Genomic DNA, 42,140 nt, shown 5'->3' with positions numbered 1-42,140 from the left:
GCCGAGAAAGATCTGGCACAGCACCTGCGCCATCTTCTCGGGCGGGTGATCGTCGGCCATGCGCGGGTACCACTTGTAGGCCCAGTTGCACATGCCCAGGAAGGCGAGGGTCGCCAGTTCGGAGTCGATGGCCTTGAACTGTCCCTTCGCGATGCCGGCGCTGATGATCTGGTTGATGCGCGTCAGGTATCTTTCCCGGCGCTTGCGCATCTCCGTTCGTTGCCTGCCTTCGAGCTCGGTGTAGTGGTCCATGAAGGCGCGCACGTAGCCGGGATGTTCGGCAATCTGCTTCAGTGAAAAGGCGCAGGCCTCTTCCAGCAGCTGGGCCGGATCCAGGTCGCTCAGGTCACGTTCGGGTTCCAGGCCGCGGATCAGCGCGTCGATGTGCACCTGGTGCATCTCATAAAGGATGTCGTTCTTGCTCGCGAAGTAGTGGTACAGCGTGGGCTTGCCCATGCCCATTTCGTCCGCCAACATCTGCATCGACGTGCCGTGGAAGCCCACGCGATCGAACAGCGTGGCGCAGGCGTTGATGATCTCGAGCCGTTTCTCGTCGTGCGCCGCGGTGATGACGAGCGGGCGCTTGCGTCTTGCCGACGATGCCGTCCTGGACCGGGTGCTGCGGGATGCGGGTGAGAGAGCGGTGGGCACGATGTTCCGATGGTGTTGAAAGGTGTGTGTGCGCTGGTCCGGCGATGCAGGGCCAGTCTAATGCGGCGCCGGCGCATTCAGCGTCTTCAGCGCGGTCAGCGCCAGGCGCGCGAGCTGCTTCTTGTCGACCTTGCCGGTGGCGGTGAGCGGCAGCTGCTCCAGGATCAGCAGGTGCTCGGGCCACTTCTTCTTCGACAGTCCGATGCCCGCCAGGTGCTGCTTCAGGTCTTCCAGCGTCGGCGCCGTGGCCAGGTCTCGAATGCAGCAGGCGGCGCAGGCCTGTTCGCCCAGCCGGTGCTCGGGCACCGCGACGAGTGCCACGGCAGCGATGGCCGGGTGCGTTTGCAGCGCGGCTTCGACCTCGGCGGGATCGATGTTGTAGCCGCCGCGGATGATCTGGTCCTTGATGCGGCCAACCACGCGCAGGTGGCCTTGTGCGTCATGGACGATCTCGTCGCCGGTCAGGAAATAGCCGTCCGGCGTGAAGCGCGCTTCGTTGTCACCCAGTCCCTTGCAGTAGCCGATGAACAGCGAAGGACCGCGCACACCGGCCTGCCCGCGCTGTCCACGCGGCAGCATCCGCAACTCTGGATCGAAGGCCTCGTCCACGGTGCCGGGAAAGGGCTTGCCGTCGGAGGTTCCGCGCAGCGCGATGGCATCCGACGGGCGGGTCGACGCATGCCCCATGCATTCGGACATGCCGAACATGCGCAGCACGCGGATGCCGAGCAGGCGTTCGGCATCGGCGACGAGTTCGGGCGTCATTGCGCTGCCGCCCACCGCCAGGGCACGCAACGGGCTGGGCCGGGTCCACTGGCCGGCACGGGCGGTTTCGATCATTGCCGTCAACTGCGTCGGCACACACATCGCCCAGCGGCATTGGAAGTTGTCGATCAGGCGCAATGCACGCATCGGCTCCCACGGGTCGACCAGCACCAGCGGGTGGCCCGATGCCAGCGCGAAATGCACGCTGAACGTGAACCCTGGCGCGCTGGCCAGCGGTACCAGCCCGGCGATCGCATCCCCCGGGGCCAGATCGGCGATCTGCGCGCAGGCCCGGCAGGCATAGTTCATCGCGGCGCTGGAGTGCATCACGCCCTTGGGCAAGCCGGTGGTGCCCGAGGTGAAGCCGATCAGGGCCGTCAGCGCATCGCGCGGATCGGCGGGCGCGAGGTCGGCGCGGTCACGCACCTTCAGGCGCAGGGGAGGAAGGTCGGGTTGCCCGAGTCTGGGTACGCCGGGCAACTCGGACAACCTGGGCAACCCCGTGGAGGCTTCGTCGCCGGCGTCTTCGCTGGCGTCGTCAAAGGTGTCGTCGCTGCTGTCGGAGATCACCGCCAGGTGGTTCAGGCGCTGTTGCAGCACCTCGCGTTCGGAGCGTCCCAGGTCGGGCGTAAACGGGCACAGGATGCCGCCCAGCGACGACACCGCCAGGGCTGCGGCCAGGGTCGGCGCGGTCTTGCACGCTCGCAGCATCACCCGGTCGCCGGGACGCAGGCCATGCTGGCGCAGGTGAGCCGCAGTGGCCATCGCCATGCTCGACAACTCGGCCCGCGACCAGGTCTGCCCATCGGGCGAGACCAAGGCCAGCGCCGTCGGCGCGGCCTGCGCCAGGGCCTCGAACTGCGTCCACAACGAGGCGTCGGTCCATTGAAGGTCTTCGGCGGTGAAGGTGGTGGTCATGGTATCTAGCAGTCCGCGTCCATCTGGTGTTAGGCAATCGACTGCCCGCCATCGACCACGAAGGTCTGGCCGGTGATGAAGCTGCCGGCGTCCGAGGCCAGCAGCATCACGGTGGGCACGACCTCGTCCGGCCGGCCGAAGCGGCGCATCAGGATGCTGCCCAACAGCTTGTTCTGCGTGTCGCCGGTCAGCGTTTGCGTCATGCCGCTTTCCAGCGATCCTGGTGCCACCGCATTGACGCGGATCTTGTGATGCGCCCATTGGGCCGCGAGATTCGCCGTCAGGTGCACGATCGCGGCCTTGCTGGTGGTGTAGGGCACCACCTGGCCGGCGTCCGGCGTGTACGACAGGTAGGCGCCGACGGAGGCGATGTTGACGATCGCGCCGCCGCCCTGGCCGATCATCTGCCGGGCCGCGTGTCGACAGGCCAGGAAGGTGCCGGTGAGGTTGGCTTCGATCACCTTGTTCCAGCCCGCCAGCGGGATGTCTTCCGGCAGGCCCCACCAGGAGGCGCCGGCGTTGTTGATCAGGATGTCCAGGCGGCCGTAACGCTGCACCGTCGCGGCGATGGCCTGCTCGACTTCCGCCTCGCTCGAGACATCGCAGCGCAGGCCCGTCGCCTGCACGCCGAACTGCGTGGCCAGCTGGTCGGCGATGGCCGCGCAATCGGATGCATGGCGCGAGGCCAGCGCGAGGTGGCAGCCTGCATCCGCCAGGCCCGCTGCCATCGCCTCGGCCAATGCACCGCGCCCGCCGGTGATCAGCGCGACCTTGCCTTCGAGGCGGAATTTCGCGGCGACAAATCCCGCGGCGTGGTGTTCGTTCATCGGGGGTCTTCCTCGTCAGCGGCCGGATGCAGCCGCAGCGGCCAGCAGGTCGACTTCTTCGGTGATCAACACCAGCCGCCGGCCCTTCATCCTGCCGGCATGGGCAACCGCGGCGGCCCATTCCGGCGAGGCGATTGCCGCGTCCAGCGCTTGCCGGTCGGCGAAGCCCAGCACGGCATTGCCGTCCCAGGCCGCCGCCTCGGGGTGGTCGTAGTCGAACACCACCACGCCGTGGCGGTAGGCCAGCAGGCCAGGCAGCTTCATGGCCATCGCGGCATGTTCGCCGCGCCACCAGGTGGTGAAGCGCTCCTGCGTCCAGTCCGGCGGCCGCGAGGCCAGCACGACCATGTTGGTGCTCATGGCGACAGCCCGATCGATCAGCGGCCCGTCCACACCGGCGTGCGCTTGTCGAGGAACGCGCGAACACCTTCCTTGGCGTCCTCGGAGTGGTGCACCACGTTGCAGGTCATGGTCTCCAGCGTGATCAGCGAATTGGTGTCGGCATCCAGGCCGCGATTGACTGCCATCTTGGTCATCCACATGCAGAACGGGCTCTTGTCGATCAGCGGCGCGCAGAAGTCTGCGATCAGCTTGTCGAACTCGGCCTGCGGCGCCGACGCATTGACGAGGCCCCAGTCGGCGCACTCGTCGCCGCTCAGCAGCTTGCCGGTCAGCATCAGCTCCTTCGAGCGGCGCATGCCGATCATGCGCGGCAGGCGATAGATCGGGCCGGCGCCGCCGAACAGCGCGCGGCGGATGTGGAAGTCGCCGATCCTGGCTTCGGAGGCGGCCAGCGCGAAGTCGCAGGAGATCATCAACTCGAAGCCACCGGCCACCGCATAGCCTTCGACCGCGGCGATGGTCGGCTTCTTCATGTTGAAGATCTTGTCGTAGGTGCGTGCCGAATCGATGGCCAGCTGCAGCGAGCTGGTGGTCGCCTGAAGCACCGGGCTCACCAGCTGGTCGAGGTCGGCGCCCGAGCAGAAGGTGTTGCCGCGGCCGCGGAACACGACGGCGCGCGCCTCGGTGTCTTCAGCGGCGTGGTCGACCGCGGCTTCCAGGTCTTTCAGCAACTGCGGGCTGACGCAATTGCGCTTGTGCGGCCGGTTCAGCCAGATCGTCGCGACGCCATTGCTCGCGACTTCGTATTGAATGACATCTTTTTCCAGCTGGGTCATGGTGATCTCCTGTCGAGGTGAGTGAGTGACCACCCGACCGAACGGCCGGGCAATCGATTGGGGAACGCTGACACGGTTGCGGAGCGTGTCAAGGATGGGGTGCGTCGGCCGCAAGGTCAGCATGCCGACGCCGCCTGGGCAGTGTTGATGCGAACGACCAGGCGCCCGCGGTGCTGCCCTGTGGACAAGGCGGCAAAGGCCTGCGGAATCTGTTCGAAGCCGTCGCGCAAGTCGATGTCGTAGTGCAATCGCCCGGCGCGCAGCCACTGGTCGATCAGGCCCAGCACCTCGCGGCTGCGGCTGCGGTCGTTCAGCAGGCCGGCGATGCGGAAGCCCTGCATGCGTGCGCCATGCACGATCAGGTTCCACAGGTTGGGCGGGCCGGGCACGGGGCCATCGGCGTCGTACTGCGAAATCATGCCGCACAGCACGATGCGTGCACCCGGCCGCAGCACATCCAGCGCGGCCTGCAGCGGTGCGCCGCCGACATTCTCGAAGCACAGGTCGGCGCCCTCGGGCAGCGCCGCGCGAACGGCTGCGCCGAGGTCGGCAACGGCCTGGTAGTCGATGCAGGCGTCGTAGCCGTAGCGCGATGTCGCGAGCCGGCACTTGTCGGGGCCGCCGGCGATGCCGACGACGCGCTTGGCGCCGAGAATGCGCGCCATCTGCCCGGCAAGCGAGCCGACGGCGCCCGCCGCGGCGCTGACCAGCACGCTGTCGTCGGTTGCCAGTGCGCCGACTACCGTGAGTCCGTGGTGCGCGGTCAGGCCGGAGCTGCCGAGCACGTGCGTGTAGGCCGCCAGATCACCGCTTGGTCCTTGGCCCAGCTCCAGCGGAACCGGCACGAACTGCGCGCCGCTGCCGACCACGTGGTCGCTCCAGCTGCCAAAGCCGCTGACCAGCTCGCCTATCAGGCGGCCCGGGCAGCGAGAGGCGACGACTTCGCCCAGCACCATGCCGGTCACCGGTGCGCCCGGTTCGACAGCGGGGCGGTAGCCGGGCCGCGGGCTCAAGAAAGCACGGATTGCCGGATCCATCGCGACGAGCAGCACACGAATCAGCAACTGCCCCTCGGCCAGCGCCGGTATCTGGCCCTGGTGAAACTGCAGGTCGCTGGCCGCCAGTCGCCCGACCGGATGGCGGCGCAGCAGCCATTGGCGATTGACGCCACGTTCGTTCATGTCCGCCCCGGGCCCGACGAGTACGTCGGCCGTCCCTCGAGGGGGCGCGAACGCCTTCGGAACGGCAGTGCGGCGCTCACGCGGGCTCCAGCAGCGCGCCGGCCGACATCCACGCGGCGATGCCGGCCGAGGGCACGGCGCAGAGGATGGCCTCGGCCATCTCCTGCTCGGTGGCACCCGCGCTGCGCGCGGCCTTGATGTGCGTGGCGGCCATCGGGCTGTAGTCGGCGGCCAGCACGGCGATGAGCATCAGCTCGGACAGCTTGCGGTCGAGCCGGTTGCATTCGATCGTGCCCTTGCGCATCAGGTAGTAGCCGTCGGCGCCGCGCGGCACCAGGGCCAGCAGCGTGGCCAGTGCCGGCGGCACGGTGCCGAAATAGGCGCGGAAGTTCGCTTCGGCCTCGCCGGGTTCAGCGCGCACGGTGGCAGCGTCTTGCGCGGGGCGTGAGGGCTGCGGATAGACGCGTGACAGCACCTCGCCATAAGCCAGCGCCGTGCCTTCGCCGCGCAGGCTGCTCAGCAGGATCATGCCGCTGGCCGCTTCATCGAGCGTGAGGCCTTGCGCTTGCGCGCGAGACAGCTCGCGCCAGGCCAGTTCACCGAAGCCCTTGTTGATGGCAGCCACTGCGGCGTAGAGACCCTTGATGCGCGCCGGCAGCGCCATGTCGACTTCGATGATCTCGCGGAACAGCCCATAACCGGAGACGGTGTAAGGCGCCAGATCGACCAGCAGTGCCGAAGCGAGCAGGGCGTTGGAAGCAGGCAAGGCAGATCTCCCGGTGAATGGATCGAAGCAAAGTGTGCATGACGCCGCGACAAACTTCCAGTGCTTCCTCGAAGACCCGACCGCCCGGTCGGGTGAGGACTGAAATATAGCCGCATCGAAGCCGAATCACAGAGGGAAACTACCGATCAGAAAACTTGCCTGTTCGTTGACACCCGACCGGACGGTCGGGTACATTGAATTCACACCCTGGAGCACCGCCGGTATGCATTTCGAGCCCTCCCCGAACTCGAAGGATTGGTTGGCACGCGTTGAAGCCTTCATGGCCGAGCACGTGTACCCGGCCATTCCTGTCTACCGCGAGCAGTCCGCCGCGATAGATCGCTGGAAGCAAACGCCGCCGGTCTTCGAAGAACTCAAGGCCAAGGCCCGGGCGGCCGGGCTGTGGAACCTGTTCATGCCGCCGTCACCCCACGATGACGCGTACTTCACGAGCAAGGGTCTGAGCAACCTCGACTACGCGCCGATCGCCGAACTGATGGGGCGCGTGTACTTCGCTTCCGAAGTCTTCAATTGCATGGCCCCCGACACCGGCAACTTCGAGGTGCTGCACCGCTACGGCAGCCCGGCGCAAAAAGAAGAATTCATGCTGCCGCTGGCCGAAGGGCGCACCCGCTCGGCCTTCCTGATGACCGAGCCCGACGTCGCGTCGTCCGACGCCCGCAACATCCGCACCGAGATCCGGCGCGACGGCGGCGACTACGTCATCAGCGGCCGCAAGTGGTGGTCGTCGGGCGTCGGCCATCCGCACTGCGCCTTCTTCATCGTGATGGGCAAGACCGACCCGCAGGCCGATCCCAACCGCCAGCAGTCGATGATCATCGTGCCGGCCGGCACGCCCGGCGTGACCTTGGTGCGGCACCTGCAGGTGTTCGGCTTCGACCATGCGCCGCATGGCCACTTCGAGGTGGTGCTGGACAAGGTGCGTGTGCCGGCCGAGAACCTGATCCTCGGCGAAGGCCGCGGCTTCGAGGTGGCGCAGGGCCGGTTGGGCCCGGGCCGCATCCACCACGCCATGCGCGTCATCGCGTCGGCCGAAGTGGCGCTGGAAAAGATGTGCGTGCGCCTGCAGTCGCGCACGGCTTTCGGCAAGACCATCGCCGAACACTCGCTGTGGGAAGAGCGCATCGCCCACGCGCGCATCGAGATCGAGATGGTGCGCCTGCTGTGCCTGAAGACCGCCGCGATGATGGACACGGTGGGCAACAAGGCCGCACGCGCCGAGATCGCGATGATCAAGGTGGCCGCACCGCGCATGGCGCAACGGGTCATCGACCACGCCATCCAGGCTTTCGGTGGTGGTGGCGTGAGCCAGGACTTCGGCCTGGCCGAGTTGTGGGCGAACACCCGCATCGTGCGCCTGACCGACGGACCCGACGAAGTGCATTGCCGCGACATCGCGCGGCAGGAACTGCGCCGCCACGAAGGCCGCCGCTACGCCGACATCCACGCCTACCCGGGCTGATCGGAACCCACTTGCCCAAACCAGCCGATCACCGCGAGCCTGACCCCGTGAACCTTGCCCAGCAGGACCCGCCGCTCGCCGGCCCGCGGCGCTACATCGGCGCGCTGGGCGCCGTGCAGAGCGCTGCGGCCATCGACGTGCCGCGCCTGCAGCGCTACCTCGGCAGTGTCATCCGCGATTTCAAGGGCCCGCTCGAGGTGCGCCAATTCCAGGGTGGGCAGTCCAACTTCACCTACCTGCTGACGACACCGGAGCGCCAGTACGTGCTGCGCCGCAAGCCGCCCGGCGTGCTGCTGAAATCGGCGCATGCGGTCGACCGCGAGTTCGCCGTGCTCAGCGCACTGTCGGGCGTGGCGGCAGGCGTGCCGGTGCCGCAACCGCTGGCTTTCTGCGATGACGATGCCGTGCTCGGCAGCATGTTCTATGTCATGGCGCATGTGCCCGGCCGCATCTTCTGGGATTGCCGCATGCCGGACCTGTCGCCCGATGAGCGCGCCGCGCTGTTCGACTCGGCGAACCAGACGCTGGCGAACCTGCACAAGCTGGACTTCGATGCCATCGGCTTGAGCGACTTCGGCCGGCCGGGCAACTACTTCGAACGCCAGATTGCCCGCTGGTCGCGCCAGTACGAAGACTCGAAAACAGAAGACATCCCGGAGATGGACAAGTTGCTGGCCTGGCTGCCGCAGGCCGTGCCGGCCGACGACGGCGCGCGGGCCCTGGTGCATGGCGACTACTCGTTCCATAACCTGCTGATCCACCCGAGTGAACCCCGCGTGGTGGCCGTGCTGGACTGGGAGCTGTCCACGCTCGGCCATCCGCTGGGTGACCTGATGTACCACACGATGGAGTGGTACCGCCCCGCCGGCGTGGACGCGCGTGGCACGCTGCGTGACGCCGACCTGCAAGTGCTGGGCATTCCCAGCCTGGACAGCTACATCGCACGTTATGCCGAACGCACCGGCTTGTCCTTCGATGGCCATCTGCCCTTCTACCAGGCCTTCAACCTGTTTCGCACTGCCGCCATTCTGCAGGGCATCGTGAAGCGCATGGCCGACGGCAGTGCCGGTGCCAGCGCCAGCGAAGTGGCGCCGATGATGCGTCCACTGGCCGCGGCGGCCTGGCACAGCGCCTGCGAGGGCGGCGCGACCTAGTCAAGAGTCCCAATGAGCGCCTCGGCCCGTGGGGCCGATGCCGATTCCGTGACCATGAACAGTGATGGAGACAGAGCGATGAAAAAGGCAACAGGACAGGCCGGATGGGTATCGAAAGCGGCCAGGGGGCCGTCGGCACCGGTCAGGCGGTCGTCGACACAGGCCAGGTGGCCGTCGGCGCTGGCGCTTGGCGCCGTGGCGGGATTGTTCGCGCAGTCCGCGTCGGCACAAGTGAGCGCGGCCCCACCGGCGGCAGCGGCCTCGGCGGCCGAACCGGCTACGCAGGAAATCATCGTCACCGCGACCCGTCGAGCCGCGCGCTTGCGCGACGTGCCGATCGCGATGAGCGCCATCTCCGGCGGCGAGGCCGAGGCGCGCCGGCTCAGCAACTTCGTCGACGTCGTCGACATCACGCCCGGGCCGACCTTCGTGCCGGTGAAAGGCTCGGCGACCAGTTCAGTGCAGATCCGCGGCCGCTCGTCGACCAACGACGCCACCACCTTGCAGAACCCGGTGGGCATCTACATCGACGACATCTACTACGGCTCGCTGGCCTCGTTTGACTCCGACTTCTTCGATGTGCAGCAGATCGCGGTGCTGCGCGGTCCGCAAGGCACGACCTTCGGCCGCAATGCGGTGGGCGGTGCGGTGCAGATCACCAGCAATGTGGCCCGGCTCGGCGAAAGCTCGGGACAGTTCAGCCTGACCGCGCTGAAGTTCCACGGTGGCGAGCGTGGCGTGGAGTCGACCGGCTACGCCAACATGCCGCTGGGCGAGAAGGCGGCGGCGCGCATCGCCTACAGCGTGAAGGATGTCGGGGGCTACCAGCGCAACCTGGTCACCGGCCACTACGTATCGGACAACAAGATCAACAGCCTGAAGGGCTCGGTCACCTATGCGCCGGCCACCGACCTGACGATCACCGGTCTGGCGTCGTACTCGCGGCGCAACAACAAGGGCGACGGCGCGCGCATCGTCGGCATGGGCTGGGTGGCGGCCGCGGAGGCGGCCGCCTCATCGAACTTCCACGACGTGATGATCGACGACGAAGGCCGCGTCGAGCGCGAGATCACCTCGGGCTTGCTGAAGGTCGAGAAAAAGACCACCCTGGGCACTTTCTCGACGCTGCTCGGCTATCGGCACCTGAACGCCAGCTTCATCGAAGACTCCGACGGTGGGCCGATGCCGGTGAACTTTCCGTCGGTCAACCTGAACCGCGAGACCCAGTACAGCCTGGAGTTCCGGCTGGTCTCGCCATCGAACCAGCAGTTCGAGTATGTGACCGGCCTGTACATCGGCAAGGAGGACCTGTTCCACTCGATCCTGTTCAACTTCGATGGGCGGCTGCCGAACACGCGCCTGGCCACCTTCACCGGCGGCACGCTGCAGACGCAGCTGGTCAGCGGCTCGGGCAAGGCGATCAGCGCGGGCCCGTATTTCGAAGGCAAGTGGAAGTTCAACGAGCAATGGGCGCTGACTGGCGGGTTGCGCTATGTCTACGACAACAAGAAGGGCAGTACCGAGCACGTGGGCACCTCGGCCTTCTACGGCGGTCCGTACCTGGCGAACCTGCAGTCAACGACCTGGACGGCGTGGACACCCCGTGCCATCCTCGAATTCAAGCCGGCCAAGGACTTGCTGTTTTACGGCTCGGTGTCCTCGGGCTACCAGGGCGGCGGCTGGGTGCTGACGGCGCCCAACCTCGCCAAGGCCACGACACCGCTCGAACCGGAAAAGACCAGGAGCTACGAACTGGGCACGAAGTCGTCCTTCTTCAACGGTGCGTTCACCACCAACGCCGCGCTGTACCAGGCCAACACCAAGAACCTGCAGGTCCGCAGCCTGGTCAATGCGGTGCTGACCGACACCAACGCCGGTGAGGCCGAGGTCAAGGGGCTGGAGCTGGAGCTGGCTTTGCGCCCGGCTCGTGGCCTGGCGCTCGGGCTGAACTACGCCTATACCGATGCCAAGTTCAAGACCTTCCCAGGCTGTGCCGCGGGTAATTTCAATTGCACCGGCAAGCAGCTGCCTTTCACGCCGAAGAACGATGTCACGCTGTTCGCGGACTGGACGATGCGCGTCGGCGATGGCGCTTCACTGAGCTGGCATGCCGACACCAAGTTTGCCGATGCCTACCAGCTGGTCGCCACCAATGCGCAGCAGATCGCCGTGCCCTACACCAAGCGCCGCGGTGTGACCAATGCCTCGGTGACCTATGCGCAGGATGCGGCCAACTGGGATGTGCGGTTGTGGGCCCGCAACCTGACCAACCGGACCTATGCGACCAACGGCCTCAACTACTATTTCTACAACATGACGGTTGCCGAAGCGGTGGCTGCAGGTGCTTCGGCCGATTCCGAGCGTTTGTCCATCGCGGCGCCGCGTTCGGTGGGTGTCACCTTCACCTATCACTTCTAAGCCAGTTCGAGATCGGGAGGCCAGCCAGTGCACGATGTGAGTACGCGCCGATACACGCTGTTCCTGCTGTTCGCGGTGTCGGTGTTCAACTATGTTGATCGCACCATCATCTCGATCCTGCAGGTGCCGATCAAGCGTGACCTGGGGCTCAGCGATGCCCAACTCGGCGCCCTGACCGGCCTGTCCTTCGCGATCGTCTATGCCACGCTGTGCCTGCCGGTGGCGGCGCTGGCCGATCGCGGCAACCGCACGCGCATCATCGCCGCTTCGCTGATGTTCTGGAGCGCGATGACGGCCTTCACTGGCCTGGCGACCAGCTTCGTGATGTTGGTGCTGTTGCGTTTCGGCGTCGCCGCCGGCGAGGCGGGCAGCGTGCCCTCCACCCACTCCGTGATCGCCGACCTGTACCCGCCGGAACGGCGTGCCACCGTGCTGGCCGTGTGGGGCCTTTCCCTGCCGGCGGGCATGGCGGCGGGCTACCTGCTGGGCGGCAACCTCGATCAGTGGATAGGCTGGCGGGCCGCGTTTGCATTCGTCGGTGTCGCCGGACTGCTGCTGGGGCCGGTGGTCTGGTTCACGATGCGTGAACCGCCGCGCGGCCGTTTCGACCCGGCGCCAGTGGCGGCCGCCCCGCCGCAGCGCCTGGGCGCGGTGGTGCGCCACCTCTGGCAGCTGCGCACGTTTCGCTGGCTCGCCGCAGCCGGCGCATGCCATGCCTATGCGCAGTACTCGATCATGAACTGGAACGCGCCGTTCTATGCCCGCGTGCACGGCATGCCGCTGGCCCAGGTTTCGCTGGTGCTGGCGCTGATGACAGGCATCGGCATGGCGGTGGGCATGGTGCTGGGCGGCCGCCTGTCCGACCACCATGGCCAGCGTTCGCCCGAGAACCGGCTGCGCGTGGTGGCCATCGCGCTGCTGGGGATGGTGCCGCTGGCCATCGCGCAGTACCTGGTGGCCTCGCCGGGGCTGTCGGTGGCGCTGGGACTGGTCGCCTCCACGTTGATGATGTGCTATTACGGGCCGATCGTCGCAGTACCGCAGCTGCTCGTGCCTTCGACCATGCGGGCCTTCACCTCGGCCGTCGTGATCCTGACCTTCAACCTGTTCGGCCTGGGCCTCGGGCCCTTCGTTACCGGCTGGATCAGCGATGTGCTGGCCCGCCAACCCGGACTGGGCGTCAACTCGATCCGCTACGCGCTGTGCAGCGCGGTGCTGTTCTCGCTGGCAGCCAGCCTGATGTTCTGGCGTGCTTCGCGCCATCTGCCGGCCGAGTTGCTGGTGGCCAACACCCGGCCAGGCGAGGGCGCGGCGCCGCCGCGCAAGGCCGTGCCGGCGCGGGCAGGCTGACGACATGACGAGACTGTTGTCGAAGGTCGCGTTGGTCACCGGCGCTGCAGGCGGCATCGGGGCCGAGATCGCCCGGTGCTTTGCAGCCGCCGGCGCGAAACTGCTCGTCACCGACGTGCTTGACGAGGCGGGCCGGGCGCTGGTGCAACAGATTCGCGGCGCCGGCGGCGAGGCTCACTACCTGCATCTCGACGTGTCGCTCGAAGTGGAGTGGCAGCGCGCGATGGCTGCCACGGTGCAGCACTACGGCCGGCTTGACATCCTGGTCAACAACGCAGCGCGGGTGGCATCGCCCGCACCCATCGACGAGCGCAGCGTCGACGACTGGGATCAGGTGATGTCGGTCAACGCACGCGGCGTGTTCCTCGGCACCAAGCATGCGATACCCCTGATGCGTTCCGGCGGCGGCGGCAGCATCGTCAACCTCTCGTCGATCGCGGCCATCGGCCAGTCGCAGATCATGGATGCGTTGTATGCCGCGAGCAAGGGCGCGGTAACCATCTTCACCAAGGTCACCGCCGCGCAGCACGCACGCGACGGCATCCGCTGCAATTCGATCCACCCCGGCCCGATCGACGGCGAACTGTTGCGCAGCGTGCGCTCCGACCCGGCAGCCCTCGAGCGGCGCTTGGCGCGCATTCCGATGGCCAGGCTGGGCCAGGCTGCCGAGGTGGCGGCGGCAGCGCTGTACCTGGCGTCCGACGAGGCTTCTTACACCACCGGTGTCGAGCTGGCGGTGGATGGCGGGGCACGTGTCCAATGAGCGCACTGAAGAACACCGCTGACGAGTCAGTCAGCGCGCGGCAGCGGGCCGCCGTGCTGCGTGCGCAGGTCCGGGCCTTTCACGCGCAGGAGATGCCGGAAAAGCTCAAGCGCAAGTCCGGCCAGCACCAGGTGCTGGACAAGGCGGACTATGTGCAGTGGATGCAACTGCTGCACGGCAAGGGCTGGGCCATTGCGCATTGGCCGCGTGACCACGGCGGGCAGGACTGGTCCCTGCTCGAGCGCTTTGCCTTTGAAGACGAACTGGCCCGCCTCGGCTGCCCCTGGATCCTTCCCTTCGGCGTGAAATACGTTGGCCCGGTCATCTGCGCCTACGGCACGACAGCGCAACAGCAGCGCTTCCTGCCGCGCATCGCCAGCAGCGAAGACTTCTGGGCCCAAGGCTATTCCGAACCTGGCGCCGGATCGGACCTGGCGGCCTTGAGCACCTTCGCGCAGCGCCGCGGTGAGCGCTACATCGTCAATGGCCAGAAGGTCTGGACCACCTATGCGCAGTGGGCCGACTGGATGTTCTGCCTCGTGCGCACGCAGCGTGAGGCGCGCGCGCAGCAGGGCATCTCGTTCCTGCTGGTGGACATGCACAGCCCCGGCGTGACGGTGCGGCCGATCGCGACGATGGACGGCTACCACCACGTCAACGAAGTGTGGCTGCAGGATGTCGACGTGCCGCTGGAGAATCTTGTCGGCGAGGAGGGCATGGGCTGGACCTACGCCAAGTTCCTGCTGAAGAACGAGCGCACCGCCGGGGCCATCGTCGGCATGGTCTGGCATGCCGTCGAACGGCTGTGGTTGGCGGCCGACGAGGCGGGCCGGCAGGCGGGACGACTCGGGGGACGACAAGGGGAACGACAGGGCGATCCGGCGCTGATGCATCGCATCGGCGAGCTGCAACTGCGTGCGCAGGCCTTGGAGGCGATGGCCTATCGCGGCATCGAGGCCATGATGGCCGGCACCGATCATGGTGCCGAGGCCTCGTTGATCAAACTGCGCGGCACCGAGCTGTACCAGGCCGTCGCCGAGGCCCTGATCGATGTGCTCGGGCCGGCAGGAGTGGCCTTCGATGTGGCCGCGTTGCATGCGGCCAGCGCGCCGCCGCTGGGGCCTGACGATGCGGGCGGCCTCATCAAGGACCATCTCTACAACCGGGCGGCGACGATCTTCGGCGGGGCGTCCGAGATCCAGCGCAACATCGTCGCCAAGACGGTGCTGGGGCTGTGACGATGGATCGCGGAATGGACCACGCGATGGACCACCGAATGGACCCTGACATGGCCCGCATGCTCGGCGACGCGGCACAGCGCTGGGCGGCCGGGCGCTATGCGCTGGCGCAGCGCAGACCCTTGCTTGAATTGCCCGGCGGCTTCAGCGCGGAGCATTGGCGTGAGCAAGCCGAGATGGGCTGGCTGGCGCTTCGGCTGCCCGAGACACATGGTGGCCTCGACGCCGACCCGATGGCGATCGGCGCACTGATGGAAGTGGTGGGCAGCCATTTGCTGATGGAGCCGATCCTGGCCAGCGCCATCGTGGCCACCGGGCTGGTCGTGCGCCTGGCCAGCGAATCGCAACGGACGGCGCTGGCACCGCGCTTGGCCACCGGCGGGCTCAAGCTCGGGTTCACCGGCGCGCCCGCGGGTTGTGAATGGCGCGACGGCGCGCTGCACGGCAAGATGAGCGCGGTGCTGCATGGCGACGTGGCCGATCAGCTGCTTGTTGCTGCGAACGATGCCCGCCACCGTCAGACCGTGCTGCTGCTGGTCGATGCGCAAGGGCTCGGCGTGCAGTGTCAGCGCTATCGGCTGGTGGATGGCCGGGGTGCTGCGAACCTCGAGTTTCGCGGCGCGGCTGGCGAGCCGCTAGTCGCCGGTCCGGCTGCTGACGCGGCGATCGAAGCCGCGCTCCAGGAGGCCACGGCGGCCCTGTGCGCCGAGGCATTGGGCATCATGCGCGCGCTGGTCGCAGCGACCTGCGAGTACCTGAAGCTGCGCCAGCAGTTCGGCCGCGCGATCGGCAACAACCAGGTGCTGCAGCACCGCGTGGTGGAGATGTTCGTGCTGCAGGAAGAAGCGGCCGCACTCACCGCCCATGCGCAACAGGCTTTGGTGGGGCCGGCGCGCGAGCGTGCGCAGGCGGTGAGCGCCGCCAAGGCCTACATCGCCCGCGCCGCTCGGCAGGTGGCCAATGAAGCGGTTCAAATGCACGGCGGGGTCGGCATCACCGACGAACTCGCGGTCAGCCACCACTTTCGGCGCTTGATGGTCAATGCCGCCTTGTTCGGCAGCCGAGACGAGCACTTTGCTTGTTACCTTTCTCATGCCCAAGCCTGCGTCGGTCATGGGGAGCCGCAGGAATGACGACGTTGCTTTTGGAGGTGCGGACTCAGCGTCGGCTCAATTCGTTGAGGGCTGCTGTCGGCCCGTTGCGGTCTTTCGGTTGGTGTGCTGAGAGCCGACATTCGATTGTTGAGTACTCGGGAGTGGCCGGGATTTCGTCCCGGCGGCCGACCTACTTTCTTTGCTGGTGCAAAGAAAGTAGGCAAAGAAAGCACCTGAAAACCAAACGTTCATTTGTGCCTCCGTCACTCCAGCACGGAGGCACAATTGTGAACGCGCCCCTGGCATTCTTAATACCCCGAACCGTCGGTCACCAGATTGGCAGTGACCAAACGCTGGCATTCGAAAGCGTTCAAGCCTCTGGACGAATGGGCGCAAGGTGACCGGCGAGCAGCGAAAGCGGCGCCTGCTTTCGAATGCCAGGGCGTGGTATGTGCCAATCTGGTGACCGACGGTTCGGGGTATTAAGAATGCCAGAGGCGGTGCCGCCACTGGCGCGGCTGCACTGCGCGTGCGGATGCACGGATGGACGTTCAGGTGCTTTCTTTGCTTCCTTTCTTTGCACCAGCAAAGAAAGGGAGTCGGCCGCCGGGACGAAATCCCGGCCACTTGCAAGTACTCAGCATTCGAACGACGGCTTTCAGTACAACAACCCAAAGACCGCAATGGGCCGACAGCCGTCACGATCACCTGCTGCAACTCTGACAAGTCCCGAACGGAGCCCCGCGCATTGGAGCCAATGACATGAAGATCCTGGATGGACGCGTTGCCGTCATCACCGGTGCCGGCAGCGGCATGGGTGCCGCGATGGCGCGGCGCTTCGGCGCTGCCGGCATGAAGATCGTCGTCTCCGACATCGACTTGTCCGCGGCGCAATCGACCGTCGCGACCTTGGCCGCCAAGGGCGTCGAGGCTTTTGCCGTGAAGACCGACGTTGCCGAGTCTGACCAGGTCCGCGCGCTGGCCGACGCGGCCTATGAGTGTTATGGCGCGGTGCATCTGCTGTGCAACAACGCCGGTGTCGTGCCGGCGGGCCGTCATCGGCTGGTCTGGGAAACCCCGCTCGAGGACTGGACCTGGTCGAACAAGGTCAACTGCATGGGCGTGGTGCATGGCATCCACCACTTCGTGCCGCGCATGCTGGCACAGGGCGAAGAAGGCCATGTGGTGACCACGGCTTCAGTGGCGGGCCTGGTCAGCAGCGCCGGATCGGTGGCCTACAGCGCGGCCAAGCACGCGGCAGTGCGGGTCACCGAGGCGCTGTACGCCGGTTTGCTGGAGCGGCAGGCGCCGATCGGCGTCACGCTGCTCTGCCCAGGGCTGGTCAACACCCGCATCTACGAGTCCGAGCGCAGCCGGCCGGCCGAACTGCTGCCGGGCGCCGGCGCGGCGCCTGAGTCGCCGGAACTCCAGGCGGTGGCCGACCAGCTCTACCGCAGCGCGATCAGCCCCGATGACGTGGCCGAGCAGGTGCTGCAGGCCGTGCTGTCCAACCAGTTTTACGTACTGACCACCAGCGCCTTCGACGACGCGATCCGCGACCGCACCCAGGCCGTGCTGGAGCGTCGCAACCCGGCATTCGCGAGCTTGCTGAGTCTGGTGCAGCGAGATCAGCCAAGTTCGCAAAAGGAGCGGCCATGAGTCGACTGGCAGGCAAGGTGGCCTTGATCACCGGCGCCGCGTCCGGCATCGGCCTGGCCACGGCACTGCGCTTCGCACAGGAGGGCGCCAGCGTGGTGCTGGCCGATCGCAACGAGCAGGGCTTGGCCGAGGCCGTGCCGCAGCTGCCCGCCGCGGGCCTGACGCACCTGGCGCTGGTGATGGATGTGACCCGGGAGGCCGACTGGGCTCGGGTCATCCAGACGATCGAGCAGCGCCTGGGCCGCCTGGACGTGCTGGTCAACAACGCCGGCTTCGGCCGCTTCCAGTCGATCGCCGACACCTCGCTGGCCGAATGGCGCGCGGTGCTCGCGGTCAACCTCGACAGCGTCTTCCTCGGCACCCGGCATGCGCTGCCGCTGCTGGCGCACTCCGGGCGTGGCGCCATCGTCAACATGTCCTCGATCCGCGGGCTGGTGGCGGGGCCCAACACCGGCGCCTACTGCGCGGCGAAGGCGGGGGTGCACCTGTTCACCAAGGTCACGGCGCTGGAGTGCGCGGCGGCCGGCAACGGCGTGCGCGCCAACTCGGTTCACCCAGGCCATGTGCAGACGCCGCTGACGGCTGCTGCCTACGCCAAACCCGAGCTGGCGGCGCAGTTTCTGGCCCACACGCCGATCGGCCGATTCGGCCAGGCGGCAGAAATCGCCGAGGCGGTGCTGTTCCTGGCCAGCGACGCGTCCAGCTACATGACGGGCGCGGAACTCGTCGTCGATGGCGGCGTCACCGCCCAGTAGTCGAAAGGGGTCGATGATGAGCACTGCACCGCCCGAGCTGGCCTGCCCGCACATCCGGCTGCGTGACGGCGCACGCCCGGTGCTGCTGGGCAGCCGTTGCGCCGATTGCGCCGAGCACTATTTCCCGCCGTGCCGCAGCTGCACACGCTGCCTGTCGCTGAAGCTCGAGCCCTGCGAACTGGGCGATCGCGGCGTGCTGTGGTCGTGGACGATCCAGGCCTTCCTGCCCAAGGCGCCGTACAACGGCGGCGAGACGGCAGAGACCTTCCAGCCTTATGGTGTGGGCTATGTCGAGATGCCCTCCGGCCTCAAGGTCGAGGCGCGGCTTACGGTGGCCGATGCGGCGCAGCTGCACATCGGCATGCTCATGGTGCTGACCTTGGCGCACTACGGTGCGCCCGAGCGCGTGGCGGCTGCGCTGACCTTTGCCTTCGAGCCGGAGGGGGGCGCATGAGCGACGCTCGGCGGTTCCGAAGGCGCTTGCTCCCCCTCGGGGGGACGGCCCGCAGGGCCAAGGGGGCTGCATGACCGACGACGTGGCCATCATCGGCATCGGCCTGCATGCCTTCGGCCGCACGCCGGGCGTGTCAGGACGAGAGCAGGGCGCCGTCGCGGTGCGCGCAGCACTGAAGGATGCCGGCCTGCGCTGGGACGATGTCGGCATCGCCTACGGCGGCAGCCAGGATGCCGGCAACGCCGACGCCTTGTGCAACGACCTGGGCCTGACAGGGGCGCCGTTCGTCAATGTCGCCAACGGCTGCGCTACCGGCGGCAGCGCGCTGGCCAGCGTGGTCGCGGCTGTGCGCTCGGGCGTGGCCGAGATCGGCGTGGCCGTCGGCTTCGACAAACATCCGCGCGGGGCCTTCAACCCGCGGCCGCGCGATTGGGGGCTGGAGGACTGGTACGGCCATACCGGGCTGATGCTGACGACCCAGTTCTTCGCACTGAAGATCCGCCGCTACATGCATGAGCATGGCATCAGCGAAGACGCGCTGGTGCGGGTGGCGCAGCGCGCCTATGCCAACGGCGCGCTGAACCCCGAAGCCTGGCGCCGCAGCGGCATGTCGTACGAGGAGATCGCCAACTCGGCGCCGCTCAATCCGCCGCTGCGCCAGTTCATGTTCTGCAGCCCGGCCGAGGGCGGGGCCGCGCTGGTGCTGTGCCGCGCCAGCGTGGCCAGGCGCTACCAGGCGCGGCCCATCCTCGTGCGCGCGGCGGTGGTGCGAACACGCCACCACGGCTCGTTCGAAGTCTTCAGCCCGAGCCTGGCCGCGTTGTCCGCCCCGTCGCCGACGGTGACGGCCTCGCGCGCCGCCTTCGAGGCCGCGGGCGTCGGGCCCGGCGACATCGATGTGCTGCAGCTGCAGGACACCGACTCCGGCAGCGAGATCATCCACATGGCCGAAAACGGCTTCTGCGAACATGGCGAGCAGGAACACCTGCTGCGCCAGGGCGACACGCTGATCGGCGGCCGCCTGCCGGTGAACACCGACGGCGGCTGCATTGCCAACGGCGAGCCGGTGGGCGCTTCGGGCCTGCGCCAGGTGGTCGAGGTCTGTGTTCAGCTGCGCGGCCAGGCCGGTGCTCGCCAGGTGCCGGGCCAGCCGCGGCTGGGCTACACCCATGTCTACGGTGCGCCGGGCGTCAGCGGCGTGACGATCCTCGAAGCGCCCTGAACACCGCCATTGCCGCACGCATCGAATCCAGGAGCCCCCCATGACCCAGGACAACCCGCTGCTGCGCTCGCCCTTGCTGCGACGCATCGCCCCGATGACGGTCGGCGGCTACCGCCGGCTGAGGAGCGTGATCGACAGCGATGCCGCATTGCCGGCCCGCCTCAAGGCCTTGTACGTCGCCATGGCCGCCACGACGCGGCGTTATCCCGAGATGGCGCGCCGCGAACTCGGCCGCGCACGCGCGCTGGGCCTGAGCTTCACCGAGGCCTCGTCGGCCGCCATCGTGCTGAGCAGCGTGCGCGGCGAAGGCGCGGCGCTGGACTTTATCGCCGCGCTCGAAGCCGAGTTTCCGGGGCAGACCGGGGGTGATGACGCAGAGCCCGGAATCCACGTCGAAGCCGGCGAGGCCGAGCGGAACTTCCTGGCCTACTTCGGCACGATGCCGCCATCACTGGGCAAGCTGATGGCGCTGCTGCCCACCGGTGCCGACGCCTACTACCTGCTGCGCGAAGGCACGATCAACGGCACGCCGCTGGGGCCCAAGTACTCGGAACTGATGCTGGTCACCGTGCTCGCGGCGGACTACAGCCCCTGGGCTTCGGTGCACATGCAGGGTGCGCGCAAGGCCGGCGCCAGCGAGACGGAGATCGCCGAAGCCGTGCTGTGCGCGGTGGCCACCAGCGGCCTGTCGGCCTGGGTGACGGGCGCCGCGGCGATGGATACGGGGTGAGCCTCGGCGCGCGCCGCATCGCCGTCGTTGCGGCGGCGCAGCGAGCGGCTGCCTGGGGTCATCGCGGCTTCGCAGCCGCCGGCAGGCACGACATCTGCCCGAGCGATGCAGGACTCTTTCATCCATCGAAGGGTAAAGACCATGCCTGCGTCCCCAAAACCGGGCCCTGCGCCTGAAACGCTGCACGACGACGAGGATCCGGATCTGTCGTTCATGGACACCGATGCTGCGCCGGCCGCCGATGCGTCACCGCCCCGCAAGCGCACCGACGACAGCCTGCCGGAAGACGAGAGCGCGGACCCCGTCGGCGATGGCCACTCCGACGCCGACCTGGCCCGCACATTGCCGCCGGTGCCGGGCCGGCAGCCCGACTCTCGGTAGGACTTGCCTGCGCATGCGGCTTGGCCGGCGGGCCGTGCGGCAGCGAGGTCACCGGGTACATGGTTTGCCACACGACGTGACTTGCCAGGCCCGACCCCTCCGCGCCCTCTTCGCATTTCCACCGAGACACTGCCATGCCCAAGAACCCTGCTGTCCAGCAACGAACCGAAGTCGAGCGCCTGGCCGCGGCCCGGCCGTTCAACACCACCAAGGCCGCCGAACACGGCGCAGACAACGCCAAGGCCCCACCTGAGGGCGATACCGTCGACGCCAGCTCGCGCCTGCCATCGGCCAGCACGCTGTCCGAAGCCAACAGCAGCGACAAGTCCGGCAGCCTGGCCGTCGAAGGGCTCAACGCGACGATCGACACGCTGGACCGCGTGCGCGTCGATGCGGCTGGCCGCCCTTTGACGACCAACCAGGGCGTGCGGGTCTCGGACAACCAGAACTCGCTGAAGAACGGCCTGCGCGGACCGGTGTTGCTGGAAGACTTCGTGCTGCGCGAGAAGCTCACGCACTTCGACCATGAACGCACGCCCGAGCGCATCGTGCATGCCCGCGGCTCGGCGGCACACGGCTACTTCAAGTGTTATGCATCGCAGGCCAAATACACCCGCGCCGCGCCGCTCCAGGCCGCCGGCAAGATCACGCCGGTGTTCGTGCGCTTCTCCACCGTGGCCGGCGAGCGCGGCTCGAAGGACACGGCGCGTGACGTGCGCGGTTTTGCCGTCAAGTTCTACACCGACGAAGGCAACTGGGACCTGGTCGGCAACAACATCCCGGTGTTCTTCATCCAGGATGCGATGAAGTTCCCCGACCTCGTGCATGCCGTCAAGGCCGAGCCTCACCACGGCATGCCGCAAGCCGCCAGCGCCCACGACACGTTCTGGGATTTCGTCTCGCTGATGCCCGAGTCGACGCACATGCTGATGTGGGTGATGTCCGACCGCGCGATTCCGCGCAGCTTCCGCACGATGCAGGGCTTCGGCGTGCACACCTTCCGGCTGGTGAATGCGGAAGGCAAGTCGGTGTTCTGCAAGTTCCATTGGGAACCGCTGGCGGGCACCCATTCGATGGTCTGGGACGAAGCGGTGAAGGTCTCCGGCGCCGACCCGGACTTCCACCGGCGCGACCTGTGGGAAGCCATCGAGAGCGGCGCCTACCCTGAATGGGAATTGCGCCTGCAGATCTTCACCGAGGCGCAGGCCGAGCAGTTCAGCTTCGACGTGCTGGACGCGACGAAGATCGTGCCGGAAGAACTGGTGCCCCTGATCCCGGTGGGGCGCATGGTGCTGAACCGCAATCCCGACAACTTCTTCGCCGAGACCGAGCAGGTGGCCTATTGCACCGCCAACGTGGTGCCGGGCATCGACTTCTCGAACGATCCGCTGCTGGCCGGTCGCATTCATTCCTATGTCGACACGCAGATCAGCCGGCTGGGCGGGCCGAACTTCCAGGAGTTGCCGATCAACGCACCGATCGCCCAGGTGCACAACAACCAGCGCGACGGCATGCATCGGCAGGCCATCCACCGCGGCCGCGTGGCCTACGAGCCGAATTCGCTGGCCGGCGGCTGCCCCTTCCAGGCCGGTGCGGCGCAGGGCTTCGTGACCGTGCCGGCGCGGCTGCGCGCCGAAGAAGAGCAGGCCAAGCTGCGCGGCAAGCCGGAGAAGTTTGCCGATCACTACACCCAGGCGACGCTGTTCTACGAAAGCCAGACGCCGGCCGAGCAGGCCCACATCCGGGCGGCCTTTCGCTTCGAGCTCAGCAAGCTCACGGTGCCTGCGATTCGCGAACGCATGGTGGCCTCGCTGCGCAATGTGTCGGAAGCACTGGCGCGCGAACTGAGCGGCCAGCTCGGCATGGCCACGCTGCCACCGCCCCTGCCGCGCGCGCTGGCCACGCCGGCCCGGCCCGAGGTCGAGCGCTCGCCCGCGCTGTCGCTGAGCGCGCGGCCGGGCGACGGCTCGATCAAGGCCCGCAAGGTGGCGTTGCTGGTGGCACCTGGCGTGAGCTGGGCCTTGCTGGCCCCGGTGCAGCGGGCGCTGCAGGAGGCCGGTGCGGTGGCGCGGCTGGTGGGGCCGCACATCGGCCGCCTGGCCAGCGCCGAAGACACGCCGATCGAGGCCGATGCCTCCTGGGAGAACGAACCCGGCTTCCTGTTCGATGCGGTGGTGTTGCCCGATGGTGCGACGGCCGTGCAGGCCCTGATGCGCGACGCCGATGCACTGGCCTTCGTGCGGGACACCTACCGCCATGGCAAGCCGCTGCTGGTGCTGGGGGCCGGCGCGAAGCTGCTGGATCAGGCCGGCGTCAAGCCGGGCGCCGACGATCCGGCCCTGATCCACGTGAAGGACAGTGCGGGTCTGAAGACGGCACTCGGCGCTTTTGCCGCGGCGATCGCCGGGCCGCGCCGCTTCGAGCGCGAAAGCCGGTAGCGCCCCGGTGAGCCGGTAACGCCGGTGACGGCGGGCTCAAGAAGCGGCGCCGCGCGTCGATACGCCTGGAAAGCGGCCGATCCTGGCCGCCGCGAGCCCGACGAGACATGCCGCGACGACGATGAGTGCCCGCCCCGAAATTCCGCCGGACTGGGACATCCTTGCCGGCGCCGAACCCTTGTCGTCCAGCGCGCGCCACGCCGTCGTGCGCTTGCACCTGGGCGGCCGCACGCTGATCCGAAAGCAGACGTTCGGCGCCGACGCGCGGGAACGCTGGGCGGCCGAACGCGCGCTGCTCGCCAGCCTCACCGGCGTGGCCGGCGTGCCGCAACTCGCTGCGGGCCCGCAGCCGAGCACGGTGCTGCTGCTCGAAGACGCCGGCGGCACGCCGCTGGCGCAGCTGTTGCGCGCCGGGCCTTTGACCATGCCGGCGCTGCTGGCCATCGCCATGCCCTTGCTGCAGACGCTGGCCGAATTGCACCGTCGCCGCATCGTGCACCACCAACTCTGCGCCGCGAACGTGCTGCTGGCCGAGCCGCGGCCGCTGTGGACCGGCTTCAGCCGGGCCGGTGCCGAAGAGCAGGCCATCGGCGCGGCCGGCCTGGAAGCCGCGCCCTGGCTGGCGCCTGAGCAGACCGGCCGCACCGGTCGCCGCGCCGACCAGCGCGCCGATCTCTATGCCTTTGGTGCCCTGCTGTACGAGGCACTGTGCGGCCGGCCGCCGTTCGACGCCGGCGATCCCTTGCAGCTCGTGCACGACGTCCTCGCGCTGGTACCACGACCGCCGGCCGAGCTGGCCCCGAGCCTGCCGCAGGCGCTGTCGGACATCGTCATGCGCCTGCTCGACAAGGAGCCCGAGCGCCGCTATCAAAGCGCCGACGGGCTGCTGCACGACCTGCAGCGGCTGAGCGTAGGCCAGCCTGTCGTCGTCGGCGAGCGCGACTTCGCGGCCCGGCTGGTCGCGCCGCCGCGCCCGGTCGGCCGCAACGCCGAACTGGCGCTGCTGCGCCGCGCATTCGATGACAGCCGGCACGGCTGCCGTGGCGTGCTGGTGGCCGGCGCCCCCGGCGTCGGCAAGACGACGCTGATCAACGAGCTGCGCCCGCAGGTGGTGGCGCAGCGGGGCTGGTTCGTCAGCGGCAAGTTCGACCAGTACCGCCAGGACCGGTCGACCGACGCGGTGCACCAGGCCTTCCGCGCGCTCGGCCGGCTGCTGTTGGCCGAGCCCGAAGCCGAACTGGCGCCCTTGCGTGCGCGCCTGCTCGACGGGCTGGGCTCAAACGCCGGCCTGGTGGCCTGGTCGAACCCCGAATTCGCGCTGTTGCTCGGCGTCGCGCCCGAGCCGCCCGGCGACGATCCGGCCATCGCCGGGCGACGCCAGGTGCGCGCGGCGGTCGACCTGATCTGCGCCATCACCTCGGTGACGCGGCCGCTGGTTGTCGTGCTCGACGATCTGCAATGGGCCGCACCCTCGCCGCTGGCCTGGGTCGATGCCATGCTTGCCGATGCGCGCGCGCAAGGCCTGTTGCTGGTTTGCGCCTACCGCGCATCGGAGATCGACGCCGCCCATCCGCTGACAGCGATGCAGGCGCGCTGGCACCAGCAGCCGGCGGCACCGTTGCGGCTGGTGCTGAACAATCTCGGTCCGGCCGAACTGGCCGCGCTGCTCGGTGAAATGCTGCGCCTGCCGGTGCCCGAAGCGTCGGCATTCGCCGAAGCGTTGGCGCCGCATTGCGGCGGCAACCCCTTCGATACCGTCGAGCTGGTCAATGCCCTGCGCGACGAAGGCGCGCTGACGCAGCGCGCCAGTGCCGGCAGCTGGCATTGGGATCCGGCGGCGATCCGCCGCCATGTCGGCCGCAGCGAAGTCATCGACCTGCTGCGCACGCGCCTGCGTCGGCTGCCGCTGCACAGCCAGCGCCTGCTCGGCCTGATGGCCTGCCTGGGCGGCGTGGTGCAGCCTGCGCTGCTGCAGACCGCGGCCGGCTTGTCGCCGGATGCGCTCGACGAGCGGCTGGCGCCGGCGCTGGACGATGGCCTGCTGCTGGCCGATACCGGTGGTGACGGCGCCGTGCGCTTCCGCCACGACCGCGTGCAGCAAGCCGCCTACGCCTGCCTCACGCCAGCATCCCGGCGCCGCTTGCACCTGGTGCTGGCGCGCCGCCTGGCAGCATCGACGGCATTCGCTGACTTCGCTGCCGAGCAGTACCTGCCGGCGGTCGGCGCGCTGCGCGACAGCGGCGAACGCCGGCTCGCGGCGCAGCGCTTCCGCGGCACGGCGAGCGGGCTGCGCACCCTCAACCTGCCGCTCACCGAGCGCCTGCTCGCCGCCGCGCTGAGCCTGCTCGACAACCGCAGCGATCCGCTGCATGCCGCCGTGCAGATCGAACACCACGCCGCGCTGTACGCGCTGGGCCGGCTGGATGAAGCCGACATCGCCTATCAGGCGATCGAAGCGGGCAGCGCCGACCTGCTGCAGCGTGTCGACCCGGCCTGCGTGCAGATCAGCGCCTTGAGCAACCGCGGCCGGCTTCAGGAGGCCACCGCGCTGGGCCTCGGGCTGCTGGGTGAGCTCGGCTTCCAGGCGCCTGCGGCGGTGTCCTCGGACGACCTGCTGCGCTGCCATGAGGCGATGGCGGCCCATGCCCATGACGACCTGCAGCGCGCGCCGGCCAGCGCGCCGGCGGTGCTCAGCGCGGGCAAGCTGATGAACCGCTTGATGCCCGCGCTGCACCGCCGCGACCTGGCGGGCATGCGCTGGCTGGTCAGCGAGGCGATGCAGCTGTGGGCCTTGCACGGGCCCTGCGCTGAACTGGTGGGACCGATCGCCCATGTCTGCCATGTCAGCGGCACGACAGCGGCCGACTACCGGCGCGGCTACGAGACGCTGCGCCACGTGCTGGCGGTCGGCGAGGCGCGCGGCTTCGAGCCGGCCGCTTCGCAGGCGCGCTTTCTGTTCGGCCTGGGCGCCGGCCACTGGTTCGAGCCCCTGGAAGACAGCCTGGCGTCGCTGCCGCGGGCCCGCGAAGGCCTGCTGCACGGTGGTGACTTGCAGAACGCCTGCTTCACCTACATGCCGCTGATGTCGGCCCTGATCGACTGCGCGCCGACGCTGGACCGCTTCAGCGCCGAGGTCGAAGCGGCGCTGGCCTTCAGCGAGCGCACCGGCAACCGCATTGCGAACACCACGTTCACCGGCCTGCGGCACCTGATAGCGGTGCTGGCCGGCGAACCCGGCGCGCCGACAGCGCTGGCCCAGTGGTTCGCGGCCGTGTCGGCCGGCGATGCGATCCAGGACGCCCGCCGCCATGCCTTGTGTGCGCTGGCCGCGGCGCTGTGCGGCGATGGGACTGCGCTGCCGGCGCACACCGGTCAGGAAAGCGCCGATCGTCATCCGCATCACTTCTATGCCTTCACGCAGGTCAAGCTGCTGCGCGGCCTGGCCCTGGCCGATCAGCTGCGCAGCACGCCGGGCAACCTCGCCCGGCTTGCCGAATTCGATGTCTGCCGCGATTGGATGGCCGAGCGGGCCGCCGACGCGCCGGCCAACTTCGGCCATCTGCTCGCCTGGCTCGAAGCGGAGCGGGCGTGGGCGACCGGCGAGCCCTGGGCGGCCACCTGCGCGTTCGAAGCCGCGCTGCGCGAAGTGGCGCTGCGCCAGCGGCCCTGGCATGCGGCGCTGATTGCCGAGCGCGCGGCGCGCTTTCACTTCGCGCATGGCCTCGAACATGCCGGCCGGGCGCTGATCGCCGAGGCGCGCCGCCGCTTCGCCGCCTGGGGCGCCGGCGGCGCGGTACGGCGGCTCGATGCCGAATACGCCTGGCTGCGCGCTGCTGCCGATGAGCCGCTGCGTGCCGCAAGCCTTGGCGCCGGCGCAGCCGCCGTCTCTCGCGGCGCAGCGGCCTCGGCCGATGCGATCGACATGCTCGCCATCGTGCGGGCGTCGCAGGCGTTGGCTTCCGAAACCAGCCTGCCGCGGCTGCACGCCAGCGTTGTCGCGCTGCTCGGCGACATGACCGGCGCGACGGCCGTGCGTGTGCTGCTGTGGAGCGACGCGCAGTGGCACGACCCGGCGGCCGGCGGCGCGCTGCCGCTGTCGGTGTTGCGCTATGTCGAGCGCACGCGCGAATCGCTGGTCGTCGACGACGCGGCACGCGACGACCGTTTCGCCGCCGACCCGCAGCTGCGCGGCGCCTGTTCGCTGCTGGCCGAGCCGATCGTGCACCAGGGCGAACTGCGCGCACTGCTGCTGCTGGAGAACCGCCTGAGCCGCGCGGCGTTCGGCGCCGGGCGCCTGGACGCGGTGCGCCTGATCACCGGCCAGCTGGCGGTGTCGCTGGCCAACGTGCAGCTTTACGACAGCCTGGAGCAGCGGGTGCAGCAACGCACGCGCGAGCTGGAGCAGGCACAGGCCCGTTTCGTCGCCGCCGCGCGTCAGGCCGGCATGGCCGAGATCGCAACCAACGTGCTGCACAACGTCGGCAACGTCTTGAACAGCGTCAACGTCTCGGCCAACCTCGTCAGCACGCAACTGCGCGGGTCCCAGGCCAAGGGCCTGCAGCGTGCGGTGCAGCTGATCGACGAACAAGGCGCCGGCCTCGCCGAGTTCCTGACGCAGGATGTGCGCGGCAGGCTGCTGCCAAGCTATCTGCGCGAACTCGCATCGGCACTGCAGGCCGAACAGCAGGCGATGGGCCAGGAGCTGAACGGCCTGTGCAGCAGCATCGACCACATCAAGGCGATCGTCGCCACCCAGCAGTGTTACGCTGGCACGGCGCGGCTGCTTGAATCGGTGCAGGTCGGCGAACTGATCGAGGACGCATTGCGCATGAACGCCGACGCGCTGCTGCGCCATCGCGTCGCCGTGGCGAAGAACATTGCCGAGTTGCCGGCCCTGCCGCTGGACCGGCACCGCGTGGTGCAGATCCTGGTCAACCTGATCAGCAACGCGAAGCAGGCGCTGAATGGCGTGGCCGACGCGCGCATCACGATCGAGGCGGGCCTGATGGCCGACGGCCGGTCAGTGACCGGCCTGGTGGCCGACGGCCGGCCGGTGGCCGGCCTGGTGGCCGGTACCCGGCTGCGCCTGCGCGTCATCGACAACGGCGAAGGCATCGCGGCCGACCGCCTGGTGCGCGTGTTCTCCCACGGCTTCACGACGCGCCGCAACGGCTACGGATTCGGCTTGCACACCTGCGTGCTGGCGGCGCAGGAAATGGGCGGCACGCTGCAGGCCGACAGCGACGGACACGGCAGCGGCGCCACCTTCACGCTCGAGTTGCCGATCGACCAGCGGCGGGCGCCGGAGGGCGCCGTGGCACTGAAGCGTTAGCTTCCAGATCATGTTTCGGGCGGTCTACGGTGAGGACGCACGACAACGGGCCAAGCCGGCTCTTGATGACGCGCAGGCGTGGCTGCAGCAGCACCGACCGGCTCTTACCTGAGCGAGAGTGAGCCGAGTGAGTGATGCTGACCTATCCCGACCTTGAGGCCGAACCCGCCCAAGAAAAAAGCACCTGGGTTGTCGACAGCAGGTGCTTGCATCGCTGGGCCGTGTGTGCCCAATTCTTCATTCTTCAGATCGCCGCGGGTACCGACCCGTCCACCAAGCCCAGCGCCCAGGCCCGCCACTGAGCTGCAAGCTCGCGCGTCGCAGCTGTCGCGTCCGAGGACAGATGGGCGATGGTCGTCGCGACGATGCCTCGGATGTGCTCACCTTGCTGGTGTTGGTCGGCCGACTCCGCCAGTTCAGCCAAGGCCAACAGGTTCTTCTCCATGGCTGCCGATTGCAGGGCGTTCTGGGCGAATTGCTCTGCTGAAGTTGCTTCGTTCATCTGGGGGTGTCCTTTGGTGGCTGGCGGGCGGTGGAAAAGAAAAAGCACCTAGGCTTGTGACCTAAGTGCTTGATTCCTAACGCTAATTTTGGCTCCTCGACCTGGGCTCGAACCAGGGACCTACGGATTAACAGTCCGGCGCTCTACCGACTGAGCTATCGAGGAATTGAGCCTTGGAGTATAGCCTGAATTTTCGGGGCTTCTAGAAGTCGGCGGTCAGCGAGACGTGAACTTGTCGCTCCGGCAGCGGGTACAGGTAGGCGTGGCCGAACTGGAAGGGGGCTTCCTTCCAGGCGCGGTGGTCGGCCAGGTTGTCGATGCCGGCGCGCCAGGTGAGCGTGCGGCCGTCGAGCTTCATGGCGTAGCGCAGGCCGATGTCGACGCGGGTCCAGCCGCCGATCTGCAGGCTGTTGTCGGGCAGTACCGCGCGGCGGCCTTCATGGGTCACGTAGCCCAGCAGCGCCAGGCCGGGCAGGGCCGCCACGTTGTAGGCGGCCTGCAGCTTCAGGCTGCGCTCGGGCACGTTGGTGGGCTTGAGGCCGTTGATCGCAGGATCCTGGGCGCCTTCGCGGCGTGCGCGCAACAGCATCACGCTGCCACGCAGGTTCCAGGCGCCGGCGCGCCAGTCGAGCTCGGCCTCGATGCCGCGGTGACGGGCTTCGCCATCGATCTTCCTCGTGCAGCTGCCGGGTTCGTCGTCGGTGCAGGAACCGATGTCGCTCCAGGCGGGGCGGTGCACCTCGAACAGTGCGATGCCGCCGTCCAGCGCGCCATTGCGGCGCTTGTAGCCGGCTTCGATCTGCCGACTCTTCATCGCCGGCAGCGCCTGGCCGGGATTGCTGAAGCGCGGGCGATTCGGCGTCACTTCGGATTCCACGCCCTGGCCCCAACTGGCATAGACCATGTCGCGTGGGCTCAGCATGTGGCTCAACGCAAGCCAGGGTGTGGTGAGGTGCTGGTCGTAGCCCGTCGGGCGAGAGCCGTCGGTGCGCACGCTGTCGCGCTGCAGCTGGCTTACCCGCACACCGGCGAACAGGCTGGTGTCTTCGGTGATCGTGATCGCGTCCTGAAGACGCCATTCCGTGCTGCGTTCGGTGCGGTGGGTGTTCTCGTCGGTCAAGCTTGGATCGGGCGGTGTGACGCTGAGGCCGTCGATCGTGCCGATGCCGACCCAATTGAAGGCCTGGCGATTGAAGCGTGCCTGGTAGCGGCTGAACAGCACGCCGGTGCCGAGCTGGTGCGCCATGCCGGCGATCTGGCCGCGCCAGGCCAGCGACAGGTCCAGCGCATCGCTGCGGCGTCGTTCACCTTCGCTGCGGAAGTCGTAGAGGTCGAAGCTGCCATCGCTGCAGTAGCGGTCGTAGTTGTTCTCCGCGCTGCAACCGAAGGGGAAGGCCACGCGGTCGTCGCTGCGCAGGTGCTGGCTCATGCCGTGCACGGTGACGCTCAGTTCACGGTTTATCTCCTGCGTGTAACGCAGTGAAGCGGTGCGGCCGTCCAGCACCACCGGCAGGCTCCAGGGCTGGTTGTTGAGGTTGGTGTTGGGGTCGATGGCGCTCGCATCAGGCACGCGGTTGCCGAGTACGCTGAAGCCGGCCATGCTGGGCTGGCGCTGGTGGCTGATCTCGACTTCGGCTTCGAGCCGGCTGGTCTTGCTGAAGCGCCAGTCGGTGGCCAGCGCCACCAGGTGCCGCCGTCCTTCGCTGGCATTGATCGTTGGATCCAGCCGCGCCGCGCTGGCGTTCAGGCGCCAGCCGAAGGCAGCATCGGCGCCGCTGCGGTCGGACAGGTCCACCGCGGCTTCGAGGCTGTTGTCCTGCGCCCAGGCGATGGACGCATTGCGCAGCGCAGGGACCGGTCGCTTGACGACCAGGTTCACCAGGCCGCCGGGGCTGCTGGTGCCGGCCTGGATGCCGGACAGGCCCTTGAGCACTTCGATGCTGCTCTTGTTGCCCAGAGCGATCGCGGTTTCGGCGTTGATCGGCAGGCCGTCGCGCCGGTAGTTGAAGCGGTTGTCCAGCACGAAGCCGCGCACCGCCAGCATGCTCCAGTAGCCGGGTGCGTTGTAGGCGTCGCTGATGGCGGCGTCCATCCGCGTGATGTCGGCCAGGCTGGTGATGCCGGCGTCCTGCAGTTGCGGACCGCCGATGCTGGTGGCCGACAGTGGCAGCCGGCCCAGCGGCACATCGCCGAAGCCTGCCAGACCGAGTGGCGGATTCGCCGATCGGCCGGTGACCGTGACAGTCTGTGCTGCCTCCTGGGCCGTGGCCTGCAGCGCCGCGAGGGCCAGCGCCGAGAGGATGAATGTGGTTCGGAATGCCATCGTCTTGCCTTCAATCGAGATGGCAGGTGGGCAAGCCGGAAGACGGGCACGCCAGGACGGCGTAGCGAGACATCAAGACTGCTTCCCTGCGCGAGGATTACCTCAGCCCCCTGTCGGGGACTTTGAGGCTCGCCACAGGCTCGCCTCAAACAGGTTCAAAGGGACTTTCTCAGTTGCGCCGTATCAACGCGGCACAACACCCCTAGCGAAGCCACGCCGCCGGGTAGGCCGCGTGGAGAACGAATTATGGCCGATGGTGCATCGGCGCCGCGATGACCGTGGTCAATCGTCGAAGTTCGGCGTCTCGACCCCCAGCACCTTGTGCAGCTTCGGGCTGGTGGTGGTGTATTGCAGCATCACGCGTTTGTCCGGGAAGACGTAGGGCGCGGCGCCGAATGCCGCGAGCGCGGCCTCGTGGAAGCCGGACAGGATCAGCTTCTTCTTGCCCGGGTAGGTGTTGATGTCGCCCACCGCGAAGATGCCGGGCACGTTGGTTTCGAAGGTCTCGGTGCCGACGACGATCTGCTTGCGTTCCAGCCCCAGGCCCCATTCGGCGATGGGCCCGAGCTTGGGGCTCAGGCCGAAGAAGGACAGCAGCATGTCCAGCGGCACCAGGCGCGTGACGCCATCGTTGCCGGTGACGCGCACGCCGGTCAGGCGGCCGTCGGTGGTGTCGATGCCGGTGATCTGGCCGACGATGAACTGCATCTGCAGCGCATCACACAGCTCGCGCATCTTGGCCACCGAAGCTGGCGCTGCGCGGAAGCCGTCGCGGCGGTGGATCAGGATCACGCTGTTGGCCTGGTGCGGGCCTTCCTGCGCAAAGTTCAGCGCCCAGTCCAGCGCGGAATCGCCGCCGCCGGCGATCACCAGGTCCTTGCCGGCAAACTGCGACGGATCGCGCACACGGTAGAACAGCTGGGTGTCGACGAAGGCATCGAGGCCTTCGACCCTCAGTATGCGCGGCTGGAACGAGCCGACGCCACCGGCAATGAACACCGTCTTGGTCAGCAGCTGGGTGCCCTTGCCGGTCTCGACATGGAAGCGGCCATCGGCCTGCTTGTGCACGACCGTGACTTCCTCGCCCAGGTGGAAGGTAGCGCCGAAGGGCTCGATCTGCTTGAGCAGGTTCTCGGTCAGTTCGCGGCCGGTGCACACCGGCACGGCCGGGATGTCGTAGATCGGCTTGTCCGGGTACAGCTCGATGCACTGGCCGCCGGCATAGGCCAGCGAATCGATGATGTGGGCCTTGATCTCGAGCAGCCCCAGCTCGAAGACCTGGAACAGGCCGACCGGACCGGCACCGACGATGACGGCGTCGGTCTCGATGATGGACATGGCAAGTTCAACGAATCAGTTCAGACAGCTTGTCTGTCTTGTCCTTCCAGTCGTCGGCATCGGGCAGCGGCGCCTTGCGCTTGGTGATGCTGGGCCAGCCCTTGGCCAGGTCGGCGTTGAGCTTGATAAAGGCCAGCTGGTGGCTGGGCACGTCTTCCTCGGGCAGGATGGCGTTGACCGGGCATTCGGGGATGCACACCGCGCAATCGATGCACTCATCGGGGTCGATGGTCAGGAAGTTCGGGCCTTCGCGGAAGCAATCGACCGGGCAGACATCGACACAGTCGGTGTACTTGCAGCGGATGCACGATTCGGTGACGACGTGGGTCATGGGGCGAACCAAGGTTGGAAGAACGGGGACGAACCGACGATTTTAAGGCGCGGGCCCAGGGTTGGCGGGTTGAGATCTGTCAAGTGTCGGGGTCTTGGCTGCCGGCGGTGGAGGGCGGCTCGGGCCGGCGGGCGGCAGCCGGCATCGCGCCGGCGCCCACTGTCACCACGGCCGGTCGGCCGGCATGCTGTTGCGCCGCATCAGCCAGGCCGGCCACCTGGTGCTGGGTGGCCAAGGCGTCAGGCCAGCCGGCGCGCGAGACCACGCTCACCAGCGTCTCGGCCGGCCAGCCGGCCTCCAGCAGCTTGGCCGACAGCGCTGGCAACTGCTGGCCAGCCATGTAGAACACTTCGGTGTCGGCACTGCGCTTGGCTTGCAGCGTGCCCAGATGCGTCATCGCGGTGGTCAGGCTGACGCTGCGGCCGCTACCGCGCCGGGTGAGCGGCCGTGCGGTATCGGCCGCGGCGGCCAGCGCGGCGGTGACGCCGGGCACCACCTCGAAGCCGATGCCGTGCGCGGCCAGGGCCTGCATTTCTTCTTCGAGGCGGCCGAACACGCTGGGGTCGCCGCCCTTGAGTCGCACCACGCGCTCATGCGTCTGCGCCTGCTGCACCAGCAACGCGTTGATCGCCGGCTGGCCCGTGGCATGGCCGAAGCCGCGCTTGCCGACATCGATCCAGCTCGCCTGCGGTGCCGCTTCGCGCAGCGCCGGGTCGGTGAGCGCGTCGAACAGCACCACCTGGGCTTCACCGAGGCGGCGCAGGCCGCGCACGGTGATCAGGTCGGCCGCGCCCGGCCCTGCGCCGATGAAGACGACGTGGCCCACACCTTCATTCCCGCACCAGCAGCGCGCCGCTGGTGCGGTTGCTGGCGGGGTCGACGACGATCAATGCGCCGCCGACACGGTTGTTGGCATAGGCCTCCAGCGGCAGCGGCTGCTGCAACTCGATGACCACATGGCCGATCTCGTTGACGGCGAGTTCATGCGCGTCGATCGGCTGCAGGCTCTGGATGTCCAGCCGGTGCTCGATGGCCGCGATGCGCGCCTGCACCCAGCGGTTGCCGTGCCGCACCCAGTACTTGCGGCCGATCTGCGCGGCTTCGGTGTCCAGCCAGGCCAGCGTCGCGTTGAAGCGCTGCACGGGCTTCAGCGTGCCGGGGCTGCCGATCCAGTCGCCGCGGGAGATGTCCAGCTGGCGATCCAGCACGATGCCGGCGGATTCACCGGCCTGCGCGCTGTCAACCGTGCTGCCGGCACGGCGCACCTCGGCCACCACGGCTTCCTGGCCGCTCGGGAACACCTGCACCGCATCACCGGCCTTCACGCTGCCGTGGGCGATGCGGCCCCAGAAGGTGCGCGGCTGGTTGCCGGTGCCTTCCCCTGTTTCACCAGGGTCCCGGGCGACGAACTGCACCGGCTGCAGCAGCGCGCCTTCGGTGCGTTCCTGCGTCGTCGGCAGGCTCTCCAGCAGCTGCAGCAGCGAGGGGCCGCTGTACCACGCGGCATCGAGCGGCTGGGTCACGTTGTCGCCACGCAGTGCGCTGACCGGGATGATGCCGGCCACCGCAATGCCGGCCTCTTCGGCGAAGGCCAGCAGCGCGTCGCGTGTGGCTTCGAAGGCGGCCTGGGTCTGTTCGATCGCGTCGAGCTTGTTCACCGCGAACACGATGCTCGGCACGCGCAGCAGGTGGGCCAGCAGCGCGTGGCGGCGTGTCTGCGGCAGCAGCGGGACCGGTCGAGCCTGCCAGTCGATCTTGGTGATGTCGACCAGCACCACGGCCGCATCGCTGCCCGCTGCGGCCGTCACCATGTTGCGGGTGTACTGCTCGTGGCCGGGTGCGTCGGCAATGATGAACTTGCGGTGGCGCGTCGCGAAGTAGCGGTAGGCCACGTCGATCGTGATGCCTTGTTCGCGCTCGGCCTCCAGGCCGTCGGTCAGCAGCGACAGGTCGATCGGCTCGCCGGCGGCGCGCTTCTCCAGCGTGTCCAGCTGGTCGGCCAGGATCGCGCGGCTGTCGAACAGCAGGCGGCCGATCAGCGTGCTCTTGCCATCGTCGACGCTGCCGGCCGTGAGGAAGCGCAAGGCACGGTGATCCGTGCCTTTGACGGCCTCGCGGTGGTCCGTGCCCTTCACGGTTTCAAGGGGGTCAGCAGGTTGTTTCAGCACAGCGGACATGATCAGAAATACCCTTCTTTTTTCCGCCGCTCCATCGAAGCATCGGAGGTGCGATCGTCCATGCGCGTGGCGCCGCGTTCGCTGACGGTGACAGTGAGCGTTTCGGCGACGATGTCGGCCGGATTCTCGGCGTCGCTTTCCACCGGGCAGGTGCAGGTCATGTCGCCCACGGTGCGGAAACGCACGGTCGCGGTCTCGACGGTTTCATCGGCCTGCGGCGGCGTCACCGCAGTCACCGGCACCAGCAGGCCCTTGCGGCGGATCACTTCGCGCTCATGCGCGAAGTACAGGCCGGGCAAGGGAATGTTCTCGCGGGCAATGTAGAGCCAGACGTCCAACTCGGTCCAGTTGCTGATCGGGAACGAACGGAAGTGTTCGCCGGGGCGGTGGCGGGTGTTGAACAGCGTCCAGAGTTCTGGCCGCTGCTCCTTGGGCTGCCACTGGCCGAAGCTGTCGCGATGGCTGAAGATGCGTTCCTTTGCGCGGGCCTTCTCTTCGTCGCGCCGGGCGCCGCCGATCAGGCAGTCGAAGCGGTGTTCTTCGATCGCTTCGAGCAGCGTCACGGTCTGGTGGCCGTTGCGCGATTCCAGCGGGTCGGCCAGGCGCACGGTGCCCCGCTTGATCGAGTCTTCGAGGTCGCCAACGACCAGGCGCTCGCCCATCTCGGCCACACGCTGGTCGCGGAACTCGATGACTTCGGGGAAGTTGTGGCCGGTGTCCACGTGCAGCAGCGGGAAGGGCAGCTTGCCTTTGAAGTCGTTGCCGGAGACGCGCGTCTTGAACGCCTTCTCGGCCAGGCGCAGCACCACACAGGAATCCTTGCCGCCGGAGAACAGCAGCGCGGGGCGCTCGAAGGTGGCGGCCACTTCACGCAGGATGAAGATGGCTTCTTCTTCCAGCCAGTCGAGGTGGCGGTGGTCCAGCTCGGGCAGCAACTGGTCCAGGTTGACGCGGGCATTCATGCGGTGGCCTCCTGCGGCTTGAGCATCGAGACCGCGGGTTCGTCGGCCTGGTTGACGTGCAGGCCGCACTCTTTCGCGGCTTCGTCTTCCCACCACCAACGGCCGGCGCGGAAAGGTTCGCCGACCGCGATGGCGCGCGTGCAGGGCGCGCAGCCGATGCTGGGCATGAACTGATCGTGCAGCGGGTTGTAGGGCACGTCGTTCGAGCGGATGTAGTGCCAGATGTCGTTCCAGCTCCAGTCGGCCAGCGGGTTCAGCTTGGCGCGGCCCTGGTCGTCCTGGTCGATGAAGGGCACTTCGTTGCGGGCATCGCTTTGTTCGCGGCGCAGCCCCGTGACCCAGGCGCTGCGCTCGGCCAGCATGCGCGACAAGGGCTCCAGCTTGCGCATGCCGCAGCAGGCCTTGCGCAACTCCAGGCTGCGGTACATCGCCTCTTCGCCGTTGTTGCGCACGAAATGCACCACGGCCTCCTGCTGCGGCCGATAGACCTCGACGGCCAGGCCGTAGTGGTGTTCGATGCGGCCGATCAGCTCCGAAGTCTCGGCGTGCAGCTTGCCGGTTTCCAGCGTGCCGATGGCGATGGGCAGGTGGTGACGCGCGATCAAGTCGGTGATCACCATGTCTTCGGCGCCCAGGCTGGTGGCTTGCACGATGCGGCCGGCGTGGGTTTCCGCAGCTTCACGCAACAGGGAGATCGTGTTGGCCACACGTTGATCGAAGCCCGCCGTGGCGCGGGCGTACAGGTCGATGGCACTCATCACAGTGCCCGCCCGGCCGCCCGAAGGGCGCTGAAGCCCCCTCGGGGGGCAGCGAAAGAATTGAGCGTGGGGGTCTTCATGTCAGATTCCTTCGCCGACGAAGCGGTCGGCATCCTGCGCCGCGTGCGCGGCCAGTTCGCTGGTGAGGTCACGGGCAAAGGCCGGCTGCGGCTGGCCCACATCACCTTGGTAGTGACCGGCAAAGAAGTTCAGCGCGCGTTCGGCGCTGGCCTGCTTCTGGTCGTGGCGCAGCTTCACCGCGTCGAAGCCGGTGCGGGCCAGCAGCGGCATCATGTCGACCACCACGTCGCCGGTGGCGCGTACTTCGCCGGCAAAACGGTAGCGGCTGCGCAGAATGCGGGCCTGGCTGTAGGCGCGGCCGTCGATCCACTTCGGGAATTGCAGCGCTACCAGTGCCAGGCGCGGCAGGTCGGGCGCGACGGTTTCGATGTCGGCGTCGTTGGGCACGATCACGCCAGTGGCCAGGCCTGCCGGCCAGGCTTCACGCACGGCGTGCCATTGCTCCAGGCTCAGCAGCCAGTGCGGGCGCGGCGCCGGTTGCTGGATCGGGCCGTCTTCGCCGACGGCGGCGTGCCATTGGTCTTGGCGGGAGTCGATGAACTTCATGTTGTTGCCCGGGCGGTCAGGTGGCGCTGCGCGTCGGCGGCGGTCTTGAACGAGGTGATGCCGATGCGGCGCACGGTGTCGATGAAACGCTCACCGGCTGCGCGCTCCTGGCGGTAGGTGTCGATCACCGCTTCGATGACGTCGGGCACCTCTTCGGCTGCGAACGAGGGGCCGATCACTTTGCCGGGTATTGGCGCGCCGCTGATCGTCGAGCCGTCGGAGCCGCCGAGCAGGACCTGGTACCACTCCGCGCCGTCCTTGTCGACGCCGAGGATGCCGATGTGGCCGCTGTGATGGTGGCCGCAGCTGTTGATGCAGCCGCTGATGTGCAGGTCGATGTCGCCGATGTCGTACAGCGTGTCGAGGTCGTCGAAGCGTTCGGTGATGGCCGCGGCCACGGGGATCGAGCGGGCATTGGCCAGCGCGCAGAAATCGCCGCCGGGGCAGTTGATCATGTCGGTCAGGAAGCCGATGTTCGGCGTGGCGAAGCCGGCCTCCTTGGCGGCCTGCCACAGCGCACGCAACTCGGTCTCGCGCACCCAGGGCAGCAGCAGGTTCTGGTCGTGCGTGACGCGCAATTCGGCGTGGCTGAAGCGCTCGGACAACTCGGCGGCCTGCTCCATTTGCACGTCGGTGGCATCGCCCGGCGGCACGCCGGCGCGCTTGAGCGACAGCGTCACGGCGCGGTAGCCCGGCACCTGGTGGGCGTGCACGTTGCGCTCCAGCCAGCGGGTGTAGGCCTGCGGCTGGTCGGTGGCGTCATTGGCGGCGGCCACGGACACGGTGACCGGCTGTACCCCGGCGGGGCGCACGAAGCAGGCGGCCACGCGGTCGAACTCGGCCTGCGGGATGATGTGGGCGCCGCCCTCGGTATCGTGCGTGAGGATGTTGTCGAACTCGGCAGCCACCGCGTCGAAGAACTTCTGGCCTTCGGCCTTGACGAGGATCTTGATGCGCGCCTTGTAGGCGTTGTCACGCCGGCCATAGCGGTTGTAGACGCGCACGATGGCCTCGATGTAGACGAGGATCTGCTGCCAGGGCACGAACTCGCTGATCACGCTGCCGATCACCGGTGTGCGGCCCATGCCGCCGCCGACCAGCACCTTGAAGCCGATCTCGCCAGCGTCACGCTTCACCAGTTGCAGCCCGATGTCGTGCCAGGCGATGGCCGCGCGGTCTTCGGCGGCGCCGGACACGGCGATCTTGAACTTGCGCGGCAGGAACGCGAACTCCGGGTGCAGCGTGCTCCACTGGCGCAGGATCTCGCAGTAGGGGCGGGGATCGACGATCTCGTCGGCGGCGACGCCGGCCAGCGCGTCGCTGGTGATGTTGCGGATGCAGTTGCCGCTGGTCTGGATGCCGTGCATGTCGACGGCGGCCAGGCGGTCCATCACGTCGGCCGACTGGGGCAGCGGGATCCAGTTGTACTGCAGGTTCTGGCGGGTGGTGAAGTGGCCATAGCCGCGGTCGAACTCGCGGGCGATCTGCGCCAACTGGCGCAGTTGCTTCGCGCTCAACTCACCGTAGGGCACGGCCACCCGCAGCATCGGCGCGTGGCGCTGCACGTACCAGCCGTTCTGCAGGCGCAGTGGGCGGAAGTCGTCGTCGGACAACTCACCGCTCAGGTTGCGCTCGAGCTGGTCGCGGAACTGCGCGGCGCGGGCATGCACGAACTGGCGGTCGAATTCGGTATAGGTGTACATCGTGGCTGCGGCTGGCGATCTGAGGGCTGGACTGTAGACATGGTCCTTATAAATGCGAACTACAAATAAGTTGTCTACAAATACTGATAAGGCATATAGAGCGTGCGCGACCGCCCGCCGGCCTGGCGAGAGCTTGCGAGAATCGCCCGATGAATCGACGTCAAACCTGCCGCGCGGCCGGCGCTGGCCTGCTGGGGCTCACGCTGGCCGGCTGCTTCACCGCGCCGCTGCCGCCCACGCCGCCGGCGACACCCGCCGACCCGCTGCCGCCGAAGGCGCTGCGCCCGCCCCGCATCGGCCTGGCGCTGGGCGGCGGCGCGGCGCGCGGTTTTGCGCACATCGGCGTGATCCAGGCGCTGGAAGAGGCTGGCATCCGGCCGGACCTGGTGGTCGGCACCTCGGCCGGCAGCCTGGTGGCGGCGCTGTATGCCTCCGGCAAATCGGGCGCCGAGTTGTCGCGGCTGGCGCTGGCGATGGACGAATCGGCGATCACCGACTGGTCCTTCCCAGGCCGCGGGCTGATCCGCGGCGAGGCGCTGGCGCGTTACGTGCGCGAGCAGACGGGCGGCCGCACGATCGAGCAGTTCGCGCTGTCGCTCGGCGTGGTGGCCACCGACCTGGACAACGGCCAGCCGGTGCTGTTCCAGCGCGGCGACCCGGGCATGGCAGTGCGGGCCTCGAGTGCCGTGCCGGCGGTGTTCCAGCCGGTGAAGATCGGCAGCCGCGAATACGTGGACGGTGGCCTGGTCTCCCCGGTGCCGGTGCGCTTTGCGCGGCAGATGGGCGCGGAGCTGGTGGTGGCGGTGGACATCTCGAACGCGCCGGACGGCAATGCCACCGGCGACATGATGCGGCTGCTGCTGCAGACCTTCGCGATCATGGGCCGCAGCATCAACACGCTGGAGCTGAAGGACGCCGACATCGTGATGCGGCCGCGGCTGGCCGGCTCGTCGGGCGCCGACTTCACCGTGCGCAAGCAGACCATCGATGCAGGGCGGGAGGTGGCGCTCTCCTTGATGCCGCAGTTGCGGCAACGCATCGTGGCGCTGTCGCGCTGAGGCATCCCCCGATCGGGGCGCACAAAAGCAAAGGGCCACCGCTTGGTGGCCCTGATGCCCACGGACACAGCAGAGCATGTGACCGGATCTCTCGGCGTCGGTGACGGGTTCCGGACTCCGCCCAATGGTGCGGTCGGTTTGTCGCCTCGATGCCTTGCATTGTGCGCCGACCGTCCGGCGGCAAAGCGCCGATCAGACCGATGAATGCAGGGTAGATCCCAGGCCCGGCGGTCGTGTGTCGATGTGTTGCGCTGCAGCATAATTATCGGATAGCCGATCCGGCAGCACCCGCGAGTTCCACCCATGCGCACCGTCGTGTTCAACCAGAAGGGCGGCGTCGGCAAGTCGACGATCACCTGCAACCTGGCGGCCATCAGCGCCCATCAGGGGCAACGCACCCTGGTGATCGACCTGGACCCGCAGGGCAACTCCACGCGCTACCTGCTGGGCGACGCCACCGACACACCGCGTGACACGCTGGCCGAGTTCTTCGACCAGACGCTGAAGTTCACGCTGCGGGCCCGGACCACCGACGAATTCATCGCCGACACCCGCTTCGAAAACCTGCAGGTGATGCCTTCCAGCCCGCTGCTGGACGAGCTGCACAGCAAGCTGGAGTCCCGCTACAAGATCTACAAGCTGCGCGACGCCTTGGCCGAACTGGACGGGCAGTTCGACCAGATCTACATCGACACGCCGCCGGCGCTGAACTTCTACACCCGCTCCGCGCTGATCGCCGCGCAGGGTTGCCTGATCCCGTTCGACTGCGACGACTTCTCGCGCCGTGCGCTGTATGCGCTGCTGGAGAGCGTGCAGGAGATCCAGGCCGACCACAACAAGGGGCTGACCGTGGCCGGCATCGTGGTGAACCAGTTCCAGCCGCGGGCCAAGCTGCCCCAGCGCCTGGTGCAGGAACTGGTGGACGAAGGCCTGCCGGTGCTGGAGCCTTACCTGAGCGCCAGCGTGCGCATCAAGGAATCACACGACGCTGCGCTGCCGATGATCCACCTCGATGCGCGGCACAAGCTGACGCTGGAGTACATCGCGCTGCATGATGCACTGCAGGCGGCGGCCGCTCCCGGCAAGGCCCGCAAACGCGCGTGAGGGAAGCGCGCGCGTGCTGGGCGGTGGGTGGGGCTGACTACTGCTTGGGCGGATTGAAGCGTTCGCGGAACCAGTTGTCCAGCATGCGCATGTCGTAGGCGTAGGGCCCGCTGCTCGAGAACTGCAGCGAACTCATCATGTAGTTCATGTCGGACAGCTGGTCTTCGCCGCTGCGAACCACGCGGTCGCCTTCGCGCAGCGTGTAGCGCAGTTGCATGCGCGGCCAATCGGCGCGGCCGCGCAGCACACGCACGTCGCGTGCTGAGCGCGGCCAGATCTCGCCGGCCAGGTCGATGTCCAGCACTTCCACCTGCAGCGTCTGCCCGGCCGGCAGGCCTTTGGCGGCCAGCTGTTTCAGCCGGTCTGCAAATGTCGCCAGCACCTCGTCGCGACGCATCATGTTGTCGCGCACATCGGTGAAGGTTTCCGGCTTGGTGAACTTCACCTCCACGGTGCCGGCCGCCGCGGCCGTCGAGGCCAGGCAAGCCAGAAGGATCAGG

At 68.0% G+C, this 42,140-nt stretch carries 36 protein-coding genes and 1 tRNA gene; 17 read left to right on the top strand and 20 right to left on the bottom strand.

Annotated features, from left to right (window positions below):
• The 7 genes from VLK61_RS19150 to VLK61_RS19120 form a co-directional block, all read right to left on the bottom strand.
• Positions 1-651, bottom strand: a 651-nt coding sequence (locus VLK61_RS19150; protein ID WP_325423220.1) for a TetR/AcrR family transcriptional regulator, incomplete at its 3' end; no start/stop codon positions are given.
• A 57-nt stretch (positions 652-708) separates the two neighbouring features.
• Positions 709-2,334 carry a class I adenylate-forming enzyme family protein gene (locus VLK61_RS19145; protein WP_325423219.1) on the bottom strand — a complete coding sequence of 542 codons (1,626 nt, stop codon included), beginning with the start codon at positions 2,332-2,334 and terminating at the stop codon, positions 709-711.
• A 29-nt stretch (positions 2,335-2,363) separates the two neighbouring features.
• Complete coding sequence (locus tag VLK61_RS19140) at positions 2,364-3,161, bottom strand: SDR family NAD(P)-dependent oxidoreductase (protein ID WP_325423218.1); 798 nt, start codon at positions 3,159-3,161, stop codon at positions 2,364-2,366.
• Between the two features lie 15 nt (positions 3,162-3,176).
• Entirely contained in the window at positions 3,177-3,521 is a 345-nt protein-coding gene (locus tag VLK61_RS19135) for an EthD family reductase (RefSeq protein WP_325423217.1), read from the bottom strand.
• Between the two features lie 17 nt (positions 3,522-3,538).
• Entirely contained in the window at positions 3,539-4,339 is an 801-nt protein-coding gene (locus VLK61_RS19130) for an enoyl-CoA hydratase/isomerase family protein (protein WP_325423216.1), read from the bottom strand.
• Positions 4,340-4,455: 116 nt separating this feature from the next.
• Entirely contained in the window at positions 4,456-5,520 is a 1,065-nt protein-coding gene (locus tag VLK61_RS19125) for an NADP-dependent oxidoreductase (RefSeq protein WP_325423215.1), read from the bottom strand.
• A gap of 76 nt (positions 5,521-5,596) precedes the next feature.
• Entirely contained in the window at positions 5,597-6,286 is a 690-nt protein-coding gene (locus tag VLK61_RS19120; RefSeq protein WP_325423214.1) for a carboxymuconolactone decarboxylase family protein, read from the bottom strand.
• A 223-nt stretch (positions 6,287-6,509) separates the two neighbouring features.
• On the opposite strand from VLK61_RS19120, the gene VLK61_RS19115 reads away from it, so the two are divergent.
• Both VLK61_RS19115 and VLK61_RS19110 read left to right on the top strand, forming a co-directional pair.
• Entirely contained in the window at positions 6,510-7,769 is a 1,260-nt protein-coding gene (locus VLK61_RS19115) for an acyl-CoA dehydrogenase family protein (RefSeq protein ID WP_325423213.1), read from the top strand.
• A 47-nt stretch (positions 7,770-7,816) separates the two neighbouring features.
• On the top strand, positions 7,817-8,923 hold the full coding sequence (locus VLK61_RS19110) for a phosphotransferase family protein (RefSeq protein ID WP_325423212.1): 1,107 nt from the start codon (positions 7,817-7,819) through the stop codon (positions 8,921-8,923).
• Here the strand turns inward: VLK61_RS19110 and VLK61_RS19105 are convergent.
• Positions 8,920-9,276 carry a hypothetical protein gene (locus VLK61_RS19105; RefSeq protein ID WP_325423211.1) on the bottom strand — a complete coding sequence of 119 codons (357 nt, stop codon included), beginning with the start codon at positions 9,274-9,276 and terminating at the stop codon, positions 8,920-8,922. The two genes, VLK61_RS19110 and VLK61_RS19105, sit on opposite strands and share 4 nt — an antisense overlap.
• On the opposite strand from VLK61_RS19105, the gene VLK61_RS19100 reads away from it, so the two are divergent.
• The 13 genes from VLK61_RS19100 (at position 9,266) to VLK61_RS19040 (ending at position 28,757) form a co-directional block, all read left to right on the top strand.
• Positions 9,266-11,341, top strand: coding sequence for a TonB-dependent receptor (locus VLK61_RS19100; protein ID WP_325423210.1), 2,076 nt, complete (start codon positions 9,266-9,268; stop codon positions 11,339-11,341). The two genes, VLK61_RS19105 and VLK61_RS19100, sit on opposite strands and share 11 nt — an antisense overlap.
• Before the next feature lie 36 nt (positions 11,342-11,377).
• On the top strand, positions 11,378-12,691 hold the full coding sequence (locus VLK61_RS19095; protein ID WP_325423209.1) for a spinster family MFS transporter: 1,314 nt from the start codon (positions 11,378-11,380) through the stop codon (positions 12,689-12,691).
• Between the two features lie 4 nt (positions 12,692-12,695).
• Positions 12,696-13,454, top strand: a complete 759-nt coding sequence (locus VLK61_RS19090) for an SDR family NAD(P)-dependent oxidoreductase (protein WP_325423208.1) — start codon at positions 12,696-12,698, stop codon at positions 13,452-13,454.
• Positions 13,451-14,692 (top strand): acyl-CoA dehydrogenase family protein, encoded by a 1,242-nt coding sequence (locus VLK61_RS19085; RefSeq protein WP_325423207.1) that lies wholly within the window; start codon positions 13,451-13,453, stop codon positions 14,690-14,692. Before VLK61_RS19090 ends, VLK61_RS19085 begins: the two co-directional genes overlap by 4 nt.
• Positions 14,693-14,742: 50 nt before the next feature.
• The gene (locus VLK61_RS19080; protein WP_325423206.1) at positions 14,743-15,825 is read left to right on the top strand and encodes an acyl-CoA dehydrogenase family protein; all 1,083 of its coding nucleotides are present in this window, start codon (positions 14,743-14,745) and stop codon (positions 15,823-15,825) included.
• Positions 15,826-16,548: 723 nt separating this feature from the next.
• Complete coding sequence (locus VLK61_RS19075) at positions 16,549-17,445, top strand: SDR family NAD(P)-dependent oxidoreductase (RefSeq protein ID WP_325423205.1); 897 nt, start codon at positions 16,549-16,551, stop codon at positions 17,443-17,445.
• Complete coding sequence (locus VLK61_RS19070) at positions 17,442-18,200, top strand: SDR family NAD(P)-dependent oxidoreductase (RefSeq protein ID WP_325423204.1); 759 nt, start codon at positions 17,442-17,444, stop codon at positions 18,198-18,200. The genes VLK61_RS19075 and VLK61_RS19070 overlap by 4 nt, the downstream gene beginning before the upstream one ends.
• Before the next feature lie 16 nt (positions 18,201-18,216).
• A complete protein-coding gene (locus VLK61_RS19065; protein WP_325423203.1) occupies positions 18,217-18,654 on the top strand; it encodes a Zn-ribbon domain-containing OB-fold protein in 438 nt (145 codons plus the stop codon).
• Between the two features lie 70 nt (positions 18,655-18,724).
• On the top strand, positions 18,725-19,876 hold the full coding sequence (locus tag VLK61_RS19060; RefSeq protein ID WP_325423202.1) for a thiolase family protein: 1,152 nt from the start codon (positions 18,725-18,727) through the stop codon (positions 19,874-19,876).
• 40 nt (positions 19,877-19,916) lie between these two features.
• Positions 19,917-20,606 carry a carboxymuconolactone decarboxylase family protein gene (locus VLK61_RS19055; RefSeq protein ID WP_325423201.1) on the top strand — a complete coding sequence of 230 codons (690 nt, stop codon included), beginning with the start codon at positions 19,917-19,919 and terminating at the stop codon, positions 20,604-20,606.
• Positions 20,607-20,747: 141 nt separating this feature from the next.
• Positions 20,748-20,987: a hypothetical protein gene (locus tag VLK61_RS19050; protein WP_325423200.1), complete on the top strand. Its 240-nt coding sequence runs from the start codon at positions 20,748-20,750 to the stop codon at positions 20,985-20,987.
• 134 nt (positions 20,988-21,121) lie between these two features.
• Entirely contained in the window at positions 21,122-23,425 is a 2,304-nt protein-coding gene (locus tag VLK61_RS19045; protein ID WP_325423199.1) for a catalase, read from the top strand.
• A 121-nt stretch (positions 23,426-23,546) separates the two neighbouring features.
• Positions 23,547-28,757, top strand: a complete 5,211-nt coding sequence (locus VLK61_RS19040) for a trifunctional serine/threonine-protein kinase/ATP-binding protein/sensor histidine kinase (RefSeq protein WP_325423198.1) — start codon at positions 23,547-23,549, stop codon at positions 28,755-28,757.
• Positions 28,758-29,001: 244 nt separating this feature from the next.
• Here the strand turns inward: VLK61_RS19040 and VLK61_RS19035 are convergent, their stop codons facing one another.
• The 11 genes from VLK61_RS19035 to VLK61_RS18985 all read right to left on the bottom strand — a co-directional run bounded on the left by VLK61_RS19035 (position 29,002) and on the right by VLK61_RS18985 (position 39,478).
• Entirely contained in the window at positions 29,002-29,259 is a 258-nt protein-coding gene (locus VLK61_RS19035; protein ID WP_325423197.1) for a hypothetical protein, read from the bottom strand.
• Positions 29,260-29,348: 89 nt separating this feature from the next.
• Positions 29,349-29,424, bottom strand: a tRNA-Asn gene (locus VLK61_RS19030).
• 37 nt (positions 29,425-29,461) lie between these two features.
• Positions 29,462-31,582: a TonB-dependent siderophore receptor gene (locus tag VLK61_RS19025; protein ID WP_325423196.1), complete on the bottom strand. Its 2,121-nt coding sequence runs from the start codon at positions 31,580-31,582 to the stop codon at positions 29,462-29,464.
• A gap of 282 nt (positions 31,583-31,864) precedes the next feature.
• Complete coding sequence (locus VLK61_RS19020) at positions 31,865-32,920, bottom strand: NAD(P)/FAD-dependent oxidoreductase (RefSeq protein ID WP_325423195.1); 1,056 nt, start codon at positions 32,918-32,920, stop codon at positions 31,865-31,867.
• A gap of 7 nt (positions 32,921-32,927) precedes the next feature.
• Positions 32,928-33,251: a ferredoxin FdxA gene (gene fdxA / locus VLK61_RS19015; RefSeq protein ID WP_325423194.1), complete on the bottom strand. Its 324-nt coding sequence runs from the start codon at positions 33,249-33,251 to the stop codon at positions 32,928-32,930.
• A 79-nt stretch (positions 33,252-33,330) separates the two neighbouring features.
• The gene (gene cobA / locus VLK61_RS19010; protein WP_325423193.1) at positions 33,331-34,077 is read right to left on the bottom strand and encodes a uroporphyrinogen-III C-methyltransferase; all 747 of its coding nucleotides are present in this window, start codon (positions 34,075-34,077) and stop codon (positions 33,331-33,333) included.
• 4 nt (positions 34,078-34,081) lie between these two features.
• Positions 34,082-35,386, bottom strand: coding sequence for a sulfate adenylyltransferase subunit 1 (locus VLK61_RS19005; RefSeq protein ID WP_325423192.1), 1,305 nt, complete (start codon positions 35,384-35,386; stop codon positions 34,082-34,084).
• Between the two features lie 44 nt (positions 35,387-35,430).
• Complete coding sequence (gene cysD / locus VLK61_RS19000; RefSeq protein WP_325423191.1) at positions 35,431-36,390, bottom strand: sulfate adenylyltransferase subunit CysD; 960 nt, start codon at positions 36,388-36,390, stop codon at positions 35,431-35,433.
• Positions 36,387-37,148 (bottom strand): phosphoadenylyl-sulfate reductase, encoded by a 762-nt coding sequence (locus VLK61_RS18995; RefSeq protein ID WP_325423190.1) that lies wholly within the window; start codon positions 37,146-37,148, stop codon positions 36,387-36,389. The genes cysD and VLK61_RS18995 overlap by 4 nt, the downstream gene beginning before the upstream one ends.
• 81 nt (positions 37,149-37,229) lie before the next feature.
• Positions 37,230-37,775, bottom strand: coding sequence for a DUF934 domain-containing protein (locus VLK61_RS18990; protein ID WP_325423189.1), 546 nt, complete (start codon positions 37,773-37,775; stop codon positions 37,230-37,232).
• The gene (locus tag VLK61_RS18985; protein WP_325423188.1) at positions 37,772-39,478 is read right to left on the bottom strand and encodes a nitrite/sulfite reductase; all 1,707 of its coding nucleotides are present in this window, start codon (positions 39,476-39,478) and stop codon (positions 37,772-37,774) included. Before VLK61_RS18985 ends, VLK61_RS18990 begins: the two co-directional genes overlap by 4 nt.
• Before the next feature lie 149 nt (positions 39,479-39,627).
• Here VLK61_RS18985 and VLK61_RS18980 point away from each other — a divergent pair, with 149 nt between their 5' ends.
• Both VLK61_RS18980 and VLK61_RS18975 read left to right on the top strand, forming a co-directional pair.
• Positions 39,628-40,536, top strand: a complete 909-nt coding sequence (locus VLK61_RS18980; protein ID WP_325423187.1) for a patatin-like phospholipase family protein — start codon at positions 39,628-39,630, stop codon at positions 40,534-40,536.
• Between the two features lie 303 nt (positions 40,537-40,839).
• Positions 40,840-41,640 carry a ParA family protein gene (locus VLK61_RS18975; RefSeq protein ID WP_325423186.1) on the top strand — a complete coding sequence of 267 codons (801 nt, stop codon included), beginning with the start codon at positions 40,840-40,842 and terminating at the stop codon, positions 41,638-41,640.
• Positions 41,641-41,677: 37 nt separating this feature from the next.
• Here the strand turns inward: VLK61_RS18975 and VLK61_RS18970 are convergent.
• Positions 41,678-42,140: DUF3016 domain-containing protein (locus VLK61_RS18970; RefSeq protein WP_325423185.1), on the bottom strand; the 463-nt coding region annotated here is incomplete at its 5' end.

The organism is Aquabacterium sp. (assembly GCF_035476535.1).
In the GTDB taxonomy this organism is placed as follows: Bacteria; Pseudomonadota; Gammaproteobacteria; order Burkholderiales; family Burkholderiaceae_C; genus Pseudaquabacterium.
This window is presented reverse-complemented; position numbering and strand designations above follow the sequence as displayed.

Excerpts from the sequence above, each read along its gene's own strand:
- VLK61_RS19025 (WP_325423196.1), bottom strand. The coding sequence starts at position 31,582 with ATGGCATTCCGAACCACATTCATCCTCTCGGCGCTGGCCCTCGCGGCG.
- VLK61_RS19050 (WP_325423200.1), top strand. The coding sequence starts at position 20,748 with ATGCCTGCGTCCCCAAAACCGGGCCCTGCGCCTGAAACGCTGCACGAC.
- VLK61_RS18985 (WP_325423188.1), bottom strand. The coding sequence starts at position 39,478 with ATGTACACCTATACCGAATTCGACCGCCAGTTCGTGCATGCCCGCGCC.
- fdxA (WP_325423194.1), bottom strand. The coding sequence starts at position 33,251 with ATGACCCACGTCGTCACCGAATCGTGCATCCGCTGCAAGTACACCGAC.
- VLK61_RS19115 (WP_325423213.1), top strand. The coding sequence starts at position 6,510 with ATGCATTTCGAGCCCTCCCCGAACTCGAAGGATTGGTTGGCACGCGTT.
- VLK61_RS18990 (WP_325423189.1), bottom strand. The coding sequence starts at position 37,775 with ATGAAGTTCATCGACTCCCGCCAAGACCAATGGCACGCCGCCGTCGGC.
- VLK61_RS19125 (WP_325423215.1), bottom strand. The coding sequence starts at position 5,520 with ATGAACGAACGTGGCGTCAATCGCCAATGGCTGCTGCGCCGCCATCCG.
- VLK61_RS18975 (WP_325423186.1), top strand. The coding sequence starts at position 40,840 with ATGCGCACCGTCGTGTTCAACCAGAAGGGCGGCGTCGGCAAGTCGACG.
- VLK61_RS19040 (WP_325423198.1), top strand. The coding sequence starts at position 23,547 with ATGAGTGCCCGCCCCGAAATTCCGCCGGACTGGGACATCCTTGCCGGC.
- VLK61_RS19065 (WP_325423203.1), top strand. The coding sequence starts at position 18,217 with ATGAGCACTGCACCGCCCGAGCTGGCCTGCCCGCACATCCGGCTGCGT.
- VLK61_RS19130 (WP_325423216.1), bottom strand. The coding sequence starts at position 4,339 with ATGACCCAGCTGGAAAAAGATGTCATTCAATACGAAGTCGCGAGCAAT.
- VLK61_RS19045 (WP_325423199.1), top strand. The coding sequence starts at position 21,122 with ATGCCCAAGAACCCTGCTGTCCAGCAACGAACCGAAGTCGAGCGCCTG.
- VLK61_RS19075 (WP_325423205.1), top strand. The coding sequence starts at position 16,549 with ATGAAGATCCTGGATGGACGCGTTGCCGTCATCACCGGTGCCGGCAGC.
- VLK61_RS19055 (WP_325423201.1), top strand. The coding sequence starts at position 19,917 with ATGACCCAGGACAACCCGCTGCTGCGCTCGCCCTTGCTGCGACGCATC.
- VLK61_RS18995 (WP_325423190.1), bottom strand. The coding sequence starts at position 37,148 with ATGAGTGCCATCGACCTGTACGCCCGCGCCACGGCGGGCTTCGATCAA.
- VLK61_RS19085 (WP_325423207.1), top strand. The coding sequence starts at position 13,451 with ATGAGCGCACTGAAGAACACCGCTGACGAGTCAGTCAGCGCGCGGCAG.
- VLK61_RS19105 (WP_325423211.1), bottom strand. The coding sequence starts at position 9,276 with ATGGCGCTCATCGCGATCGGCACGTCGCGCAAGCGCGCGGCTCGACGG.
- VLK61_RS19145 (WP_325423219.1), bottom strand. The coding sequence starts at position 2,334 with ATGACCACCACCTTCACCGCCGAAGACCTTCAATGGACCGACGCCTCG.
- VLK61_RS19060 (WP_325423202.1), top strand. The coding sequence starts at position 18,725 with ATGACCGACGACGTGGCCATCATCGGCATCGGCCTGCATGCCTTCGGC.
- VLK61_RS19140 (WP_325423218.1), bottom strand. The coding sequence starts at position 3,161 with ATGAACGAACACCACGCCGCGGGATTTGTCGCCGCGAAATTCCGCCTC.
- VLK61_RS19035 (WP_325423197.1), bottom strand. The coding sequence starts at position 29,259 with ATGAACGAAGCAACTTCAGCAGAGCAATTCGCCCAGAACGCCCTGCAA.
- VLK61_RS19070 (WP_325423204.1), top strand. The coding sequence starts at position 17,442 with ATGAGTCGACTGGCAGGCAAGGTGGCCTTGATCACCGGCGCCGCGTCC.
- VLK61_RS18980 (WP_325423187.1), top strand. The coding sequence starts at position 39,628 with ATGAATCGACGTCAAACCTGCCGCGCGGCCGGCGCTGGCCTGCTGGGG.
- cysD (WP_325423191.1), bottom strand. The coding sequence starts at position 36,390 with ATGAATGCCCGCGTCAACCTGGACCAGTTGCTGCCCGAGCTGGACCAC.
- VLK61_RS19020 (WP_325423195.1), bottom strand. The coding sequence starts at position 32,920 with ATGTCCATCATCGAGACCGACGCCGTCATCGTCGGTGCCGGTCCGGTC.
- VLK61_RS19100 (WP_325423210.1), top strand. The coding sequence starts at position 9,266 with ATGAGCGCCATCTCCGGCGGCGAGGCCGAGGCGCGCCGGCTCAGCAAC.
- VLK61_RS19080 (WP_325423206.1), top strand. The coding sequence starts at position 14,743 with ATGGCCCGCATGCTCGGCGACGCGGCACAGCGCTGGGCGGCCGGGCGC.
- VLK61_RS19090 (WP_325423208.1), top strand. The coding sequence starts at position 12,696 with ATGACGAGACTGTTGTCGAAGGTCGCGTTGGTCACCGGCGCTGCAGGC.
- VLK61_RS19135 (WP_325423217.1), bottom strand. The coding sequence starts at position 3,521 with ATGAGCACCAACATGGTCGTGCTGGCCTCGCGGCCGCCGGACTGGACG.